At 49.7% G+C, this 44,289-nt stretch carries 40 protein-coding genes, 1 tRNA gene and 2 pseudogenes; 26 read left to right on the top strand and 17 right to left on the bottom strand.

Features of this window, described 5'->3' with window-relative positions:
* Window positions 1-480 precede the first annotated feature (480 nt).
* The 9 genes from murG to HPS55_RS08775 all read left to right on the top strand — a co-directional run bounded on the left by murG (window position 481) and on the right by HPS55_RS08775 (window position 8,970).
* On the top strand, window positions 481-1,599 hold the full coding sequence (murG, locus tag HPS55_RS08735) for an undecaprenyldiphospho-muramoylpentapeptide beta-N-acetylglucosaminyltransferase (RefSeq protein WP_172174984.1): 1,119 nt from the start codon (window positions 481-483) through the stop codon (window positions 1,597-1,599).
* Between the two features lie 12 nt (window positions 1,600-1,611).
* Window positions 1,612-2,985, top strand: coding sequence for a UDP-N-acetylmuramate--L-alanine ligase (murC, locus tag HPS55_RS08740; protein WP_172174981.1), 1,374 nt, complete (start codon window positions 1,612-1,614; stop codon window positions 2,983-2,985).
* Window positions 2,982-3,725 carry a cell division protein FtsQ/DivIB gene (locus tag HPS55_RS08745; RefSeq protein WP_172174978.1) on the top strand — a complete coding sequence of 248 codons (744 nt, stop codon included), beginning with the start codon at window positions 2,982-2,984 and terminating at the stop codon, window positions 3,723-3,725. Before murC ends, HPS55_RS08745 begins: the two co-directional genes overlap by 4 nt.
* A 31-nt stretch (window positions 3,726-3,756) precedes the next feature.
* A complete protein-coding gene (ftsA, locus tag HPS55_RS08750) occupies window positions 3,757-5,208 on the top strand; it encodes a cell division protein FtsA (RefSeq protein WP_172174975.1) in 1,452 nt (483 codons plus the stop codon).
* Window positions 5,209-5,321: 113 nt separating this feature from the next.
* Complete coding sequence (gene ftsZ, locus HPS55_RS08755; RefSeq protein ID WP_172174972.1) at window positions 5,322-6,656, top strand: cell division protein FtsZ; 1,335 nt, start codon at window positions 5,322-5,324, stop codon at window positions 6,654-6,656.
* Between the two features lie 91 nt (window positions 6,657-6,747).
* Complete coding sequence (locus HPS55_RS08760) at window positions 6,748-7,227, top strand: GatB/YqeY domain-containing protein (protein ID WP_172174969.1); 480 nt, start codon at window positions 6,748-6,750, stop codon at window positions 7,225-7,227.
* 182 nt (window positions 7,228-7,409) lie between these two features.
* The gene (locus HPS55_RS08765) at window positions 7,410-7,904 is read left to right on the top strand and encodes a T9SS type A sorting domain-containing protein (RefSeq protein ID WP_172174966.1); all 495 of its coding nucleotides are present in this window, start codon (window positions 7,410-7,412) and stop codon (window positions 7,902-7,904) included.
* Window positions 7,905-7,928: 24 nt separating this feature from the next.
* Window positions 7,929-8,765, top strand: coding sequence for a hypothetical protein (locus HPS55_RS08770; protein ID WP_172324907.1), 837 nt, complete (start codon window positions 7,929-7,931; stop codon window positions 8,763-8,765).
* Window positions 8,749-8,970 carry a hypothetical protein gene (locus tag HPS55_RS08775; protein ID WP_172324909.1) on the top strand — a complete coding sequence of 74 codons (222 nt, stop codon included), beginning with the start codon at window positions 8,749-8,751 and terminating at the stop codon, window positions 8,968-8,970. The genes HPS55_RS08770 and HPS55_RS08775 overlap by 17 nt, the downstream gene beginning before the upstream one ends.
* An 83-nt stretch (window positions 8,971-9,053) precedes the next feature.
* Here HPS55_RS08775 and HPS55_RS08780 read toward each other — a convergent pair whose 3' ends face one another.
* The 4 genes from HPS55_RS08780 to HPS55_RS08795 all read right to left on the bottom strand — a co-directional run bounded on the left by HPS55_RS08780 (window position 9,054) and on the right by HPS55_RS08795 (window position 13,095).
* Window positions 9,054-9,647 carry a DUF3109 family protein gene (locus tag HPS55_RS08780; protein ID WP_410543862.1) on the bottom strand — a complete coding sequence of 198 codons (594 nt, stop codon included), beginning with the start codon at window positions 9,645-9,647 and terminating at the stop codon, window positions 9,054-9,056.
* A gap of 90 nt (window positions 9,648-9,737) precedes the next feature.
* Complete coding sequence (gene ung, locus HPS55_RS08785) at window positions 9,738-10,403, bottom strand: uracil-DNA glycosylase (RefSeq protein ID WP_172174957.1); 666 nt, start codon at window positions 10,401-10,403, stop codon at window positions 9,738-9,740.
* A 277-nt stretch (window positions 10,404-10,680) separates the two neighbouring features.
* The gene (locus tag HPS55_RS08790) at window positions 10,681-11,226 is read right to left on the bottom strand and encodes an outer membrane protein (protein ID WP_172174954.1); all 546 of its coding nucleotides are present in this window, start codon (window positions 11,224-11,226) and stop codon (window positions 10,681-10,683) included.
* 345 nt (window positions 11,227-11,571) lie between these two features.
* Complete coding sequence (locus HPS55_RS08795; RefSeq protein ID WP_172174951.1) at window positions 11,572-13,095, bottom strand: glycoside hydrolase family 140 protein; 1,524 nt, start codon at window positions 13,093-13,095, stop codon at window positions 11,572-11,574.
* A gap of 593 nt (window positions 13,096-13,688) precedes the next feature.
* On the opposite strand from HPS55_RS08795, the gene trpS reads away from it, so the two are divergent.
* The 8 genes from trpS (at window position 13,689) to HPS55_RS08835 (ending at window position 29,356) form a co-directional block, all read left to right on the top strand.
* Entirely contained in the window at window positions 13,689-14,780 is a 1,092-nt protein-coding gene (gene trpS / locus HPS55_RS08800) for a tryptophan--tRNA ligase (RefSeq protein ID WP_172174948.1), read from the top strand.
* Window positions 14,781-14,875: 95 nt separating this feature from the next.
* Complete coding sequence (gene gpmI, locus HPS55_RS08805) at window positions 14,876-16,399, top strand: 2,3-bisphosphoglycerate-independent phosphoglycerate mutase (protein WP_172174945.1); 1,524 nt, start codon at window positions 14,876-14,878, stop codon at window positions 16,397-16,399.
* Between the two features lie 981 nt (window positions 16,400-17,380).
* Complete coding sequence (locus tag HPS55_RS08810) at window positions 17,381-18,373, top strand: tyrosine-type recombinase/integrase (RefSeq protein WP_172174942.1); 993 nt, start codon at window positions 17,381-17,383, stop codon at window positions 18,371-18,373.
* A gap of 467 nt (window positions 18,374-18,840) precedes the next feature.
* Window positions 18,841-22,098: a SusC/RagA family TonB-linked outer membrane protein gene (locus HPS55_RS08815; RefSeq protein ID WP_172324911.1), complete on the top strand. Its 3,258-nt coding sequence runs from the start codon at window positions 18,841-18,843 to the stop codon at window positions 22,096-22,098.
* A gap of 31 nt (window positions 22,099-22,129) precedes the next feature.
* The gene (locus HPS55_RS08820) at window positions 22,130-23,764 is read left to right on the top strand and encodes a RagB/SusD family nutrient uptake outer membrane protein (protein ID WP_172323460.1); all 1,635 of its coding nucleotides are present in this window, start codon (window positions 22,130-22,132) and stop codon (window positions 23,762-23,764) included.
* A 30-nt stretch (window positions 23,765-23,794) separates the two neighbouring features.
* Window positions 23,795-25,657, top strand: a complete 1,863-nt coding sequence (locus tag HPS55_RS08825) for a hypothetical protein (protein ID WP_172324913.1) — start codon at window positions 23,795-23,797, stop codon at window positions 25,655-25,657.
* A gap of 168 nt (window positions 25,658-25,825) precedes the next feature.
* Window positions 25,826-26,647, top strand: a complete 822-nt coding sequence (locus tag HPS55_RS08830) for a hypothetical protein (RefSeq protein WP_172174930.1) — start codon at window positions 25,826-25,828, stop codon at window positions 26,645-26,647.
* Between the two features lie 306 nt (window positions 26,648-26,953).
* Entirely contained in the window at window positions 26,954-29,356 is a 2,403-nt protein-coding gene (locus HPS55_RS08835; protein WP_172174927.1) for a beta-galactosidase, read from the top strand.
* 118 nt (window positions 29,357-29,474) lie between these two features.
* Here the strand turns inward: HPS55_RS08835 and HPS55_RS08840 are convergent, their stop codons facing one another.
* The 11 genes and pseudogenes from HPS55_RS08840 to HPS55_RS08885 form a co-directional block, all read right to left on the bottom strand.
* On the bottom strand, window positions 29,475-30,371 hold the full coding sequence (locus tag HPS55_RS08840; RefSeq protein WP_172174924.1) for a helix-turn-helix transcriptional regulator: 897 nt from the start codon (window positions 30,369-30,371) through the stop codon (window positions 29,475-29,477).
* 47 nt (window positions 30,372-30,418) lie between these two features.
* Window positions 30,419-31,021 carry a ribonuclease HII gene (locus tag HPS55_RS08845; RefSeq protein ID WP_172174921.1) on the bottom strand — a complete coding sequence of 201 codons (603 nt, stop codon included), beginning with the start codon at window positions 31,019-31,021 and terminating at the stop codon, window positions 30,419-30,421.
* Window positions 31,022-31,093: 72 nt separating this feature from the next.
* Entirely contained in the window at window positions 31,094-32,323 is a 1,230-nt protein-coding gene (locus HPS55_RS08850) for a cysteine desulfurase (RefSeq protein WP_172175136.1), read from the bottom strand.
* 57 nt (window positions 32,324-32,380) lie between these two features.
* On the bottom strand, window positions 32,381-33,724 hold the full coding sequence (gene sufD, locus HPS55_RS08855; protein ID WP_172175133.1) for a Fe-S cluster assembly protein SufD: 1,344 nt from the start codon (window positions 33,722-33,724) through the stop codon (window positions 32,381-32,383).
* 11 nt (window positions 33,725-33,735) lie between these two features.
* On the bottom strand, window positions 33,736-34,491 hold the full coding sequence (sufC, locus tag HPS55_RS08860; RefSeq protein WP_172174918.1) for a Fe-S cluster assembly ATPase SufC: 756 nt from the start codon (window positions 34,489-34,491) through the stop codon (window positions 33,736-33,738).
* Window positions 34,492-34,510: 19 nt separating this feature from the next.
* On the bottom strand, window positions 34,511-35,998 hold the full coding sequence (sufB, locus tag HPS55_RS08865) for a Fe-S cluster assembly protein SufB (protein WP_172174915.1): 1,488 nt from the start codon (window positions 35,996-35,998) through the stop codon (window positions 34,511-34,513).
* 699 nt (window positions 35,999-36,697) lie between these two features.
* The gene (locus tag HPS55_RS08870) at window positions 36,698-37,696 is read right to left on the bottom strand and encodes a virulence RhuM family protein (protein ID WP_172174912.1); all 999 of its coding nucleotides are present in this window, start codon (window positions 37,694-37,696) and stop codon (window positions 36,698-36,700) included.
* Window positions 37,697-37,741: 45 nt separating this feature from the next.
* Window positions 37,742-38,368 carry a hypothetical protein gene (locus tag HPS55_RS08875; protein ID WP_172174909.1) on the bottom strand — a complete coding sequence of 209 codons (627 nt, stop codon included), beginning with the start codon at window positions 38,366-38,368 and terminating at the stop codon, window positions 37,742-37,744.
* A 17-nt stretch (window positions 38,369-38,385) separates the two neighbouring features.
* Window positions 38,386-38,574: a DUF3732 domain-containing protein gene (locus HPS55_RS08880; protein WP_253945782.1), complete on the bottom strand. Its 189-nt coding sequence runs from the start codon at window positions 38,572-38,574 to the stop codon at window positions 38,386-38,388.
* A 95-nt stretch (window positions 38,575-38,669) separates the two neighbouring features.
* Window positions 38,670-38,818: pseudogene (locus HPS55_RS14410) on the bottom strand (IS30 family transposase); the annotation flags it as partial.
* A 90-nt stretch (window positions 38,819-38,908) separates the two neighbouring features.
* Window positions 38,909-38,982 (bottom strand) — tRNA-Asn (locus HPS55_RS08885).
* Window positions 38,983-39,602: 620 nt separating this feature from the next.
* Between HPS55_RS08885 and HPS55_RS08890 the strand changes: the two genes are divergently transcribed.
* From HPS55_RS08890 to HPS55_RS08930, 9 genes are all read left to right on the top strand, one after another.
* Window positions 39,603-39,989 (top strand): hypothetical protein, encoded by a 387-nt coding sequence (locus HPS55_RS08890; protein ID WP_009126113.1) that lies wholly within the window; start codon window positions 39,603-39,605, stop codon window positions 39,987-39,989.
* A gap of 161 nt (window positions 39,990-40,150) precedes the next feature.
* Window positions 40,151-40,366 (top strand): hypothetical protein, encoded by a 216-nt coding sequence (locus tag HPS55_RS08895; RefSeq protein WP_004291535.1) that lies wholly within the window; start codon window positions 40,151-40,153, stop codon window positions 40,364-40,366.
* Window positions 40,367-40,377: 11 nt separating this feature from the next.
* Window positions 40,378-40,599, top strand: coding sequence for a hypothetical protein (locus tag HPS55_RS08900; protein ID WP_004291534.1), 222 nt, complete (start codon window positions 40,378-40,380; stop codon window positions 40,597-40,599).
* A 13-nt stretch (window positions 40,600-40,612) separates the two neighbouring features.
* The gene (locus HPS55_RS08905) at window positions 40,613-41,029 is read left to right on the top strand and encodes a PcfK-like family protein (RefSeq protein ID WP_004291533.1); all 417 of its coding nucleotides are present in this window, start codon (window positions 40,613-40,615) and stop codon (window positions 41,027-41,029) included.
* On the top strand, window positions 41,026-42,357 hold the full coding sequence (locus HPS55_RS08910) for a PcfJ domain-containing protein (RefSeq protein WP_004291532.1): 1,332 nt from the start codon (window positions 41,026-41,028) through the stop codon (window positions 42,355-42,357). Before HPS55_RS08905 ends, HPS55_RS08910 begins: the two co-directional genes overlap by 4 nt.
* 24 nt (window positions 42,358-42,381) lie before the next feature.
* On the top strand, window positions 42,382-42,639 hold the full coding sequence (locus HPS55_RS08915) for a hypothetical protein (protein ID WP_172324915.1): 258 nt from the start codon (window positions 42,382-42,384) through the stop codon (window positions 42,637-42,639).
* 19 nt (window positions 42,640-42,658) lie between these two features.
* Entirely contained in the window at window positions 42,659-42,892 is a 234-nt protein-coding gene (locus HPS55_RS08920) for a DUF3873 domain-containing protein (RefSeq protein ID WP_004304291.1), read from the top strand.
* Complete coding sequence (locus HPS55_RS08925; protein WP_004291529.1) at window positions 42,889-43,134, top strand: DUF6956 domain-containing protein; 246 nt, start codon at window positions 42,889-42,891, stop codon at window positions 43,132-43,134. Before HPS55_RS08920 ends, HPS55_RS08925 begins: the two co-directional genes overlap by 4 nt.
* A 53-nt stretch (window positions 43,135-43,187) precedes the next feature.
* A complete protein-coding gene (locus HPS55_RS08930; RefSeq protein ID WP_004304290.1) occupies window positions 43,188-43,496 on the top strand; it encodes a hypothetical protein in 309 nt (102 codons plus the stop codon).
* A 33-nt stretch (window positions 43,497-43,529) separates the two neighbouring features.
* Here the strand turns inward: HPS55_RS08930 and HPS55_RS14335 are convergent, their stop codons facing one another.
* Both HPS55_RS14335 and HPS55_RS08940 read right to left on the bottom strand, forming a co-directional pair.
* Window positions 43,530-43,919: a hypothetical protein gene (locus HPS55_RS14335; protein WP_004291527.1), complete on the bottom strand. Its 390-nt coding sequence runs from the start codon at window positions 43,917-43,919 to the stop codon at window positions 43,530-43,532.
* A 64-nt stretch (window positions 43,920-43,983) separates the two neighbouring features.
* Window positions 43,984-44,193: pseudogene (locus HPS55_RS08940) on the bottom strand (glycoside hydrolase family protein); the annotation flags it as partial.
* Window positions 44,194-44,289: the final 96 nt, after the last annotated feature.

Consider the following 44,289-nt stretch of genomic DNA (forward strand, 5'->3'; position numbering starts at 1 on the left):
GCCCTGTAGGGGCAAAAGCATTAATTATCAGATATTTACGGTTTTATATTGTATATATATTTATGCTTTTGCCCTTGCGCAGGGCGCAGGGATTGTCGATATTTGATTCCCGGGGTGCCGCTACGCTCTGCCTCGGGCTATGTGCTTGCTGCCTTTTCAAGGCGCCCTCGTCCTTTATTTCACGAATTTCGACATGTTGAATCAAGCTTGTCTATGCGCGATACTTTCTGAAAGAACATGTATCCATGCCCATTCACTAAATCATGTCTTTATGCCAAAAGAAAGATCATATCTTTATCCCCCAAAAAAGATATTATATTTTTATTCCAAAAGAAAGTCCATGTCGTTATTCCAAAAGAATACGTCTTCATGTCCCTCCGCGAACAGATGTTGGAGTATTATTGAAAAAAGACCACCTAAAATTAGATTGTACGGGATAAAATTACTAATTTTGCAATTAGTATGCTTATTAAGTAAGGTATGGACAATGAATTGAGAATAATCATCAGCGGAGGAGGCACGGGAGGACACATATTTCCCGCCGTATCCATAGCCAATGCCATCAAGGCCGAGCGCCATGATGCCAAAATACTTTTTGTGGGGGCACTTGGTCGCATGGAGATGCAGCGCGTACCGGCAGCCGGCTACGATATTAAGGGACTGCCCGTGCGCGGACTGATACGCCCGCTGTGGTCACCTCGCAACATTGGCGTGGCTATCGACTTTCTCAGAAGCAAACGCATGGTGAAGAGCATTATCAGAGACTTCCGCCCCATGGGCGCCGTTGGCGTGGGCGGATATGCAAGCGCGGCCACCCTTGAGGCAGCCCATGCCATGGGCATACCATGCCTTATACAAGAGCAGAACTCATACGCAGGAGTTACCAACAAGCGACTTGCCGACAAGGCAGAACGCATCTGCGTGGCATACGACGGCATGGAACGATTCTTTCCCGCCGACAAGATAATGAAGACGGGCAATCCCGTGCGGCAGTCGCTCCTCGAAGTAAAAATGACACGCGAGGAAGCGGCAAACGCTCTCGGGCTGGACCCCGCCAAGAAAACAATACTGCTGGTTGGCGGGAGCCTTGGCGCCCGCACTGTCAACGAGAGCGTGATGCGCCATCTCGACCTGATCGAGCAACAGGCAGACCGGATACAGTTTGTATTGCAAACGGGAAAATACTACAGCAAGTCCATAGCCGAAGAACTTCAAAGACACCACAAGCCGGCCAACCTGACGGTGACCGACTTTATCAGTGACATGGGCACGGCATACCGTGCCGCCGACCTCGTCATCAGCCGCGCCGGAGCAAGCAGTATCTCCGAGTTCTGCCTCATCGGCAAGCCGGTGATACTGGTGCCGAGTCCCAACGTGGCCGAAGACCATCAGACCAAGAACGCCATGGCACTGACCGACCGCAATGCCGCCATCTGCGTGAAAGACAGTGATGCCCCGGACACACTGCTGTCCCTGGCCGTAGAGACCGTCGCCGACACGACACTACTCGAAAATCTCAGCGCCAACATCCTGCACATGGCACTGCCCGACTCTGCTACCGTAATAGCCCGCGAGGTGATAAGGATGGCTACAAAATAAAGAAAAACAAGAATGGAACTCAAAGACATAAAAGCAGTATATTTCGTAGGAGCCGGCGGCATAGGCATGAGCGCCATAGCACGATATTTCATCAGCCGCGGCATCGTGGTGGCAGGTTACGACAAGACCCCGTCGGAACTGACAAGGCAGCTCGAACGCGAGGGCATGCTGGTACACTATGAAGAAAACGTAGACGAAATACCACACGCATGCAAGAAACCGCAGTCGTGTCTCGTGGTGTATACACCGGCCGTTCCTGCCGACCATAAAGAACTGCAATACTTCCGAAAAGGCGGATTCGAGATACAGAAACGCGCGCAAGTGCTCGGCACACTCACACGCTCACACCGCGCCCTCTGCGTAGCCGGAACACACGGAAAGACTACCACATCCACAATGTGTGCGCACATCATGCACCAAAGTGCAGCCGACTGCAACGCCTTTCTTGGAGGCATATCCAAGAACTACGGCACAAACTATATACTCAGCCAGAGCGAATATGTAGTGATAGAGGCCGACGAGTTCGACCGCTCTTTCCATTGGCTCACACCATGGATAAGCGTAATCACAGCCACTGACCCGGACCATCTCGACATCTACGGCACCAAGGAAGCCTATCTGGAAAGTTTCCGAAAGTACTCGTCGCTGATAGAGCCGGGCGGAGCGCTCGTCATACACCGTGGCCTGGAGATGAAGGAAGAGCTGCGCGAGGACGTGCGGCGCTATGACTACGGACTGACCGAGGGCGACTTCCACGCCGAGAACATACACATAGAAAACGGCGAAATCACGTTCGACTTCATATCGCCCATAGAGTGTGTCAAAGGCGTACAGCTCGGACAGCCTGTACCCATAAACATAGAAAACGGTGTGGCAGCCATGGCCATGGCCCAACTGGCGGGATGCACCGCCGAAGAACTGCGCTACGGCATGCAGACATACGGAGGAGTGGTGCGCCGGTTCGACTTCAAGATAAAGACCGACCGCACAGTGCTGCTCAGTGACTATGCCCACCACCCGAAGGAGATATACCAAAGCGCGCGAAGCATACGCGAACTTTATCGCGACCGCAGGATTACGGCAATATTCCAGCCCCACCTGTACACCCGCACCCGCGATTTCTACCGTGACTTTGCCGACGCTCTGAGCCAACTGGACGAGGTGGTGCTGTGCGACATCTATCCGGCACGCGAAGAACCCATCGAGGGCGTAACGTCGCAACTGATATACGACTGTCTGGGCGACAACGTCAGCAAGACGATGATAAAAAGCAAGGACGTGGTCGAATATGTCAAAAGCCGTGACTTCGACGTGCTCGTCATCCTTGGCGCCGGTGACATAGACAACTACGTGCCGCAGATTACAAAGATTTTGCAGGAAAGATGAAGTTGGACTGGAAACGTTATCTTGTCATAGCGATGAATATGCTCGCAGCCGTCTACCTGCTGCTTGCCGTCACGGCTTTCAACAAGCCCGACGACGCAGTGACTGTATGCTCTAAAGTGAAAATAGACATCCGCGACAACATCGTGGACGGATTTCTGAATACCGACGAGATAAAAAGTATCCTACAGCGCAACAAGATATACCCGTTGGGCAAATCCATGCAGGAGGTAAACGTGCGCAAAATGGAGGAGGTGCTGCAGCAAAGCCCGTTCGTGGACAAGGTGCAGTGCTACAAGACACAGGGCGGACAAGTGTGCATAAGTCTGACGCAGCGCATGCCGCTGATAAGGGTGAAAGCCGACAACGGCGACGACTACTATCTGGACAGCCGTGGCGGAATAATGCCCTACACCAGATACGTCACAGACCTTGTAATAGCCACAGGGCATATCGACCGTAAATATGCACAGAGAGTACTCACGCCCATGGGCAACTATATCGTGAAAAACAAGTTCTGGCAAAACCAGATAGTGCAGCTCAATGTGCTGCCCGACGGTTCCGTAGAGATGGTGCCGCGCGTGGGCGAACACATTGTATACCTCGGACATCCGCATCACGTGGACAAAAAGCTGAACCGGCTGGAGAAGTTCTACAAATACGGACTGAACCGCGTGGGATGGAATAAATACTCTTACATCAGTCTGGAATTTGACAACCAGATAATATGCAAGAAGAATTGAAGAAGAAAAACAAAAGATTTAAGAAAATAAGATGGCAGCAAAGGATTTTATAGTAGCTATTGAACTCGGTTCATCAAAGATGACCGGTATTGCCGGAAGAAAAAACCTTGACGGCAGCATCAACGTGCTTGCAGTGGTCCGTGAGGACTCTTCGTCGTTTATCCGCAAAGGGGTGGTGTACAACATAGACAAGACCGCCCTGTGCCTCACCAATATAGTAAACAAGCTGACAGCCCAACTGAAGACAAAAATCACACAGGTCTATGTCGGAGTGGGCGGTCAGTCGATACGTAGCGTAAAGAATGTGATAGCCCGCGACCTGCCGTCTGACACAAAGGTGACACAGGAGGTGGTGATCAACCTGATGGACGTGAACAGCAACTGGAGGTATCCCGACCAGGAAATCCTTGACGTAGCCACGCAGGAATACAAAGTGGATTCACAGACACAAATAGACCCCGTAGGCATACAGTGCAGCCACATCGAAGGCAACTTCCTCAATATCCTGGAACGCAAGACGTTCTACAAGAATCTCAACAAATGTTTCGAGACAGCACGGATAAACGTAGCCGAGATGTATCTCGCTCCGCTGGCTTTGGCCGACAGCGTGCTCACCGAGGCCGAGAAACGCTCGGGATGCGCGTTAGTGGACATCGGTGCCGACACGACCACAGTGTCCGTCTACAGCAAAAACCTGCTGCGCCATCTGGCCGTGATTCCGCTCGGGTCGGGAAATATCACCAAAGACATAGCCTCGCTGCAGATGGAAGAAAGCGACGCCGAGAGGATGAAGCTGAAGTACGCCTGCGCCTATACCGACAACAGCGAAATCGACAACACCATGAGACTGCCCATCGATACTGAAAGACAGGTGGAAAGCCGCAAGTTTATAGAGATTGTCGAAGGGCGGCTGGAAGAAATCATAGAGAATGTCTGGTGCCAGATACCGTCCGACTACTACGACAAGCTGCTCGGCGGCATCATACTCACCGGAGGCGGCTCGAACATGAAGAACATCGAAAAGGCCTTTGTCAACCATACGCACATAGACAAGATACGCACGGCAAAGTTTGTCACACACTCCATCACGTCGACCAACAGCGACATCAATGCCAAGAACGGCACCATGAACACCGTACTCGGACTGCTGGCAAAGGGTGACATCAACTGCGCCGGTGAGGAGGTGGACCCCAACGACCTGTTCGGAGGCAACCAGGAAGACCGCCCTGTAGCGAACGATCCGGGCCCCAAAGCCCCGAGGCAACCGTCGGAAAAACCGGAAAGCGTGGTTCTGACAGAAGCCGAGAAGCAGGCTGCAAAGGAAGAGGCACGCCGCAAGAGAGAGGAAGAGGAGCGTGTGGCCCGCGAAAAAGAAGAAGAAGAGCAGAGACGCCTCGAGGAAGAACGAAAGGCAAACAGTCCGCTCAACAAGGCCCTGAAGTGGTTCAAGAAGACAGCCAACAAACTTACAGAGCCGGAATAACCACTGTCCGTCAACGGGAAGACATGCCCCGGACAGACAGGCACAAGCCCTGGGCTACCCACAAAAAAGGAAACAAGCAATCAATGTCACACATCATTTAATACGAAACAGATATGCCAGACAATAACAATATACATGATTTAGTAGATTTCGGCGCACCCGAGAAAGAGCACAGCATAATAAAGGTAATAGGTGTCGGAGGCGGAGGAGGCAACGCCGTAAACCACATGTACCGTGAAGGCATACACGACGTGTCGTTCGTGCTCTGCAACACCGATGCACAGGCACTAAACGATTCTCCGGTGCCCATGCACCTGCAATTGGGCAAGGAAGGACTGGGAGCAGGGAACAAACCGGCCAAGGCACGTGAAGCCGCCGAGGAAAGTATCGAAGACATAAAGAGCATGCTCAACGACGGCACACGAATGGCTTTCATCACCGCTGGAATGGGCGGTGGCACAGGCACGGGAGCAGCTCCTGTGATAGCCCGTGTATCGAAAGAGATGGGCATACTGACCGTAGGCATAGTCACCATCCCTTTCCGCTTCGAAGGTGCCAAAAAGATTGACCAGGCCCTTGACGGTGTGGAAGAGATGTCAAAGCATGTCGATGCGCTGCTCGTAATCAACAACGAACGTCTGCGCGAAATTTATCCCGACCTGTCGCTCATGGCAGCCTTCGGCAAGGCTGACGACACACTGAGCGTGGCTGCCAAGTCGATAGCCGAGATTATCACCGTGCACGGAGTCATCAACCTCGACTTCAACGATGTCAAGACGGTGCTGCAGGATGGTGGCGTAGCCATCATGTCGACCGGTTACGGCGAAGGCGAGGACCGTGTGAAGAAAGCCATTGACGATGCTCTCAACTCACCGCTGCTCAACGACAACGACGTGTTCAACTCCAAGAAGATTCTGCTGTCAATCGCTTTCAACGAGGAACGAGACGGAAAAGACAACTTCATGATGGAGGAGATGAACTACGTGCACGATTTTATGGACAAGTTCGGCGACTTCGAGATAAAATGGGGTGTGGCCATCGATCCCGAACTTGGCAAGAAAGTAAAGGTGACAATACTCGCCACAGGCTTCGGCATACGCAATGTCGACGGCATGCAGGAACGTATGAAGAAACACACACAGGAAGAAGCCAACCGCATAGCCGAGGCACAGGAAAAGGAAGCGCAGCGGCAGGAGCGCCGCGGACGTTACTACGGCAACGACAATGACACAAAGAAATACAAGCGCCGCCCGCACATATATCTTTTCCGGCCCGAGGATCTCGACAATGACGACGTGATATCGGCCGTAGAATCCACCCCGACATACAAACGGACACGTGAGATTCTCGACAGCATACACAGCCAGGCAAGCGGCGAGGACATGACAAGCACGCCGGCTGCCGACGATACGGCCGAAGCAATACAGGGAACGATAAAGTTCTCATAAGGCCCCGGCAGGCGTGAACAAGACACCGGCGACAACCCGTACAAACATTGTATACAATACTTGATCACAGACAAATACAAAATAAAACATCATGACACTATTCGATCAAATAAGCAAAGACATAGTTGCGGCAATGAAAGCCAAGGACAAGGTTGCACTTGAGGCACTGCGAAACATAAAGAAAGTATTCCTCGAGGCAAAGACGGCACCCGGTTCCGACGGCGAACTGACCGACGGTGCTGCCCTGAAAATACTGCAGAAACTGGCCAAGCAGGGACGCGACGTGGCAACACTCTACACAAGCCAGAACCGCCAGGACCTTGCCGACGCGGAACTGGCACAGGTGACCGTAATCGAGAAATATCTGCCCCAACCAATGAGCGAGGCGGAGATTGAAGCCGCCGTGCGCGACATCATAGCACAAACCGGCGCACAAAGCGTCAAGGACATGGGCAAGGTAATGGGCGCGGCCAACAAGCAGATGGCAGGAAAGGCTGACGGAAAGACGATTTCCGAAATTGTAAGACGTCTTCTGAACGAATGCCACACAGACGGCCTGATGCCTGCATAGGCCCACAGCGGCCGGAATCCGGATGACAACCGGCAATTGTCAAACATCACCGGATAAGTCCGGCAGACACAATATTTCACTTGGAAGCAATATTGGCCGCAGGCACTTAAAATGGTTCTGGTACCTGCGGCCTTTCATTGAATATAGTATAACAGGCAGAACCATACCCTACTAAATCAAACATGAGGAAGAAGTACACACTGCTGATACTGCTGCTCGCCGGAACAAGCATGGCGGCCATGGCCCAGAACGGCGGCAGAAGCATCAACGTGCTCTACCTTGACGGTAGCGACCACGTAATGAGCATGTCGGATGTGGAAAGAATCGAAATCGGAAACGATGACATCAATGTCGTTTCCAAAAACGGAGCCACAAAGAAACACAAAAAGAGCGACATCAATGGAATCTGGCTCAACGGCACCACGTCAGGCATCTGCAACAGAGTGAGACATGACGGCGACATCACCCTGACTGTTACAGGTGAAAACATCACCATAACAGGAGCTTCCCCAAAAGCCAATGTCAGCCTTTACAACACTGCCGGACGGAGCATTGTCAAATCCGTATGTTCTGACGGACGCGCCATCATCGGCATTTCAAATCTGCACGCCGGAACATACATCGTCAAAGTGGACGGCATGACACAGAAATTCATCAAGAAACAAACATCGAACTAAATAAGAAACAAACAACCGACTGAAATGATAAAAAGAATACTTTTAGCGATGATGCTTGTGGCCGGAATGGCCGACATAAGCATGGCACAGGAGAACATGTACCTCATCAAAGGCAACCAAGTGGTGGCCAAATACAACGTAGACGACGTCGACTATGTGTCGTTCAGCCTGCCTGAAGGTGTGACGGAAAGCGCCTTCAACATCAATATAGATGAAGTAACCAAGAACAGTTTCACATACACCATCAAGACACTGTCGCCAAACAAGCAATACATACACTCCTTTTTGGAAAAGACGCTTGTCGACATCACTTTAATGTCGTATTACGGCACAAACATGGATAACACCGATCCTGAAATTGTGAACAACCTGCTTAAAAACCAATTATACAACGGCTTCTTTGCCGCCGGAACAGACTCCTACAAGGTCTATGACGGTGGTCGGATCGGAGACGAAACAATCAATATAACAGCCGGACAGACCTATATCATTCTCGTTGCAGATCTTAACACGATGACGAATGATCTGGGTGATGACTTCACATACGCCACCGTCACCACACAGACAGCAGACCGTTCCACAGGTACGCTCGGCGTTGCCTATAACGGGCTTAATGAGAGAGGTGAGGCCATGTTCAGTTTCAATATCAGCAGTGAGATAACCAAGGTATACACCATGTATAGCACAAAAACCACGTTGGAGTCATTCATCAACAAATATGGTTTCGAATTCACATTGTATGCCTATGCCGGTATTTTCTCGCCGGAAAGTCTCGCCGACGGATATGAAGGCGGATGGCCCGTACCTGAAGAAGATGACTACATCATGTATGCATTAGGCATTAATGGCCAAGAACGATGAGGCCACCACATTGACCCGCATAAACTTCTGGCCGGACACAGAGACGGAGTGGAGTATTTTCGACAACAAGACAATATCCGCACCGTCAGCCAAACCGCATAAGACGCAACAGGTCGCATCATTCAAGGCCATGACCGGTTTCAACAATACCATACTACCCGAAACCGGAAACAAAGAAAAGGCTTCGTTCAGAAAGATGAAATAACAATCGATCGCATTGTAATATAAAACAGGGGATTCAGGCCAATCGGTTCTGAATCCCCTGATTATTCATTGATAAAGAGGCTTCTACTTTATAACTCCCTGCTCCTTCAACTCCCGGGCTGTTTCCTCCAGTTCGGCATACCACTCCGCACCAAAACGACGCTCCAGCGGGCCACGCAGAAACTTATATACCGGCAGGTCTATCTCCCGTCCTTTCCTCACCGCTTCACGGCATACGTCCCACCGGTGGTAGTTCAGTCCTATTGTGCCGTTGCTCATCTGAACCTCACGTATGGGATATAGCGCACAACTGATGGGTTTGCAGAACCTTATGCGACCTGCACGCCATGCACGCTCCAGCACACACAGACAGCAACCGCCATCGTGGCATGTGAACGCACAATCCTTTCCGCCCACAATGCTCGTCACAAGCGTTCCTTCGACATCTGTATAGGCCACCCCCTGGCGGTCTATCACAGCCTGAGCCGAGGCCGACAGTTCCGGCCACACCTCGTCGAGTGCATCTTCTATGGCAGCCACCTCGTCGAGAGTAACCGGTGCGCCGTCATCTCCCTCGACGCAACACTCTCCATGGCACGCTTCAAGGTCGCAGCAAAAGCGTTCCGTCAGTACTTCGGACGACACAAGAACATCACCGACCTGTATTATCGAAAACATTCCATTCATTTTTTATTCCACTCTATTATATCCGGCTCTTTTCTGAAGACAGCAGACAATATCTGCAACATCAAACACCATAAAAAAGAATCACCACCTGATTTCATCTATACCATGCTCCCGCAGATAGCTGTTGGCCCGCGAGAAATGATGGTTGCCAAACCATCCTCCACGGTTGGCCGACAACGGTGATGGATGCACCGACTGGAGTATAAGATGCCGGGAGGCATCTATCAGCGGTGCTTTGCTGCGTGCATATCCTCCCCAAAGAATGAACACCAAATGATCGCGGCCGGCCGACAGCGCACGTATGACAGCATCGGTAAACACCTCCCAGCCCCGACGCTGATGGCTCGCGGCCTGACGGGCCCTGACCGTGAGCGTAGCGTTGAGCAGCAACACGCCCTGTTCGGCCCATCTCGTCAGATTGCCCGACTGTGGCATAGGTGTACCAAGGTCAAGCTCTATCTCCTTGAAAATATTGACAAGTGACGGCGGAAACATCACCCCGTCGTTCACCGAGAAACTCAACCCATGGGCCTGTCCCGGCTCATGATACGGGTCTTGACCTATTATCACCACTTTCACCCGGTCAAACGGGCACAGATTGAAGGCGTTGAATATCAACGGACCGGGAGGATAACATGTTCCGGCCGAATACTCCGAACGTACAAACGTTGTAAGTTCGGCAAAATAAGGTTTGTCAAATTCGCTGCCGACATGCTTCCGCCACGACTCTTCTATCTTTACATTCATTATCGTATTCGTATATGATTAATAATAAAGTCAATGCCAAAATATTGTATCCATACGGCAATAGCTTCATCGCCAACGGATAACAAACTCTATATCTCGCAAAATTAACTATTTATTCCCAATTATCCAAATCCTGGATGGCCGATTCCTCCATCACGCACCTGAAAAAAATCCTCTACCCCGTTCATTGTCATCCTCACCACTGATTCTGAGACAAAAAAAGTGAGAGCATGCCTTACGCACACCCTCACTATTCATATGTTTTAAAACTATATAATCAGAACTTATAAGTAAGACCCACACCTATAACAGCCTGATCGAAATCGCTTACAAACTGATAACGTCCCTCTGCAAAGATAGAGAGCTTGTCTGTCAGGTCATACTCAACACCGGCACCAAGATTGAAACCTATCTTGCTCTCGCTGTCGTCAACGTCACCATACAACTCATCTTTCATTTCATCAGGAATAAGATCGCCATAGCCACCCAAAGCATCATCTACAGCTCCTTCATAATCAGCCTTCCAATAAATATAAGAAACACCGGCGAGAGGATAAACACGGAACTTCTCTGAAATAGGAATCAGATAGTGAACATTAAGACTGGCATTCATGTTCGTCAGATAATCCTTCTTGAAGAAGTAATCGAATGAAGCCTCTGCACGCAGAGCATCGAGAATACCATACTGAACTTTGGCACCGAGACCGAAGTTAGAGTTTTCCGAACCGAACGCACCGTAAACACCGGCTGCAGTAGTGCCCTGTTGAGCGTAGGAGCAAACGCTTACGAGTGCAATGCACAACGAAAGAAAAATCTTTTTCATAGATTTGATTTTTTATTGCCTCACAATCCCCAAATTATCGGCCGTTAAAATAGTTTTTGCATAAGATACAGGAATTTCACGTGGAGATTATACTTCGTGCCGGCATACAAAGCAATTCTTTTATACGCCATGGGCATTCGTAACGTTCTTTTACCTGCAAATGTTCCGGTCGCATCATTGATAATCCTTCCGGATAACATTACAAAGATAGCGATTTGTAATTAATCTGCAAAAGAAAAACCCATAAAATATCAAACAAATGAAAAAGATTGTGAATATTCGGTCTGAAAAGCGGTGTAAACGTAAAAAACATCGGTATAGATACTTCCGTTTATAACGTCTGTGTCATTCCGTCAAGTCTGTTTTTATACATTCGGCATGTCCTGTGTCGTCAATTTTCGCCCGGCCTACACCTATATAGTTCTTGGACGAGTCAATGGCGATTAGCACTCCGTCGGATACTCCGCTCCCCTCGACGTGATAACGAAATGTGACCCTACGGCTGTCATACTGCCCCAGATATGTAAGACGGCCGTCGGTAGGGTCCATCCACCACACGTTCTTTCTCTCACCGCTTATCTTGTCAAGGTCGATACGCATTTCGCGTCCCGTATGATTGTACACAAGCAGATAGTCGGTGCCACGTGTGGCAATAAGACGTTCATAGCGTTTACCGTTATCTGTCAGTATGCTCTGGTCTGGTACACGATCAAAGTAAGGAAACAAGAGCATCAACAGCCGAAGATAGCGCATCTGCCCGAAACCAGGGTCGTCAAGTGCCCTATACCATGGCTTGCGGTCACCGTCGGCAAAATATGCCCCGGACACCCCCGGACGCACAAACTGCATTATCGAATTGTTGCCGTAGGTATGCCCGCACGAGCCGGCAAACACCGACCAATAGGCATAGCGCCGCACGTCGAGAGCTGTCCATCTCGGTTCGCTTCCGTCGTGCAGCCCCTGCGGTATGCCCTCGTAACTCGGCTCACCGTCGAGCACCGGCTTAAGCGGACGATAACTCCACGCCGAGTCCACATACATCCACGAGTCCTCCTCTGTGCCGTCGGGTATTGGATAATCTTTGTTTCCCATACGCTGCCCATAGCGCCTGTGGCCGCTCTGGAACATGTTGAAGTCGAGCCACTCGCGGTCGTTGAACCATCGGGCCGACGTAGTCCGGCCGCGCGGGTGGAACGTCATCAGATGGTTGCGGTCTATGCTTTTTATCGTCGCGGCCAGTGCGTCCCACACCTCGGTGTGCACATCGCCCTGTATGTCACCTCCTATTATCCACACTATATTCTTCTTGTCCTTATATCGTCCGGCCAGAAAGCGCCCATAGCTCCGTGCCTGCTCCACGTCCATCCGGCCGCCTTTGACCAGTCCGCCCCATATACATACCATACCTATATATATGCCATGCTCCGCGGCACAGTCTACGATATAGTCCATGTGGTCCCAATATCCGTATACGCCTCTGCGGTCGATGTCAGAGAAATCCCATCCGTCGGTCATAGACATCTGCCCGTAAGCATTGATGGCCGGCACGGCATTGATGGTCTGCACCTGCACGACATTATATCCTGCTTCGGCACAACGTTTCAGATAGTAGTCCGCCTCGTCACGGTCGAGCCGTTCGGGCAAGAGCCATCCTGTATCGCCGAGCCAAAAGAACGGCCGTCCGTTGGCAAACTGCAGGAAGCGCCCGTTGTCCGACACCCTCAGCCGCCCGTTGTCCCACGGTTTGGGGGCGGCATGCACCGAAAAAGAAAAGGACAGAATTAGAAATATGGGAAAGAAGAGCCACCTGTTATCCCTCAAAGTGAGATACAGGGCGCCAACGTTTTTGTTTTGATTGTCAAAAAGCATAGCCAAATAAAGATATATACAAATAAGACGTATAACAAGAACCTACAAAATTCATGCCAATAAGATGGACATCGCCCGCTGCGTTGTCAACAAGACCACGACACCACTTTACAACGATGAAATATAAGTTGGTCAACAAAATTAAACTATATCATCCTCCGGATATAGGATGGATGCGCCTTGAAAAGGCAGCAAGCACATAGCCCGGGGCAGAGCGTAGCGGCACCCCGGGTGTCATGTTCAATTATCCTATTCGCCCTAAAAGGGCAAAAGCATTAATTATCAGATAATTACATTTTTATATCCCATATATTTTTTATGCTTTTGCCCTTGCCGGGCGCGGGGATTGTCGATGTCGGTTCCCGGGGTGCCGCTGCGCTCTGCCCCGGGCTATGTGCTTGCTGCCCCGTTGGGGCGCGTTCTGTCAGGGCACGTTCTGTCCGGAGAATGATATAATTTAATTTTGTTGACCAACTTATTGTAAAATATATCAAGTTGGAATAAGCTAAAGAGTAATATGAATATTGCCCGATTACATATTTTTTTCGTATCTTTGCGGCAATTTCACACATACCTATATAAAAGACATATAAATGGGAAAAGTAATTCTTACCGGTGACCGCCCCACCGGAAAACTCCATTTGGGCCACTACGTGGGCTCGCTGCGCCGCCGCGTGCAGCTGCAGAACGAGGGCGACTACGACAAGATGTTCGTATTCATGGCCGACGTACAGGCTCTCACCGACAACGCCGACAACCCCGAAAAGATACGCCAGAACCTCATTGAGGTGGCACTCGACTATCTGGCAGCTGGTCTCAATCCCGACAAGTGCACACTATTCGTACAGAGCCAGATACCGGAATTGGCCGAACTGACCACATATCTTATGAATCTCATCACAGTGTCGCGCGTACAGCGCAATCCCACGGTGAAGACGGAGATAAAGATGCGCAACTTCGAGGCCAACATCCCATTGGGATTCTTCTGCTATCCCGTGAGCCAGGCCGCCGACATAACCCTGTTCAAGGCCACCACCGTACCGGCCGGCGAGGATCAGGAGCCCATGCTCGAAGTGACACGCGAGTTGGTGAGACGCTTCAACCAGACATACGCAGAAGTGCTCGTAGAGCCAAACATAATGCTGCCCGAAAACACCACCGCGCGGCGTCTGCCCGGAACGGACGGCAAGGAGAAGATGAGCAAAAGCCTTGGCAACTGCATCTATCTGAGCGACTCGGCTGACGAGGTATGGCAAAAAGTGCGCTCGATGTTCACCGACCCCGACCATCTGCGGGTGGACGACCCCGGCAAGGTTGAGGGCAACGCTGTATTCACCTATCTCGACGCTTTCAGCACCGATGACGACTTTGCCGCCCTTTGGCCTGAATACCGTAATCTTGACGAACTGAAAGACCACTACCGCCGCGGAGGACTGGGCGACATGAAATGCAAGAAGTTCCTCAACACCATCCTCAACAACTTCCTCGAGCCCATGCGCCAACGCCGACATGAGTTCGAGCAGGACATTCCCGAAATATACAACATACTGAAAAAAGGAACGGAACAGGCACGCGAAACAGCGGCACAGACTATGGACGAAGTTCGTCGCGCCATGCAGATAAACTATTTCGACGACACCGAACTCATCAGAAGCCAGGCGGAGAAATTCAGGAAAAAAGATTAAGAATGAGGGTGTGTCAAAATACTATTCACTCATTTTATATTATTGATTTTGTATCGTGAATATTCATTATCATTAAAAAATATAACAATAAGACTATGGCAAAAAAAGCGCTACTGATGATCCTCGACGGATGGGGCATCGGAAAACATGGTTGCGGCGACGTGATATACAACACGCCGACACCGTATCTCGACTATCTCACGGCTGTCAGCGCACACTCACAGCTCGAAGCGTCAGGCGAAAACGTCGGACTGCCCGACGGACAAATGGGCAATTCTGAGGTGGGACACCTCAACATCGGTGCAGGCCGCGTGGTATATCAGGACCTTGTCAAGATAAACCGTGCATGCAACGACGGTTCCATCATGAACAATCCTGAGATAACAAGAGCCTACACCTACGCCCGCGACAACGGCAAGAAACTGCACCTGATGGGCCTTACGAGCAACGGCGGCGTACACTCGTCGCTCGACCACCTGAACAAGCTCATCGAAATAGCAGGCGAATACGGACTAAAGGAGACCTACGTACACTGTTTCATGGACGGCCGCGACACCGACCCGAAGAGCGGAGCCGGGTTCATAAAGGAACTTACCGAGACATGCGCAAAGAACGGAGCGCACATAGCCAGCATCGTCGGACGCTTCTACGCCATGGACCGCGACAAACGCTGGGACCGCGTGAAGACGGCCTACGACCTGATTGTCAACGGAGAAGGGACCAAGGCCGATGACATGGCAGCCGCCGTAGAGCAGAGCTATGCCGAGGGCGTGACTGACGAGTTCATCAAACCCATCGCCAACGCCACTGTCGACGGAACCATCTGCGAAGGCGATGCGGTGATATTCTTCAACTACCGCAACGACCGCGCAAAGGAACTCACACAAGTACTCACACAGCAAGACATGCCCGACGAGGGAATGAAGACCATTGCCGGCCTGCAATACTACTGCATGACACCATACGACGCTTCGTTCACCGGTGTGCACATCCTCTTCCCCAAGGAGAACGTGGAGAACACTTTGGGCGAATATCTCAGCTCGCAGGGCAAACGCCAGCTCCACACAGCGGAAACGGAGAAGTATGCCCACGTGACATTCTTCTTCAACGGCGGACGCGAAACCCCGTTCGAGGGCGAAGACCGCATACTCGTGCCGTCACCCAAAGTGGCCACATACGACTTGAAACCCGAAATGAGCGCATATGAGGTGAAAGACAAGCTGGTGGGTGCCATAAACACTCAGGAGTACGACTTCATCGTGGTGAACTTCGCCAACGGCGACATGGTAGGCCACACCGGTGTATACAACGCCATTGCCAAAGCCGTGCATGCCGTGGACAACTGCGTGCGCGAGGTTATCGAGGCTGCCAAGGCCAACGGCTACGAGGCCATCATCATCGCCGACCACGGCAACGCAGACAATGCCATCAACGCAGACGGAACGCCCAATACGGCCCATTCGCTCAATCCCGTACCTTTCATATATGTCACCGACAACAACTCGGCAACAGTGAAAAACGGCCGTCTGGCCGACGTGGCACCATCCATCCTTCACATCATGGGACTGGAACAGCCTGCCGACATGACAGGCGAAAACCTTATCTGCGACAACAAGTAAAGCAGGAGCCAATCGGCATATACAGAAAAAGATATCTGTACATCACGTTACAAGCAAGGGGATGCGACTTTCGCATCCCCTTGCTTGTAACGTGATTTTTCTAATCAATATCTCAAGACATCTGATATTATTATCAGATTATATGCTATACGAATTATCTACTAATCGAGTTTGAATGCCTCGTGGCGCGAGGCAAGCGCGTCGGTATACTATTTTTTGTATCTTTGCCAAAATCTGATTTTGCTCGGAGCTGTTTTTGACAATCAGAACAGCTTTCGACGCATTCTGTAAAATAAGTCCGAAGAATTATCTAAAGAATTAAATTACCGGAGAGTTCCGACTGTAGAAATGAGTATTAAGATGTATGATGCGCAAAGTATAACGTTCAAACAAAGGCAGGACGTTCAAACAGAAGTATGATGTTCAAACAAAGGCAGAACGTTCAAATAAAGGTAGGACTTTAAAGGTAAAAAATGTATACCCATGTGTATGTGCGCCCTGCAGGGGCAGCAAGCACATAGCCCGGGGCAGAGCGCAGCGGCACCCCGGGAATATGTATGCCAAAATCCCCGCGCCCTGAAAGGGCAAAAGCATAATAGATTTCATGCACAACAATTACATATATAATTGATAATTAGCGCTTTTGCCCTTTCAGGGCGACATCTTGTTCGTGTATTGTTCCCGGGGTGCCGCTGCGCTCTGCCCCGGGCTCTGCGCTTGCTGCCCTTGCAGGGCGATGAGGATTTCATGAAATGTCAATTTAGCTTTAAACTATTGATAACATAAAACTGTTTAACATAAAAACCGTTGATGACGTAAAACCGTTGATGACGTAAAACCGTTGATGACGTAAAACCGTTGATGACGTAAAACCGTTTAACATAAAAATCGTTGATGTCCTGCCTATACAGAAAACAGGAAATCCGGCAGACTAATTATTTATACCTATTTATTATAATAAACCAAAAACAAAAGACTATTATGTTCAAGATTTCATTCGACTTCCGCATGAGCTTCAGGAAAAAAGACAGCGAACCCCTTACAGAGACAAGCACAGTTAGACTCAGCAACTTCACCAATCGGGAAGCCCTGCTCATGGGACAGTCCAGAAGTATCAGCACACTTAACAACTATCGCACAGCCGTAGCTTCCGTCATCAGATTTGCCGGAGACAATGTGACACTGGCTGACATTACAGCCGACATGACCGAAGCATATCAAGCATGGCTCCGTTCACACGGGATTTGTCTCAATACAGTATCATGCTATATGCGTTCGCTGCGGACAATATACAACAGAGCCGTGGAAGCCGGTATCGTGGCCGATGCCAGGCCGTTCCGCCGTGTGTTCACCGGCAAGACGCCCACCGACAAGCGATCGGCCGACATAGCCGACATCCGCAGCCTGCTGTCTCTGAAACTTACTCCCGGCACACCGCTTGAACTGGCCCGCGACATGTTTGTCTTCAGTTTCTATGCCATGGGCATGCCTTTTATCGACCTCGCTTTTCTCAGAAAATCGCAGATAACCCGCAGCCACATACTCTATTACCGCCATAAGACCGGACAACGTATCTGTGTGGCCATTGAGCCGTGCATGGCCGATATAATATCACGACACAGTGACACGGCAAACGAATATGTGTTTCCCATCCTTCGCTCCGTATCGACGGAAAATGCACTTCGCGAATATGCCACCCGCCTGTCTACGTACAACCGTGCCTTGAAACGTCTCGCCGCCATGGCCGGCATAAAACTTACCCTGACATCGTATGTTGCCCGCCATACGTGGGCAAGCGCAGCTTTCAGATCGGATGTAGATTTGAAAGTCATATCCAAAGCCATGGGACATACCAATCCGCGCACAACAATGGTATATATCCGCGAATTGGACGACAACAGCACCGAACAGGCCAACCGTATGGTGATAGAGAGTGTCATATCCACCGGTCGCACTCCGGTACAAGGCCGTTGAACCAGCAGTACAAAGCCGTTGAACCAGCAGTACAGGGCCGTTGAACCAACGGTACAACGGCCTCGTACCAACTTCACAACACTTGCACAACAATAACAAATCCGTATATTTCATGACTATCCGCGCCTTTTGTGCGTCCATAAATCATACAAAATAATATATCGCGACAGTGTTCCGAAAATTAGCGCGACATAGTAATATGCCATATAAACTGCATAATTATACCTATTTATGGATGAAATCTATCGAAAAGACAGCAAATAAACAATTTTACTTACATTTTATTTAGGACAAATCAATGCTTTAAAATATTTTTATTAATTTTGCAACGTAATTAATATACAAACGAATTGTGAAACTTGTCTGCCTCGCGCCACGAGGCAGACATTTCCTCTGTTTTTTGCCGGATCAGCCTCCCGGTGACATCGACATTACATAACATTTATCATATTTTTAAATTAACGTTTATGAAAAGAAGACTGATTATGTTTCTGGCCTCGCTACTGCTCACCGCAGGAGCCGCGCTGGCCCAGACGGCCGTCACCGGCGTGGTGATCTCGCAGGACGACGGACAGCCGGTTATCGGAGCCACCGTACAGGTGGTAGGAACGAACGTTGGAACCGTGACGGACGCCAACGGAAATTTTACACTGACCGCACCACGCGGCAAAGAGATTGTGAAGGTTTCGTATGTAGGCATGCAGACGGAAGAACTCAAAGTGAAAGGCAATATGAAAATAGTGCTCAAACACGACAACACACAGCTCGAAGAAGTGATGGTGGTGGCTTTCGGTACCCAAAAGAAGTCAGCATTTACCGGCTCGGCGACCGTACTCAATACAGACGAACTGCAAAAGGCACAGGTGAGCAACGTGACGAGTGCTCTGGCCGGAGCCGTACCCGGTGTGCAGCTCACGCAGAACAGCGGACAGCCGGGTTCGGATCCGACGATACGCATCCGCGGATTCAGCTCGATCAATGCCAAGAACGACCCTCTTATCATCGTGGATGGTGCACCTTACAGTGGCGACCTGAACAATATCAACCCCGGCGATGTGGAGTCGATGACCGTACTCAAGGACGCGGCATCGAACGCCCTGTACGGAGCACGCGGAGCCAACGGTGTGATCATGATAACAACCAAGCAGGCCAAAAAGGGACAGGACGCCAAGGTTACTCTCGATGCCAAATACGGATGGAACACGCGCGCCCTGCAACACTACGACGTGATAAGCAATCCGGCACAGTACTACGAGATGCACTACGGCGCTCTGGTAAGCAAATACAAGAACGACGGAATGAGCGACGTCGAGGCTTGGCAGAAAGCCAACAGCACACTGACCGGGACAGCCGCAAACGGCGGTCTGGGCTACAACATATGGACAGTGCCCGACGGACAGACCATTATAGGACGCGATGGCAAACTCAACCCCAACGCCACATTGGGATATATGGCAGCAGATGCGAACGGGAAGGAATACTGGATATATCCCGACGACTGGGAAGATGAGGGCACACGCACAGGCTCACGTCAGGAGTATAACCTCTCGATAAACGGCGGCAGCGACCGCGGAACATTCTATGCGTCGGCCGGCTATCTGAAAAACGAAGGCATCACTGCCAAGTCCGACTTTGAACGCTTCACAGGACGACTGCGCGCCGACTACCAGGTGAAGAAGTGGCTAAAGGTAGGCGCCAACCTCTCGTTCGCACATTACGACGTCAACTCACTGAGTACGACCAACGAAGGCAACGAGGTCTCCACAGCAAACATATGGGCATTCACCAACCGTATCGCCCCCATCTACCCGCTGTACGTACGCGGCGGCAACAAAGCCGTGATGACCGATGCCAACGGCATAACCATGCTTGACTACGGCAACGGCATGAACGCAGGCCTCAACCGGCCGTTCATCGGCGACGCCAACCCTATACAGGACAATCTGCTCAACACCTACCAACGTGAAGGCAACTCGGCAAGTGCCACCGGATTCATCGACATCGACATAATCGAGGGCCTGAAGCTGACGCTCAACGGCACTTACCATCTCGACGAGACACGCCATACCGTCGTGTACAACCCATACTACGGACAATTTGACAACACCGGCGGAACCGTCAACAAGGAGCACGACCGCAACTACAACTACAATCTTCAGCAGCTGCTCAACTACACACGTACGTTCAGCGACAAGCACACCGCACAGCTGATGCTCGGACACGAGTACTACGATTCGAAAGACTATGCGCTCTATGCCGCGAAGTCGAAGATGTTCTCACAGGACAACAAGGAGCTCAACGGAGCCATACTCGACGAGCAGAGCGCCGGATCGTACATGGAAAGATACAACAACGAGGGTTACTTCGGACGTCTGCAATATGACTACGACAACAAGATATATGCCTCGGCATCACTGCGCCGCGACGCCTCGTCACGCTTTGCCCCCGACCACCGTTGGGGTACGTTCTGGTCGGCAGGTGCAGCATGGATTCTGAGCAAAGAGAAGTTCATGCAAAGCACCGAGAACTGGCTCGACATGCTGAAGGTGAAGGCATCCATCGGTTCGCAGGGTAACGACAACATAGGCAACTTCCGCTATACAGACCAGTTCAACATCAGCAACTCGGGAGGCGAAATCGGAACATCGTTCAAGTCGAAAGGAACGGAGGACATCACATGGGAGACCAACACCAACTTCAATGTCGGAGTGGAATTCCAGATGTTCAAACGTCTGAGCGGTTCACTGGAATTCTACCACCGCAAGACCACCGATATGCTCTTCGCATTCACAGTGGCTCCGTCGTTGGGCTACGCCAGCTACTATGACAACGTTGGCGACCTCTACAACCAGGGCTTCGAGCTGACGCTGAACTACAACGCCATCAATAAGAAGAACTTCACATGGGACGTGAACTTCAACATCGCATCGCTCAAGAACCGCATCACAATGCTCCACGAGGACAAGAAGACCAACACGTTCTACGACGCTGAGGGCAACGAATATAAAGGATACACGGACAAAAACTTCATCATCACCGAAGGCGAGTCGATGTACACATGGCGTCTGCGCGACTATGCCGGCGTGAACGAGAACGGCGAGTCGATGTGGTGGAAGAACAAGTATGAGACGGTAGACAACGGCGACGGAACCAAAACCCAGAAATGGACCGGACGCGAGACGACGACAAAGATATCGGAAGCCGACTATTATGTTACCGGCGAGACCACCGTACCAAAGTTCTACGGAGGTTTCGGCACATCGGTCCAGGCCTATGGTTTCGACCTTTCGGTGAACTGCTCGTTCCAGCTTGGCGGCAAGCAGTATGACGCTACTTATGCCGACTTCATGAGCTCGCCGGTGAGCAACAACACGGGAACAAACTTCCACAAAGATCTGCTTGATGCATGGACTCCGCAGAACACCGGCAGCAACATACCGCGCTTCCAATACAACGACCAGTACAGTGCCTCGATGTCGACACGCTTCCTCACCAGCTCAAGCTATCTGAACATCGAGAACATCAACTTCGGCTACACACTGCCGGCGTCGCTGCTCAGCAAAATCGACATAGAGAAACTGCGCGTATACCTGTCGTGCGAGAACGTATGCTACTTCTCGGCACGCAAAGGCTTCGACCCGCGCCAGTCTTACAATGAGACTGCCAACGGCACTTTCTACTCTCCCATCAGAACATTCTCCGTTGGCGCAACCGTTACATTCTAAACACATATAACGACATTTAAAGAAGATAACAATGAAGAATATATATAAAAGCATATTCCCGATGCTATGTCTGGCTGCCTCGGTGTCTCTGAGCAGCTGTATAGACGAGACCGTCCCCGAGGACGACTACGCAACGACCGATCAGGTGGGAGCATCCTCCAGCGCGCTCGAGGCATCGTTGAACGGTATTCCCACGCAGATGACCGAGGGATATCTCGTATACAAGGGAGAACAAGTGGACGAAACGGATATGGGATATCCGCAGTTCATGATTGCCCTGACAGAGATGCTGGGCGACATGTATCCCGGCGGAGAACCGGGCTACGACCACTACCGCGCGTACAACACGCTTGAAGGCACGGTACTTTCAGAGACAAGTTATTTTTCATATCTGCCTTGGTTCACTCTCTATCAGTTTGTCAAGACTGCCAACGACGTCATCGGCGCCGTAGACCTGGAATCGGCCACCGACCAGCAGAAAGGACTCTTGGGTTCGGCATACGCCGCCCGCGCATTCGACTATTACATGCTGATGACGCTTTTCGAACCGGTGGAGAACAAGTATACGGACTGCTCGAAAGTGCTCGGACTTACAGTGCCTATCGTTACGGAAGAGACAACGGGCGAAATAGCCAAGAACAACCCGCGCGTGAGCCATGAGGAGATGGTGAAGTTCATTCTGTCCGACCTCGACAAGGCCATCGGATGCCTGTCGGTGACTGACGCCAAGAGCCGTCGTCTGCCGGGACTGGCCGCCGCCTACGCCATACGCGCCAAAGTGCATCTGTGGGACAAGGACTACGAGAACGCGGCCAAGTATGCCCGAATGGCCATCGACGCGTCGGGAGCCACGCCGATGAGCGAGACGGAATGGACCGACCCGACAACAGGATTTGCCAAGGCATGTCCGTCATGGCTGTGGTACATCAACTACTCTGGCGAGAGCATGCGCAACCTGGCCAACTTCGTGGGATGGATGTCGCCGGAGGCAGCTTGGGGATACGGAGAGCTGACCATGCCCTGCATCGACAAGTCGCTCTACGACAAGATCGGTAGCAAAGACTTCCGCAAGAACGTATTCATCAATCCCGGCAAGTTCGCCTACTACGACTATAAGACATCGCACGACCGCGACTTCGTGGAAAATGCGCCCGATTACATGGCCGTGAAGTTCCGCTGCCTCAACGGCAACAACTCCACCTACTCCATCGGCGGTGCAACGGACGTGCCCGTGCTGCGCGTAGAGGAGATGTACCTGATCGAGGCCGAGGCTGTGGGAGCGTCGAAGAGCGTGGCCGAAGGTGTGGCACTGCTCAACGACTTCATGAAGAGCTATCGCGACCCGGCCTACAACTACACCGGTACCGATCTGCGCAACTTCCAGATTGAAGTGCTCACACAGATGCGTATAGAGTTTTGGGGCGAAGGCAACGCTTTCGCATCGGCCAAGCGTCTCAAGCCCAACGTGATACAGAATTACGACGGCACCAACGCACCGGCTGATCCGTACAAAATCAACTGTGAGGGCATAAAGCCCAACTGGACTCTGTGCATACCTATATCAGAGGTCAACGCAAACCGCGCGCTCAACGGCTACAACAACCCGAACCCGTCGGTTGCCGTTGAAGGCCCGACACCCATAGGACAGTTCGCATCGGGTAAATAAAACATATCTAACAATATAAAAGAAACAACGATGAAAATAAATAAGATATATTTTTCGTTCATGGCCATGCTGGCGATGATGCTCACGGCCTGTTCGTCGGACGATGACTACCGGTGGGCATCGGTGAGCGGAACCGAGGTGTATTTCAGCAATACACTGGAAAGCACAGTTGAGTTGTCAGCAGATGCCAACAGTTTCAATGTGCCCCTAAATCGCATTGACGCCTCGGAGGAACTCACCGTCAACCTCAATGTTACACAGGAAGAAGGCAGCATATTATCCATCCCCACAAGTGTGACATTCGCAAAAGGAGAGAAAGAGACCACAATCACTGTAAATTATGAACCGACAGCTATAGTATACGGCAACTACGAAGAATTGAGCATACAGATTGCCGATGAGAAACTTACCACTCCATACGGTGCCGCCACATATACATTCAAGGCCGGAGCCACAGCTTGGATGGATTGGGGTATGGGCTTCTACCGCGAAGACTGCATGACAACTTTCTTCGGAGTGGATAATCCCATCGGCGAAGTAATGATACAGCGCAATGTGATCGAAGAAGGCAAATACCGTATGGTGAATGCCTATGGCGAAGCTTATGCTTACAACGAACCCGGTGATTGGGATGACTCGCAGGACTATTATATCACAATAGACGCCACTGATCCCAACTATGTATACGTAGAAAAAAGCAATACCGGCATGGATTGGAGTTATGGCGAGGTGAGCATTCAAAGTATGGTATCATTCTATCTTGGAAAAGGCAACACGCTCGAAGCCATTAAGAATGAGCATCCAGAATACTTCGGAACACTGAAAGACGGAGTTATAACAATGCCTGCAGAGTCTATGCTTATATCTATGGCGGATCATAAGGAAGGCGGTTGGTTCGTGTCAAACGCCAACGGACTTTTCGCTGTGGCCCTGCCGGGCAGCGTGATTGCCGACTATTCGGCTGAGGTGAGCTACAATGGTATCTATACCAATGCGGCCGGCGAAGTATTTGCCATAGGCAATCTGACTCTTGGTAATGACGCAAACACAGTAAAAGCGGTTGTCGTTGAAAACGATGATGATGCGGACGAAGTGGCTACAGCAATCGCCGCCGGAGAAATAGAAGCCATTGATGTCAACTCCGGTAACATAGCCTTGCCTATAGGTGACCTGACAGGTGAATTGCAAATCGTTGTCGCAGTCATCGCTGATAATGCAGTGCAGACCGTCGCCACTGCCAAATTCGAATATTACGGAGGAGGTGCCGAACCATGGACATCGCTTGGAACCGGCTATTATACCGACGATTTTGTTGTACCTCTCTATACCGAAGAAGGAGCACCATATACATACGAAGTTGAGATTCAGGAAAGTACCGACGTGCCCGGTCTCTACCGCATTGTCAACGCTTATGCTCCTGTTGCCAACGCATTCGGAGAAGCCGGAGGTAACGAGAACATTACGATTCATGCAGAGGATGCCACTGGCGTTTACTTCATTAACCAGCCTGTAGGTCTTGACTTTGGTGACGGAGAAATTAGCATTGAGAGCGAAGCCGGAGGATATGTGGCACAATACGGATTCGACATGGTAAAGAATCAACTTCCTGAAGTATTCGGAACATTGCAGAACGGTGTCGTCACGCTTCCAATGGTAACATCACAGAATGGAGTTAATTATCAAGGCGTCACATACCTCGGTACAAACGGATATTATGGAGGCATGAACGGAGCATTCAAACTCGTTCTGCCAAACGCGGCAAACAGCGTAAAAGCCAAGGCTAAGAGTATGGCAACCGCTACTAAGTTTGAACAAAGACTGAAATCACATGCCGTGACAAATCACAGAATGATTAATAAGATGGCGACAAAGACCACACAAGTTTTGCGGTAACAACACTGCAAGCTGAATAAAAAAAAGACTTTCCCCATCCCTGAAAACATACCTATACGGGGAATGGGGAAAGTCTTTTTTTGTTTCAAAGATGAAAGATTCACCTTAACCGGTGATTGGGACAAATGATTTATAATTTTCAAGTAATCAATTAAATAACAATACGCTATGAAAAGTATTCTATCAACATTGCTTTGCGCCCTCTGTGTGCTCAGCTTAAATTCGTGCGGGGATGACGAAAATACAGATTCCGTCTGGGGTAATTCTGAGCCGCCACCTTTCAGACCATATATATTGGAGGGAGGCCGAATTTCGGATATAGGCTTGTATTGCGTACCACCAAACGGAGGAACCGGTGAGACGTGGTATGACTACTATAAAAGGACGAAAACCCTCACAAACTATTCCGATGCCGAATTTATCCTGATGCCCAATACCAACGCATGGGTCTATAATACAGATGACCTGGAAGAGTGGACAGCCATCAGCAAGTTGGAAAACAAGTATCAGGAGGAAAAGACACTATTCATGTATGAAGATTACAAAGAGTGCATAAAACACGCTGTCACCTGGTGGCCCGATTACTTTTCAGCATATATCAATGGCGATGTGACCATAGTCTGCGACAAAACACTGTGGGGCGAGGCACCGGGTACAAATCTGATTGGCCACTTCATAGACAGGCATCATACACCATGTATGCCCGTGGGCATTGAGAACCCGGCATTGGCCTGTCGTTTCGGTGAAAAAATACCTGAGAACCTACAGGAACGCTTAATCAACGGCGCATGGGTTAAGACAAAATATATTCTAAAATTCACCACAGAGCCGACCGAAAAATACAGCGAACTGACATTCCACCTCACCATGCCGATGAGAATAGAGCACATCAGAGACTATGCCGTTGCAAAATATAAAGGCGAAGACGCAGTACCTGTATTCACTAACCACATGTTTGAGACAGACTGCAAGATATTGTTTGAATGGTAGTGGAAAGAAACAAACTCTGTCCCTACTGCTATGTGACGAATAAAATAAAGATCATTCACGATTTAACAAATTGCGAAAGAACGTTACTTTAACGTATGTTAGGATGCACACGATTATAAATGTGTAACCTTTCCGAGGCATATCCATAAAAGCTACACAACTTACCTGCCATACACTATTCTCGCTCTTCTTTTTGCAATGAATAATAGATTGATATTCTGCATTTTTTTGTACCTTTGCCAGCAGAACCATAAGACATACTAACAAGAATATACTCATAAACCCACATACAACAATACTATAAATATGTTATCAACAAAGAATCTCAAAAGACTGACACTGGCGGCCTTGCTGCTTGCCGCATCAGTGCCCATCCAATCCGCAGAAAAGAACGGTGGAACATTTACAACGGGTGAAAAAACATTCATGCTCAACGGCAAACCGTTCGTGGTGAAAGCAGCCGAACTGCACTATCCGCGCATACCGCGACCTTACTGGGAGCACCGTATCAGGATGTGCAAGGCACTCGGCATGAACACCGTATGCCTCTACGTGTTCTGGAACATACATGAGCAACGCGAAGGACAGTTCGACTTCACAGGCCAGAACGATGTGGCCGAGTTCTGCCGTCTGGCACAGAAAAACGGCATGTACGTCATCGTGCGCCCCGGCCCATACGTATGCGCCGAATGGGAAATGGGCGGACTGCCGTGGTGGCTCCTGAAGAAAAAAGACATACGGCTGCGCGAGCAAGACCCTTACTTCATGGAGCGTGTACGGATATTCGAGAATAAGGTTGCCGAACAACTGGCTCCGCTCACCATACAGCGCGGAGGCCCTGTCATCATGGTTCAGGTGGAAAATGAATACGGCTCGTATGGTGAGGACAAGGCATACGTGAGCGAAATAAGGGATATTGTGCGCGAAGCGTTTTCTACGTGCAGAAAAACGGAGTGCAAGGATAAGAAATGCGAGAAGACTGAACTCCCGCTATTGTTCCAATGCGACTGGGCAAGCAACTTCACAAAGAACGGCCTCGACGACCTGACATGGACGATGAACTTCGGCACCGGAGCAGACATCGACAGCCAGTTCAAGCGCCTCAAGGAGCTGCGCCCCACGTCACCGCTGATGTGCTCGGAATTTTGGAGCGGCTGGTTTGACAAGTGGGGAGCACGCCACGAGACACGTCCTGCCGACAAAATGAATGCCGGAATTGACGAGATGCTGTCCAAGGGAATATCATTCTCACTCTACATGACACACGGCGGAACTTCATTCGGACACTGGGCCGGTGCCAACTCGCCCGGTTTCGCACCCGACGTGACAAGCTACGACTACGACGCGCCAATCAACGAGTACGGCCAGGCCACGCCAAAATTCTACGAACTGCAGAAAGTGATGCAGAAGTATGCCGAAGGAAAGTTGCCGGCTGTACCCCGCGCACCGATGCCGCTGATAAGCGTACCGGAATTCAGCCTCGAACGTATGATGACACTCAATGACCTCGTCACTGTCCAGCGCGAGAGCCGCGACGTGCTGACAATGGAGGACATGGACACCGGCTGGGGCATGGTGAAATACACCACGACCCTGCCCGACGTACCGTCAAAGAGCCTTCTCACATTGAACGACTGCCACGATTTTGCCCAAGTGTTCATCAACGGCACCTATATAGGCAAAATAGACCGGGTAAAGAACGAGAAGACCATACTGTTGCCTCCCGTCAAAAAGGGTGATGCGCTCGTAATACTCGTGGAGGCTATGGGCCGCATCAACTTCGGGCGTGCCATAAAAGACTACAAAGGCATCACACGGGACGTTACCATACAGGCCGACATCGACGGTAACGAAGTGACATGGAACCTGAAAGACTGGCTGGTCCAGACCATGGCAGACGACTACAACGCCATAAAGAAAGAAATGGGCCAAGGCCACAACGATGTGAAGCTCCGCGAGACAATCAATAGCAACGGCGGATACTTCCGCGGAGAATTCACTCTGAAAAAGCCGGGCGACACATTCCTCAATACCGAAGCATTCGGCAAGGGCCAGGTGTGGGTCAACGGCCATGCCATAGGCCGCTTCTGGAGCATCGGCCCGCAGCAGACGCTATATGTGCCGGGATGCTGGCTAAAGAAAGGCCGCAACGAGGTTGTGGTGCTCGATATAATAGGTCCCAAAGGCAAGGCCACGGCATTCTGTCAGGACCACCCCGAACTGGACAAACTGAATCTTGAAAAGACATCCAAGCACAACAATCCCGGCGACCGGCCCGACCTCAACTCCGCCACTCCCGCACACAAAGGACAGTTTGCCGCGGCCAACGGCTGGCAGAGCATAAAGTTCGCATCGCCGGCCCGCGGGCGCTACCTCGCTCTCGATGTGCGCAGTGTGCACAATGGCAGCAGCGTGGCGGCCGTAGCCGAAATATATGCTCTTGGTGCCGACGGCAAACGATTGAGTCGCGAGCCATGGACGGTGAAATATGCCGACAGCGAGGACACATCGCGCGGTAACAGTACCGCCGACAAGGTGTTCGACCTGCAGGAGTCCACATACTGGCAGACAGAAAAGTCGGCAGCTCTGCCTCATCTCATGGTGATAGACCTTGGATCCGAACAGACCGTTACAGGCTTCGAATATCTGCCTCGCGCCGAACAGGGAGCCCCGGGATGTATCAAAGACTACGCAGTATACATGTACTGATTTTCCTGAAAACAAAGCAGATCCCGGCAATTGGTTTTGTTCAGTATATATTATCTGAAAACCAATTGCCGGGATCTGCTTATTCGAACATATACATCATCAAGCGGCCTCTGCCAAGTCACAGTTTCATACATGCAATCTTAGCTCTGACAAACTCGCGGAACCGGTCATCTCCAAGCACTTCCACACTCTCGAAAAGTCCGAGAACAAAGCGTGACACCCCGAGATAACTACACACGTCGAGCCGTAGGACCCAATGAGACGGGCCGTCAGGCGTGACATAACGACCCGCACGGGGATACTCTTCAAGCAGAAGATTACGGGCCAGACGGTTCAGCCGCAGTTCGACCGGCATGGTGGCCTCGCCACTGAACATGAAGATGTCGGTATATACACTATGGTGGGCGGCCTCGTGAGTCCAGTCGTCGGAAAGCATCATGACCTCCTCTATGCGCGATATCTTGAATGTCTTGTTCATGGCCGATTTATATTCATAACATCTCACCTCATTGTTGTTGTCCAAAAACAAATAAGGTTCCACAACACGGTTGCTCACACTGTCGCTGTGCGGCGACGAATAATTGCGCAGTATTACGGCCTTTTTCTGCTTTATCGCTTCATACAACGTACTCACATTCTGTGCCTCCCGCTCGCGCACTGTCACGTTTTCAAGTATACCAAGGTCGTAAAGATTGTCGAGTTTACGCCTGAGATGCTCAACATGCATACTTGCAGAGTCGGCACCGTCGAGCAGACGACGCATTACAATGGCTTCGTCTTCGGTGAAATGGGCCTTTTTTATCAGTTTTGTGAAAAACGGTGACGTCTTGTCCAGGCTGTAACACGCGCCATGCTTCTCTACAACAAAGCCATAGTCGCGCAGAAAGTCGATATAATAATAAAGACTCCGGCGCGAGATTCCGAGTCGGTCGCACAATTGCCGTACCGTATATCCGCGGTTTTCTGTCATAAGGAGTATCAGTGATAACTCGCGGGCGAGATTGTTGTGACGCATTGTACGTTAGGATTTGGATTACCGATGAAATCTTGGATTTTCTCAATTCAATCTTTAAAATCCAACGAGAGTTCCCCTGTAAGATTGTAACTGAGGCGGTGGTATGGCGTGATGCCGTATTGACGGATGGCCTCACGATGCTTCGCGGTGGGATACCCCTTGTTGCTCAGCCAGCCATATTCGGGATATTCGGCAGCGAGCCCGGCCATGTAATCGTCACGATAAGTCTTTGCAAGGATGCTCGCCGCGGCAATTGACAGATATTTGCCGTCGCCCTTGACAATGGTAGTATATGGCAAGTCGCGGTACGGTTTGAAACGGTTTCCGTCAACAATGATTGCCTCCGGCCGCACGGCAAGCCGGTCGAGCGCACGGTGCATGGCAAGAAAACTCGCATTGAGAATGTTTATACGGTCTATCTCTTCGGGAGTGACAACACCCACAGCCCATGCCACGGCATCGCGCTCTATTGTCTCGCGGAGGGCATAACGCCGCTTTTCCGTGAGTTGCTTGGAGTCGTTTAGCTCTGCATTTTCATAATCGGGCGGAAATATCACAGCTCCGGCATAAACGCTTCCGGCGAGGCAGCCACGACCGGCCTCATCGCATCCGGCCTCAACGAGACCATCGTAAAAATGACTTGCAAGCATTTTAATTAAATTGGTACATATATACAATGTGTATTGCCGCGACATCAAGCCGATGTCGCTATAGCTCCGCGATCAGAACATACGGCTCACACGAGTTATACCGTCGGCAAGGATATCTATTTCTTCCTTTGTATTATAAAGTGCGAACGATGCACGCACTGTGCCCTGTATGCCCAGACGTTGCATAAGCGGCTCGGCACAGTGATGGCCGGTGCGCACGGCAATGCCGAGACGGTCGAGCAATGTGCCAAGATCAAGATGATGGATATCGCCCACAAGGAACGACACTACGGCATCTTTGCCTTCAGACTCTCCAAAAAGCCTCATTCCATCGATATTCCGAAGCCTTTCCATACAATACCGGGTCAGTTCCCTTTCGTGTGCGGAGATACGGTCGAGACCTATTTCCTCCATATAGTCGATGGCTTTGGCCAGACCGTGAGTGGCTACATAGTCAGGCGTACCGGCCTCAAACTTGAACGGCAGATGTGCGAAAACAGTCTTATCAAAACTTACGCTCTCTATCATCTCTCCACCTCCCTGATACGGCGGCAGACGGTCGAGCCACTCCTCCTTGCCGTAAAGCACGCCAACACCGGTAGGACCATACATCTTGTGTCCGCTGAATACAAAAAAGTCACAATCCATCGACTGTACATCAACCTTGAAATGAGGTGTGCTCTGCGCACCGTCTATCATGACAGGAACACCGTGCTGATGCGAAATACGTACGATTTCATCGACATCATTCACCGTGCCAAGCACGTTGCTGACATGAGCGACGCTCACGATACGTGTCCTGTCGGTAAACAAATGTTCAAATTCATCGACGAGCAACTCTCCGCGATCGTTCATCGGAATGACACGGATGGCAATGCCTTTCCTGGCGGCCTGCAACTGCCACGGTACGATATTGGAATGATGTTCCATGACGGACAATATCACCTCGTCCCCTTCAGTCATAAACTCATCGCAGAACGATGAAACCACAAGATTGATGCTCTCGGTGGTACCGCGGGTGAATACTATCTCATTCGTGCTGCGGGCATTGATGAAACTGCGCACACGTTCACGGGCTGCCTCATGAAGGTCGGTGGCCTTCTGCGAGAGATAATGCACACCACGATGCACATTGGCATTGACGTTAAGGTATTCGTCGCGCATGGCATCAAGCACGCAGAGCGGTTTCTGCGTCGTGGCCGCATTGTCGAGATATACCAGCGGACGGTCGTAGACTGTACGTGAAAGTATCGGGAAATCGTTCCTCACCTCATCTCCGATCGGCAGAGGCCGTGCGGACATTTCATGTCGGTTGTCTTGTCGGATTTTCATTAGCTGATGATTAAAAGTTTGTCCTGCCTATCTGCACAACTTGCATCCCTCACATTTGCTCAGTTCGCCACGGAACCGTTTCTCAACGAGCAGATGCAGACGGTCGCGCAACGGAGCGAGCTGTATGGAATCGATCACTTCGTTGATAAATGCGAATTCGAGCAGCAGTTTGGCTTCTTTCAGCGATATGCCGCGCTGGCGCATATAGAACAGGGCGGCATCGTTGAGCTGGCCCACTGTGCTTCCGTGTGCACACTTCACGTCGTCAGCGTATATCTCAAGCATCGGCTGGGTGTATATGTGGGCGTCGCGGGTGGCACAGATGTTCTGGTTGCGCATTTCCGAGATTGTCTTCTGGGCTCCGGGGCGCACGAGCACACGACCGGCAAAGGCAGCCTTGGCCTCTCCGTCGAGCACATACTTATAAAGCTGGTTGCTTGTACAGTGAGGCACACGATGGTCTATCAGAGTATTGTTGTCCACATGCTGCCGCTTGTCGGCTATCACGCAGCCGTTAAGCCGGCATTCGGCCCCCTCACCCGCCATGACGAGATCGGTGCGGTTGCGCGTAACGCCGTTGTGCAGCGTGATGATGTTGTGGTTGACACGGCTGCCGGCCTGCTGCTCGATATACAGATTGCTCACTCTCACGTTCTTTGCATGCGTCTCCTCAAGGCAGTAAAGGTCAAGACCGGCATTGTTCCCTACGTATGCCTCTATGACCTGCGTGGCCAGAAAACGGCGGTCGTCGGCGGCGTGGTCGCAGAACAACAGTTTTATCTCGGCACCGTCTTCCACGATTATGAGCACACGGCGGTTTACCATCAGGTCAACGTCGGAACGCAATATGTTGATCACCTGCACGGCACGGTCCACGACGACATTCTTTGGCACATACACCACAAGCCCGTCCTGAGCCAGCATTGTATTGAGAGCCGTCACGGCATCCTCGTCCGTACGGGCTATCCTTGCATAGTATCCGGCGATAAGTTCGGGATGTTTCCCGGCAAAGTCATTCAATGAACCGACAACGACACCCTCCGGCAAATGGCTCTTGGGCTGCGTCTTGCTGTAGAAAGCGTCGTTGACAATGAAATAAAGCGATGTGCTGAGATTGGGCACGTCGCACCGGAAAGCGTCGTATGGATTGACCGGGATATCAAGACGGTTGATGTTCAGACCGTAATCGGGGGCAAACAGTGCCTCCATGTCTGTATACTTATACCGCTCTACCTTCCGTGTCGGAAAGCCAAGACGGCTGAAGTCGTCGAAAGCACGGTCGCGCACGGCATTCATTGCATCGGCACTATGTCCGAAGAGCATTCTCCGACTGTTGTTATAAAGGTCTATATATTGCTGTTCACTCTGCATAAGCGTTCTTTTCATACTTCTCCTAACTCAGCCTTTATCCAGTCATACCCGCGCTGCTGAATCTCACGCGCCAGCTCCGGACCGGCCGTTTTTACGATACGACCCTTGTAAAGCACATGCACCACATCAGGCTTTATCATGTCGAGCAGACGGTCGTAGTGAGTGATTACGATGCAGCTCGACTCCGGTGTGCGCAGCTTGTTGACGCCTTCGGCAACAATCCTCATGGCGTCGACGTCAAGCCCCGAGTCGGTTTCGTCGAGAATGGAGAGCTTCGGCTCGAGCATGGCCATCTGGAATATCTCGTTACGTTTCTTCTCACCACCGCTGAACCCCTCGTTCACGGAGCGGTTGGCGAGCTTCTGGTCGAGTTCTACAATCTTTCGCTTCTCACGCATCAGTTTGATAAAATCTCCCGCTCCCATCGGTTCCTTGCCCTCATACTTACGCTTCTCGTTGATGGCTGCCCGCATGAAATTGGTCATCGACACTCCGGGTATTTCCACCGGATACTGAAACGAGAGGAACAATCCTTCATGAGCCCTGTCTTCCGGCTTCATCTCCAGCAGACTCTTTCCGTTGAACACTACCTCGCCGCCGGTCACCTCGTAGAGCGGATTGCCCACGAGCACAGCGCTCAGTGTCGACTTTCCCGAACCGTTAGGTCCCATTATGGCATGAGTCTCACCGTCGTTTATGGTGAGATTGATACCACGCAATATCTCTTTGTCGCCAATCTTGGCATGTAAATCTTTTACTGTCAGCATAATCTTTTCTTATAATCGTTTATCCCACCGTGCCTTCAAGCGACACGCTTAGCAATTTCTGAGCCTCTACGGCAAACTCCATCGGCAACTTGTTGAGCACTTCCTTGGCGTAGCCGTTGACAATGAGCCCGACTGCCTGCTCCGTCGGAATGCCACGCTGGTTGCAATAGAACAACTGGTCTTCGCTGATCTTGCTCGTCGTAGCCTCATGTTCTACAATCGCCGTGTCATTATGCACATCCATATACGGGAACGTATGGGCTCCGCAGTCGCTGCCGAGCAACAGCGAGTCGCACGACGAATAGTTGCGCGCGTTGTCGGCTTTCGCCCCCACACGCACCAGTCCGCGATAAGAGTTCTGGCTCTTGCCGGCCGATATGCCCTTTGATATTATGGTGCTCTTGGTGTTGCGTCCGAGATGTATCATCTTCGTTCCCGTATCAGCTTCTTGATAATGGTTGGTCACTGCCACGGAATAGAACTCGGCCACGGAATTGTCGCCGCGCAATACGCACGACGGGTATTTCCATGTGATGGCACTGCCTGTCTCAACCTGCGTCCACGAGAGTTTGGAGCCCTCGCCGCGCAGTTCGCCACGCTTGGTCACAAGATTGTACACGCCGCCGCGGCCGTTCTCGTCGCCCGGATACCAGTTCTGCACCGTAGAGTATTTCACCTCGGCGCGGTCCTTCACCACAATCTCGACGATGGCCGCGTGCAACTGATTCTCGTCGCGCATCGGTGCCGTGCATCCCTCAAGATACGATACGTACGAATCGTCGTCGGCAACAATCAGCGTGCGTTCGAACTGTCCCGTATTCCTTGCATTGATGCGGAAATACGAACTGAGTTCCATCGGGCAACGCACTCCCTTGGGTATATATACGAACGAGCCGTCGCTGAAGACGGCGCTGTTCAGTGCGGCATAGAAGTTGTCGCGATAGGGCACCACCGTGCCGAGATACTCGCGCACAAGGTCGGGATGCTGCTGTATGGCGTCACCTATTGAACAGAATATGATGCCCTTTTCGGCCAGTTTCTCCTTGAAAGTGGTCTTCACCGACACCGAGTCCATGATGGCGTCCACGGCCACACCGCTCAGCGCAAGACGCTCCTCGAGCGGTATGCCCAGTTTGTCGAATGTCTTCATCAGCTCCGGATCTATCTCTTTCTTTTCCTCACCGCCGGCTTTCTTTGCCAGCGGATCGGCATAGTAGGATATTGACTGATAGTCTATCTCTGGCAGACGCACGTGTCCCCATGTGGGCTGTGTCTGTGTTTTCCAATAGGCAAAAGCTTTCAGGCGGAAGTCGAGCATCCAATCCGGCTCGTTCTTCTTCCGCGAAATCAGCCTGACCACATCTTCGTTGAGTCCTTTCTCTATTATCTCCGTATGCACATCAGTGGTGAACCCGAACTCATATTTCTGTTCGGCCACTTTCCTCACAAACTCGTTCTGTCGGGTATCCGCGTTCGTGCCTTTGTTGTTATCGTTGTTTTCTTCCATTTTTCTTGCTTCTTTCCGGCCATATCAGGCCGTCCTCCTTTCAAGATTGCAAAGTTACGAAATAAAGAAACGGCAAGCAAAAAATTACCATAAAAATATGATTAACAAGTCGCAAAAAAGCCAAAGGGGTCTACAACAAATCCCATAACACCGCCGATACTGCTTGTCTGCACCGCATTCCGGCAATGGAATACAGCCATTGACGCCGGGCTGCGCATTTACAATTATCTTTACTTTAACGTATGTTAAGCAGCACACGCAGAGCATTTCTCAATCAAACGCCCGAAAACCGCATTTTTTGCCTAAAACAGGAAGCACTGACAGTCAGCACGTTACGACGACACGGCTTTGTCAAGAAAGCAGAGAGGGCCGTTTCACCTTGCAATAAGGCCGTTATTGCATTGCGACAACGGCCTTATTGCAAGGTGAAACGGCCCTCGCGGGAGTGTCGGGAGGCCCTTACGGCAGACAAGACCGCCCAAAAGCACGTGTAAAGGAGGCGAAGAAGGCGCCCTGACGTTTCTATTTCGAGAAAAAAGAAAAGTTAAAATTTCAGAATTAACAGGACAATGTCATACCCATGTCTTCTCGTACGGACAAAAAAAACGCAGTCACCTCGGAACAAGAATCTCACCTGGTTCCAACCACACTTTTAGGGGTTACAGAACTCGGATGATTTCTTGAAATAAAGGTAGTAAATTAGTTTGAATTATTGTCGTTCTTGTCCTTTAATCTTTTGATTTCTCTATCAAAATCGCTTTCAAGCAAATCCATTTCACGTTTGCGATATATGGCGAACTCTTTTTCTGCTTTTTCAACCGCTTGTTTATGCGAGATGTTTCCTTTGCCAATCAAAACCTTCCGCTTGTGAGCGATGATCTGATTGTCCAAGGCTTCTATCCAATCTTTCATTGTCATGGGATTCATTTCCAATGCTTGGAACTCCGCGAAATCCAAGAAGCCGGAAACAAGCAGATTCAAACGTTGGAGTTCAATCTCAGACAAATAGTTCTTGGCTATCTTCACATCATCCTTAGTCACATAATTGCCTTTGAAGTTAGTCATGCCTACAAACGGCTTTTCATTGTCCACGCGACTGTAGATAACTTCTGCTGCCGTATTCTCGTGAACGGCATAATGCAACTTGTTTTGCACGGTTGCGAAGAACATCTTCGTCATCTCGTCGCGTGGGTCATAGTCTGTGGCTGTAGCATATATATCTGTAACCTGTTGATAGAAATTGCGTTCACTGCTGCGAATATCCCTAATACGTTGCAATAGCTCTCGGAAATAGCGGTTGCCACCTTGCTTCAACCGTTCATCATCCATTGCAAAGCCCTTTTGTATATATTCATGAAGCCGTTGGGTAGCCCAGCGGCGGAAGCGTGCCGCCACTTGAGACTGGACACGATAACCTAAGGCGATAATCATATCAAGATTGTAATGGTCAATATTACGTTTTACCTGACGGTTGCCTTCCTGACGAACTAACAAGAATTTCTTGTTAGTTGCCTCTATGGTCAGTTCTTCATCTTTATATATGTTGTCCACATGTTGGCTGATATTCTGTTGTGTAGTACAATATATCTCCGCCAACTGGTTTTGTGTCAGCCACAAGTCTTCATCTGCAAATCGTACCGATACACGGGTTATTTCGTTATCGTCTTGATAAAGTATTATGCTATTATCCTTATTCATGATTGCGTCTTTTAATCTAACCTTTTATAGGTATTATTTTGAGCTTTAACTAAACAAATCTATCACCAAATCCACGAGCAGAGACATTCCATACGTTTGGCTTTTTTCGTCATCAGACCGGGCATGTCTCAGCACTTCTTTGGTAATAAAGTCATTGGCATAATGGAGCATCTTTGCTGTAAGATTTGTGATTTTCTGTCCTGACAATGAGTCATTAATTGCTTTACATACAATCAATGCGTCAGCGGCTTGCTCATATAAAGGATTACATGGGGCGCAGATTTGTGCGATCTTAATCGAATAGCCCATGACTTTCAGTAAGTCATCCCGGGAGATTTGTTTGCCAGAATTTGTACTATAGTTGTTGCAAATGTTTCTATATGGTGCATAGAAAAGCTGGTAGATAGCATTGTTGGAGAAAGTTCGCGGATACTTCTCTCTCAGTTTCGTTTCAGCCAGATTCAGATACATAGAATTGCGATGATTCGTAAAATCCGTTATCGGATTATGCACCATACTGGCAAGTATATAGTTCGCCTGATACTGAATATCAGGAAACAACGAATTGATAGCATTGATACAAATATTAATACTTGCTTCATTACCTTCAACCACGGCTTGCAACAGTTTGTTCCGCCAATTTTCCAAATATATGTAATTGTTTTCTTGCATTGCTACTGCCTCTTTTATTAATCTTCATTGTTTATTGCTTCAATATCAAGTTCTGAAGATGTCACCTTTTCTAAATCAATGAATCCCTCGTTTGGCTTGCGCCATCTTTTTGCAACAAATGATTCAAATTCATATTTTCCTATATTCAAATTGTCTGCATGGTCTGATATTATCACCTGCGGCATAAAACCATAATCTTTTTCCATAGAGTAATATGCAAAGGTAGTGATATTTTTTTGAAAAATAAATATGAATTCAAGATAAATATTACTCATACTTACTGAAAAACTGCAGGGTAGTTTCAACTGGCAAGTGCAAAATTATTGATTTGTTTGAAGCATTCTTGTTTAGGTGTTGAGAAATTGAGTTTTTTCTTGGCCTGAGATTCAGTTTCAGTTCCACTTTCTTGATATAGTTTTCAGATAAGCCGTTGAGGTTAAACTTTTTCGGGCCAGCAAATTTTCGGTGGACCGTTTACAGGGCCGCGGCCCTTAATTTTCGTGCAACAAAAAAAAGTCCGAAGAAACCTTCGGACTCCTGCGCTTCAAGATGGGCTTGAACCAACGACCCCCTGATTAACAGTCAGGTGCTCTAACCAACTGAGCTATTGAAGCATTGTGTGCGCCTCATTTCTGAATTGCGATGCAAAGGTAATGCGTTTTTCCGAAACCCACAAACTTTTTGGCGAAAATTTTCACTGAGAATTTAATTTTTTACAAAAAACAATCCTAAAAGACCGATTTTAGCATATAAACATGTAATTTTGCAATCAGAAGTTACGAAAAGAGTGTAATTTATTGGAAATGAGCGTAGGTTAATTGCTCTTGATAGTAATAGGTTACGATTTAGTTAGTTATCTACTGCATTATCCTTCTGCGCGTTGCGTAACCTTCAAAGAACTCTTCGTATGCAAAAGTAGCTATTTAATTCGAGATTTTGATATAAACTCCCGTTTTTTATCCCCTCATTCATAAGAATTTTCCGTAAAAGCGGTATTGTCCGTCGGCACACCATTGCCCAAAACGAGTTTGGAACAAACGTGTGCCGACTACCGCATAGCTGGAGAAAAGGGCATTGCCTCACGCCTAAACGATGTTTAGACAGATGAAGCAATGCCCCTTTCTTTTGCGCCTATGCCAAGAGGTGCTTTTACGGGTTTTCAAATGATTTTTCTTTTTTCGCTGTCTCTTTTGCCGGAAGCGGAAAGTGAATGCAGAGTGTGTCAGCCTGCCCCATGAATGAAACAGGCGCCCACACACAGCCGGACAAACCGGGAAGAATGATTGTTGCCACCCGGCTGAACAAGTTCCGTCGGATCGGAAACAATCATACTTCCTTTGTTGTGGTTTGCCCTTTTCACGCTTCCGGTGATGTCTTTTTCCTTTTGGTGATTCTTTTTTTTACGGATTTTCCCCTGAAGTTTTTTTCTACACAATCTGCCTCTGTTTTCGTTTACCTCCATTTTGCGCCTTTCAGTAAGCCGCATCAGTCAGTCATTTTCGTTCTGGGCGCAAAGGTAATTCCGGGATTGGACGGGAAAGCAAGGTCAAGCCTCCTGTTTTCGGTAAAAATCTCCAGCCCTGCGGGTAGTATTTTGACCGAAAAACCTTGCATTCCCTAATCCCTACCTTTTCAAGCACCCGAAACGAAAACGACCGATGCGACAGAAAGACGCATAAAAAAAATGTCGGATAAACGAGAGGCAGATAAGATAGTTTGAAACTCAACTCCCTCAGCTCTTGAATCCGCATTAAAAACAAAAAAATCAAAAACAGCGAAGATATGACGGCAACGGCAAATTTCAGACAAATGGCGCAACACATCGGGTTGGCGATATGCGGCTTGATGATGCGCACCGCCTTCGGGGTGTTCGGCATCCTTTGGGGCATCATCAGAGAGATTGTAAACGGAGTGTTCCGAGTGGCGATAGGTGTAATCGTGGCTATCCTTTCCACCATTGCCTTCTTTGGCTTCATCCTTTGGTTATTCACCCTTTAACCCTTACCGACATGGCAAAAAGAAACAGCAAGACGGCAGCGCAGCAGTGCAGATATTACGAGGTGGACAACATCTTCGTGTATATGGTGGAAACGTACATCAACGGCAATTTTGAAACTTTCCGAAGATTGTACCACGAACTGAACAAGGACGCACGGAGGGATTTCATGGACTTCCTTCTCAGCGAGGTAGAGCCGACCTATTGGAGAGAGATACTGAAACAGATAATCTAAAAATGACAGCGATATGAAAGGAACAGACCATTTCAAGAGAACGATATATATGTACTTGGAACAGCGTGCGGAGGAAGATGCGCTATTTGCAAAGAAGTACCGCAACCCTGCCAAGAACATGGACGAGTGCGTGACCCACATTCTGAACTATGTGCAGAAAAGCGGTTGCAACGGTTTCACGGACGGAGAGATATTCGGGCAAGCCATCCACTACTATGAGGAAAACGAGATAGAGGTGGGCAAACCGATGGACTGCCAAGTGGTTGTGAACCACGTTGTGAAACTCACGGCAGAGGAAAAGGCGGAGGCACGTCAGAACGCTGTCCGCAAATACCAAGAGGAGGAACTCCGCAAGTTGCAGAACCGCCACAGACCGTCAGCGAGAAAAGAAAACCAACCCCAACCCTCATTATTTGATTTAGGCTTATGAAACCGAAGACCAAGATACAGAAAGAGGTGGCAAGACTTTCCGCCAACCTTCGCCCCATATCAGCGACACAAATAGATTGGGCATACCGCCACTGCGTTGAGCATATCGGCTACCGCACCAAGAAAGGGAACATCACCTGTTCCGACTGCGGTCACGAGTGGCACAGCGACAGCGGACTATGCGACACCCTTGAAGGCTGCACCTGCCCCAAATGCCATGCCGAACTCAAAGTGCAGGACACACGCAGACGCATCTACAAGGAAACGCAGAATTTCAGCGTGATAACCACCTGCAAAGGGTATCAGGTAATCCGCGTGGCGCAGGTCAGATGCGAGAGCAGGAAAGGCGAACCGATGCGTTTCTACTGCCACGAGGTCGTGCAGCGTTGGATTTCACCCGACGGCAAGGTTACGGACATGGCGTTGCTCCGTGGCTTCCTTTTCTGCTATTGCGATGTGTGGGCATTAGGCAGCGATATGGAGGTAAGACCGCACAACAGCCTATACGATGATGTGGTGGCAAGAAGCTGTGCATATCCAAAGATGAGGATATTGCCCCAACTCAGACGTAACGGCTTCAAGGGCGATTTCCACGGCATCTCCCCCGTGCGTCTTTTCAAAGCCTTGCTTTCAGACCCAAGAATTGAAACCCTTATGAAAGGCGGTGAGATTGAGGTCATGAAACACTTTCTTTTCAATACCCGTACTGCCGATGAATGTTGGGCATCATATCTGATTGCCAAGCGTCACAAGTATCAGATAGACAACCTCTCAATGTGGTGCGACTATCTGCGTATGCTCAAAAAACTCGGTCAAGACCTCCGTAACCCGAAGAACATCTGTCCCGAAGATTTCATGGCGGCACACGACAACGCAACCCGAAAAATTGAAGCCATACACGAGAAGGAAAGAGCCGCAGAGCAACGCCGTTGGGAGATTGAAAGGCGTGAGCGTGAGCAACAGCGACAACTCCAACGAAAGAAAGATGCGGAGGATTTCATCGCCAACAAATCCAAATTCTTCGGCTTGGTAATCACGGACGAGGAAATAATCGTCAAGGTGCTTGAAAGCATAGACGAGTATTACAACGAGGGCAAGACGCAGGGCATCTGCGTGTTTGGCAGTGGATACTACAAGAAAGCCGACACCCTCATACTATCGGCAAGGATTGGCGATGAGATTATTGAAACCGTAGAGGTGGACTTGCGAACCCTCGAAGTGGTGCAGTGCCACGGCAAGCACAACCAGGACACCGAATATCACGAGCGCATCATAGACCTTGTGAACAAGAACGCCAACCTTATCCGTGAGCGGATGAAAGCGGCATAGCATAACCCCTAAAACAACATTGATATGGAAGTAAGAATTGAAAGTATGACTTGTGTGTGGGATGATGCAATCCCCACGATGTTCCTTGAATTTGTGAACCTCCTCACTCTCACAACGAGTGAGGGGGAATTGAGAAAGAGCGTAAAGGAGTTTGCCGAGAAGCACGAACTTGACAAGTTTTTCCTTTACGGCTTCGGCTCACACCATTTCTACCTGCACCAACGCTACACAAGCAACCCCGAAATGGTGATGAAGAACAGAGTTCTGTCAGTACATTTTTAACCATCTAAAAAGCAACATTATGACAACACGAATGACCATCAACGGAGTAAGCACCTGCGCGGAAGCAGGTACGGAGAAATACGAGCGTTTCCAATCGGGTATCGGAAGACGCAGGCGGACACTTGTGCAGTACGACTACCGCCACCCCATAGACAGAGAATTGTTCTCTTGTGTCAAACCCACGTTGGACGAGTGCCGAGCCGCACGGGACAAGTGGCTGAACGCAAAGAAGGGAAAGGAGGACAGACTATGAACACGACCTATCAAACGCTGATAGTCAAGTTCAGCGAACCTATCACGGCATTGGACGGTATCTTTGACGATACCGGAGCGTGGGGAACGGACACCCTCAAGGGGTGGATAGATGATTACGAAAGCACACGTTTCACCGCCACCGACAGCCATACGGCAGTCATCACGAGCGAGTACAATATGGAATGTGTGAAAGAGTGGCTACAACGGCAGACCCCCATTTCCGAAATGCGAGAATTTTGAACGGGATGGCGGTGTCCGCACCGCCAATACTTAAAACCCTAAAAACAAAAGATATGATAGCCAAGACGATATTACAGCAGATAGGCGGAAAACGCTTCACCGCCATGACAGGTAGCCGTGATTTCATAGATATGGGCAACGGCTTACGGATGAGCCTTGCAAGGAACAAAACAAGTGCCAACCGCCTTGACATCATCTATGACGAAGGGGCAGACCTCTACAATATGCGCTTCTACCGCAGGACGTTCAGCAAAAAGACCTTTGAGTGCAAGACAAAGGACATTGCCGTACACGAGGGTATCTATTTTGATATGCTGGAGGAAATGTTCACGATGGTGACGGGACTTTACACACGCTTTTGAGTGGCGGGGCGGCGAGAGCCGCCCTACTTTCTTTCAGTGAGCATGATGGCGGACAAAGAAAGTAGCAAAGAAACCTTTGTCCAATCTGCGATAACTAAAAAATCCGCAAGTAAAACTTGCGGAGGCTATATATTGGGTCGTTATTTTTTGGTGGAGGGGAATGATAATCTCGAACCGTTGAACTACACATTTCTGCTTCGTCTCCATTTCCCCCAACGATTTGATACGTTCAATCATTTTTGTTGTTCCTTTCTGAATTTTCCTAAATACTTTCTTCATAATTTCGCTATACTTTTTATGGTTAATAACTATGTTTTGTATTGCTCTCACAACACTTACAACTTGAAGTGTTATTTGGAAACCGATAGGCAAAAATGGCTCAACGATGTCAATTAACGAGAAAATCCTACGATAATCTATCAAGTGATAGAGCAAAAGACGTGCCAAGTTAAATATGGCACGTCTTTTGCCAGTTTTGTCAGTCCTTTTATGGGATATACAACAGCGCAAACTCCGCCTTTCTCCGTTTGAGCAGCATGGCGTGGCGTTTTCCTTTGTAGTTGCAGAAGGCTATATACTCACGGTAGATGTTCCTGTCACCAGCTTCCAGCTTCTTGATTAAGGTGCTTTTGGGGATTGTTTTGCTGCCTAACAGCTTCGCCGGTCCCACATTGTAAGCTAACGTGCCAAGCAAAATTTATCCCAACTTCATTATTATCCCAACCAAAGAGGTATATATCCTGTAAAACAGATTATTATATACGATTATGGTTGGGATAATAATTTGATATCT

This window comes from Xylanibacter rodentium (assembly GCF_013166575.1).
In the GTDB taxonomy this organism is placed as follows: Bacteria; Bacteroidota; Bacteroidia; order Bacteroidales; family Bacteroidaceae; genus Prevotella; species Prevotella rodentium.

What these genes read in the sequence shown, in the direction of transcription:
- sufC (WP_172174918.1), bottom strand. Translation starts at nt 34,491, where the DNA reads ATGCTGACAGTAAAAGATTTACATGCCAAGATTGGCGACAAAGAGATA.
- HPS55_RS08930 (WP_004304290.1), top strand. Translation starts at nt 43,188, where the DNA reads ATGATAGCCAAGACGATATTACAGCAGATAGGCGGAAAACGCTTCACC.
- HPS55_RS08780 (WP_410543862.1), bottom strand. Translation starts at nt 9,647, where the DNA reads ATGTTTTCGATAATACAGGTCGGTGATGTTCTTGTGTCGTCCGAAGTA.
- HPS55_RS08820 (WP_172323460.1), top strand. Translation starts at nt 22,130, where the DNA reads ATGAAGAATATATATAAAAGCATATTCCCGATGCTATGTCTGGCTGCC.
- HPS55_RS08810 (WP_172174942.1), top strand. Translation starts at nt 17,381, where the DNA reads ATGTTCAAGATTTCATTCGACTTCCGCATGAGCTTCAGGAAAAAAGAC.
- HPS55_RS08905 (WP_004291533.1), top strand. Translation starts at nt 40,613, where the DNA reads ATGAAAGGAACAGACCATTTCAAGAGAACGATATATATGTACTTGGAA.
- HPS55_RS08825 (WP_172324913.1), top strand. Translation starts at nt 23,795, where the DNA reads ATGAAAATAAATAAGATATATTTTTCGTTCATGGCCATGCTGGCGATG.
- sufD (WP_172175133.1), bottom strand. Translation starts at nt 33,724, where the DNA reads ATGCAGAGTGAACAGCAATATATAGACCTTTATAACAACAGTCGGAGA.
- HPS55_RS08775 (WP_172324909.1), top strand. Translation starts at nt 8,749, where the DNA reads ATGGCCAAGAACGATGAGGCCACCACATTGACCCGCATAAACTTCTGG.
- HPS55_RS08745 (WP_172174978.1), top strand. Translation starts at nt 2,982, where the DNA reads ATGAAGTTGGACTGGAAACGTTATCTTGTCATAGCGATGAATATGCTC.
- HPS55_RS08895 (WP_004291535.1), top strand. Translation starts at nt 40,151, where the DNA reads ATGACGGCAACGGCAAATTTCAGACAAATGGCGCAACACATCGGGTTG.
- HPS55_RS08835 (WP_172174927.1), top strand. Translation starts at nt 26,954, where the DNA reads ATGTTATCAACAAAGAATCTCAAAAGACTGACACTGGCGGCCTTGCTG.
- HPS55_RS08840 (WP_172174924.1), bottom strand. Translation starts at nt 30,371, where the DNA reads ATGCGTCACAACAATCTCGCCCGCGAGTTATCACTGATACTCCTTATG.
- HPS55_RS08925 (WP_004291529.1), top strand. Translation starts at nt 42,889, where the DNA reads ATGAACACGACCTATCAAACGCTGATAGTCAAGTTCAGCGAACCTATC.
- HPS55_RS08910 (WP_004291532.1), top strand. Translation starts at nt 41,026, where the DNA reads ATGAAACCGAAGACCAAGATACAGAAAGAGGTGGCAAGACTTTCCGCC.
- HPS55_RS08880 (WP_253945782.1), bottom strand. Translation starts at nt 38,574, where the DNA reads ATGGAAAAAGATTATGGTTTTATGCCGCAGGTGATAATATCAGACCAT.
- sufB (WP_172174915.1), bottom strand. Translation starts at nt 35,998, where the DNA reads ATGGAAGAAAACAACGATAACAACAAAGGCACGAACGCGGATACCCGA.
- HPS55_RS08845 (WP_172174921.1), bottom strand. Translation starts at nt 31,021, where the DNA reads ATGCTTGCAAGTCATTTTTACGATGGTCTCGTTGAGGCCGGATGCGAT.
- HPS55_RS08920 (WP_004304291.1), top strand. Translation starts at nt 42,659, where the DNA reads ATGACAACACGAATGACCATCAACGGAGTAAGCACCTGCGCGGAAGCA.
- HPS55_RS08790 (WP_172174954.1), bottom strand. Translation starts at nt 11,226, where the DNA reads ATGAAAAAGATTTTTCTTTCGTTGTGCATTGCACTCGTAAGCGTTTGC.
- ftsZ (WP_172174972.1), top strand. Translation starts at nt 5,322, where the DNA reads ATGCCAGACAATAACAATATACATGATTTAGTAGATTTCGGCGCACCC.
- HPS55_RS08795 (WP_172174951.1), bottom strand. Translation starts at nt 13,095, where the DNA reads ATGCTTTTTGACAATCAAAACAAAAACGTTGGCGCCCTGTATCTCACT.
- HPS55_RS08915 (WP_172324915.1), top strand. Translation starts at nt 42,382, where the DNA reads ATGGAAGTAAGAATTGAAAGTATGACTTGTGTGTGGGATGATGCAATC.
- HPS55_RS08815 (WP_172324911.1), top strand. Translation starts at nt 18,841, where the DNA reads ATGAAAAGAAGACTGATTATGTTTCTGGCCTCGCTACTGCTCACCGCA.
- ung (WP_172174957.1), bottom strand. Translation starts at nt 10,403, where the DNA reads ATGAATGTAAAGATAGAAGAGTCGTGGCGGAAGCATGTCGGCAGCGAA.
- gpmI (WP_172174945.1), top strand. Translation starts at nt 14,876, where the DNA reads ATGGCAAAAAAAGCGCTACTGATGATCCTCGACGGATGGGGCATCGGA.
- HPS55_RS08890 (WP_009126113.1), top strand. Translation starts at nt 39,603, where the DNA reads ATGAATGAAACAGGCGCCCACACACAGCCGGACAAACCGGGAAGAATG.
- HPS55_RS08900 (WP_004291534.1), top strand. Translation starts at nt 40,378, where the DNA reads ATGGCAAAAAGAAACAGCAAGACGGCAGCGCAGCAGTGCAGATATTAC.
- murC (WP_172174981.1), top strand. Translation starts at nt 1,612, where the DNA reads ATGGAACTCAAAGACATAAAAGCAGTATATTTCGTAGGAGCCGGCGGC.
- HPS55_RS08830 (WP_172174930.1), top strand. Translation starts at nt 25,826, where the DNA reads ATGAAAAGTATTCTATCAACATTGCTTTGCGCCCTCTGTGTGCTCAGC.
- murG (WP_172174984.1), top strand. Translation starts at nt 481, where the DNA reads ATGGACAATGAATTGAGAATAATCATCAGCGGAGGAGGCACGGGAGGA.
- HPS55_RS08770 (WP_172324907.1), top strand. Translation starts at nt 7,929, where the DNA reads ATGATAAAAAGAATACTTTTAGCGATGATGCTTGTGGCCGGAATGGCC.
- HPS55_RS08850 (WP_172175136.1), bottom strand. Translation starts at nt 32,323, where the DNA reads ATGTCCGCACGGCCTCTGCCGATCGGAGATGAGGTGAGGAACGATTTC.
- HPS55_RS08875 (WP_172174909.1), bottom strand. Translation starts at nt 38,368, where the DNA reads ATGCAAGAAAACAATTACATATATTTGGAAAATTGGCGGAACAAACTG.
- ftsA (WP_172174975.1), top strand. Translation starts at nt 3,757, where the DNA reads ATGGCAGCAAAGGATTTTATAGTAGCTATTGAACTCGGTTCATCAAAG.
- HPS55_RS08765 (WP_172174966.1), top strand. Translation starts at nt 7,410, where the DNA reads ATGAGGAAGAAGTACACACTGCTGATACTGCTGCTCGCCGGAACAAGC.
- trpS (WP_172174948.1), top strand. Translation starts at nt 13,689, where the DNA reads ATGGGAAAAGTAATTCTTACCGGTGACCGCCCCACCGGAAAACTCCAT.
- HPS55_RS08760 (WP_172174969.1), top strand. Translation starts at nt 6,748, where the DNA reads ATGACACTATTCGATCAAATAAGCAAAGACATAGTTGCGGCAATGAAA.
- HPS55_RS08870 (WP_172174912.1), bottom strand. Translation starts at nt 37,696, where the DNA reads ATGAATAAGGATAATAGCATAATACTTTATCAAGACGATAACGAAATA.